62 protein-coding genes and 1 pseudogene are annotated in these 57,671 nt (G+C 33.9%); 9 read left to right on the top strand and 54 right to left on the bottom strand.

Annotated features, from left to right (window positions below; all coding sequences use genetic code 11):
• Positions 1–17: 17 nt before the first annotated feature.
• The 4 genes from BLS22_RS11795 to BLS22_RS11780 form a co-directional block, all read right to left on the bottom strand.
• Positions 18–1,067, bottom strand: a complete 1,050-nt coding sequence (locus tag BLS22_RS11795) for a sialic acid TRAP transporter substrate-binding protein SiaP (RefSeq protein ID WP_208974706.1) — start codon at positions 1,065–1,067, stop codon at positions 18–20.
• A 382-nt stretch (positions 1,068–1,449) separates the two neighbouring features.
• Positions 1,450–2,358 (bottom strand): ribokinase, encoded by a 909-nt coding sequence (locus tag BLS22_RS11790; protein ID WP_090553963.1) that lies wholly within the window; start codon positions 2,356–2,358, stop codon positions 1,450–1,452.
• A gap of 7 nt (positions 2,359–2,365) precedes the next feature.
• The gene (locus BLS22_RS11785) at positions 2,366–3,385 is read right to left on the bottom strand and encodes a LacI family DNA-binding transcriptional regulator (protein WP_090553962.1); all 1,020 of its coding nucleotides are present in this window, start codon (positions 3,383–3,385) and stop codon (positions 2,366–2,368) included.
• A gap of 115 nt (positions 3,386–3,500) precedes the next feature.
• Complete coding sequence (locus BLS22_RS11780) at positions 3,501–4,385, bottom strand: dihydrodipicolinate synthase family protein (protein ID WP_090554005.1); 885 nt, start codon at positions 4,383–4,385, stop codon at positions 3,501–3,503.
• Positions 4,386–5,054: 669 nt separating this feature from the next.
• On the opposite strand from BLS22_RS11780, the gene BLS22_RS14870 reads away from it, so the two are divergent.
• Positions 5,055–5,240: a hypothetical protein gene (locus BLS22_RS14870; protein ID WP_176762162.1), complete on the top strand. Its 186-nt coding sequence runs from the start codon at positions 5,055–5,057 to the stop codon at positions 5,238–5,240.
• A 496-nt stretch (positions 5,241–5,736) separates the two neighbouring features.
• Here the strand turns inward: BLS22_RS14870 and BLS22_RS11775 are convergent, their stop codons facing one another.
• A complete protein-coding gene (locus BLS22_RS11775) occupies positions 5,737–7,509 on the bottom strand; it encodes a flavocytochrome c (protein ID WP_176762161.1) in 1,773 nt (590 codons plus the stop codon).
• Between the two features lie 193 nt (positions 7,510–7,702).
• Here BLS22_RS11775 and BLS22_RS11770 point away from each other — a divergent pair, with 193 nt between their 5' ends.
• On the top strand, positions 7,703–8,290 hold the full coding sequence (locus BLS22_RS11770) for a TetR/AcrR family transcriptional regulator (RefSeq protein ID WP_176762160.1): 588 nt from the start codon (positions 7,703–7,705) through the stop codon (positions 8,288–8,290).
• A 151-nt stretch (positions 8,291–8,441) separates the two neighbouring features.
• On the opposite strand, the gene dcuC is transcribed toward BLS22_RS11770, so the two are convergent.
• The 5 genes from dcuC to BLS22_RS11745 all read right to left on the bottom strand — a co-directional run bounded on the left by dcuC (position 8,442) and on the right by BLS22_RS11745 (position 13,960).
• Positions 8,442–9,857 (bottom strand): C4-dicarboxylate transporter DcuC, encoded by a 1,416-nt coding sequence (dcuC, locus tag BLS22_RS11765; RefSeq protein WP_090553959.1) that lies wholly within the window; start codon positions 9,855–9,857, stop codon positions 8,442–8,444.
• Between the two features lie 62 nt (positions 9,858–9,919).
• A complete protein-coding gene (gene rihC, locus BLS22_RS11760; protein WP_090553958.1) occupies positions 9,920–10,834 on the bottom strand; it encodes a ribonucleoside hydrolase RihC in 915 nt (304 codons plus the stop codon).
• 101 nt (positions 10,835–10,935) lie between these two features.
• Positions 10,936–11,835 carry a ribokinase gene (locus tag BLS22_RS11755; RefSeq protein WP_090553957.1) on the bottom strand — a complete coding sequence of 300 codons (900 nt, stop codon included), beginning with the start codon at positions 11,833–11,835 and terminating at the stop codon, positions 10,936–10,938.
• A gap of 296 nt (positions 11,836–12,131) precedes the next feature.
• Positions 12,132–13,088 carry a LacI family DNA-binding transcriptional regulator gene (locus tag BLS22_RS11750; protein WP_090553956.1) on the bottom strand — a complete coding sequence of 319 codons (957 nt, stop codon included), beginning with the start codon at positions 13,086–13,088 and terminating at the stop codon, positions 12,132–12,134.
• A 131-nt stretch (positions 13,089–13,219) separates the two neighbouring features.
• Positions 13,220–13,960 (bottom strand): REP-associated tyrosine transposase, encoded by a 741-nt coding sequence (locus BLS22_RS11745; RefSeq protein WP_090553955.1) that lies wholly within the window; start codon positions 13,958–13,960, stop codon positions 13,220–13,222.
• Positions 13,961–14,166: 206 nt separating this feature from the next.
• Here BLS22_RS11745 and zupT point away from each other — a divergent pair, with 206 nt between their 5' ends.
• Complete coding sequence (gene zupT / locus BLS22_RS11740; RefSeq protein ID WP_090553954.1) at positions 14,167–14,973, top strand: zinc transporter ZupT; 807 nt, start codon at positions 14,167–14,169, stop codon at positions 14,971–14,973.
• A 91-nt stretch (positions 14,974–15,064) separates the two neighbouring features.
• Here the strand turns inward: zupT and BLS22_RS11735 are convergent, their stop codons facing one another.
• From BLS22_RS11735 to BLS22_RS11665, 15 genes are all read right to left on the bottom strand, one after another.
• Complete coding sequence (locus BLS22_RS11735; RefSeq protein WP_090553953.1) at positions 15,065–15,523, bottom strand: transposase; 459 nt, start codon at positions 15,521–15,523, stop codon at positions 15,065–15,067.
• The gene (locus BLS22_RS11730) at positions 15,516–16,136 is read right to left on the bottom strand and encodes a hypothetical protein (protein ID WP_090553952.1); all 621 of its coding nucleotides are present in this window, start codon (positions 16,134–16,136) and stop codon (positions 15,516–15,518) included. Before BLS22_RS11730 ends, BLS22_RS11735 begins: the two co-directional genes overlap by 8 nt.
• Positions 16,137–17,021 (bottom strand): hypothetical protein, encoded by an 885-nt coding sequence (locus tag BLS22_RS11725; RefSeq protein WP_090553951.1) that lies wholly within the window; start codon positions 17,019–17,021, stop codon positions 16,137–16,139.
• Positions 17,022–17,027: 6 nt separating this feature from the next.
• Entirely contained in the window at positions 17,028–17,189 is a 162-nt protein-coding gene (locus tag BLS22_RS15170; protein WP_176762159.1) for a hypothetical protein, read from the bottom strand.
• 186 nt (positions 17,190–17,375) lie between these two features.
• On the bottom strand, positions 17,376–17,618 hold the full coding sequence (locus tag BLS22_RS11720) for a hypothetical protein (RefSeq protein ID WP_090553950.1): 243 nt from the start codon (positions 17,616–17,618) through the stop codon (positions 17,376–17,378).
• A 263-nt stretch (positions 17,619–17,881) separates the two neighbouring features.
• Complete coding sequence (locus tag BLS22_RS11715) at positions 17,882–18,706, bottom strand: YfjL-like protein (protein WP_090553949.1); 825 nt, start codon at positions 18,704–18,706, stop codon at positions 17,882–17,884.
• Positions 18,703–19,245: an anti-sigma factor gene (locus BLS22_RS11710; RefSeq protein ID WP_090553948.1), complete on the bottom strand. Its 543-nt coding sequence runs from the start codon at positions 19,243–19,245 to the stop codon at positions 18,703–18,705. The genes BLS22_RS11715 and BLS22_RS11710 overlap by 4 nt, the downstream gene beginning before the upstream one ends.
• Positions 19,238–19,738 carry an RNA polymerase sigma factor gene (locus tag BLS22_RS11705; protein ID WP_090553947.1) on the bottom strand — a complete coding sequence of 167 codons (501 nt, stop codon included), beginning with the start codon at positions 19,736–19,738 and terminating at the stop codon, positions 19,238–19,240. Before BLS22_RS11705 ends, BLS22_RS11710 begins: the two co-directional genes overlap by 8 nt.
• 1,181 nt (positions 19,739–20,919) lie before the next feature.
• On the bottom strand, positions 20,920–21,123 hold the full coding sequence (locus tag BLS22_RS11695; RefSeq protein ID WP_090553946.1) for a hypothetical protein: 204 nt from the start codon (positions 21,121–21,123) through the stop codon (positions 20,920–20,922).
• Between the two features lie 220 nt (positions 21,124–21,343).
• Positions 21,344–21,643, bottom strand: a complete 300-nt coding sequence (locus BLS22_RS11690; RefSeq protein WP_090553945.1) for a hypothetical protein — start codon at positions 21,641–21,643, stop codon at positions 21,344–21,346.
• 125 nt (positions 21,644–21,768) lie between these two features.
• Complete coding sequence (locus BLS22_RS11685) at positions 21,769–22,452, bottom strand: hypothetical protein (protein ID WP_090553944.1); 684 nt, start codon at positions 22,450–22,452, stop codon at positions 21,769–21,771.
• A gap of 4 nt (positions 22,453–22,456) precedes the next feature.
• On the bottom strand, positions 22,457–22,780 hold the full coding sequence (locus BLS22_RS11680) for a PadR family transcriptional regulator (protein WP_090553943.1): 324 nt from the start codon (positions 22,778–22,780) through the stop codon (positions 22,457–22,459).
• Positions 22,781–23,038: 258 nt separating this feature from the next.
• Positions 23,039–24,181 carry a methyl-accepting chemotaxis protein gene (locus BLS22_RS11675; RefSeq protein ID WP_090553942.1) on the bottom strand — a complete coding sequence of 381 codons (1,143 nt, stop codon included), beginning with the start codon at positions 24,179–24,181 and terminating at the stop codon, positions 23,039–23,041.
• 676 nt (positions 24,182–24,857) lie between these two features.
• A complete protein-coding gene (locus BLS22_RS11670) occupies positions 24,858–25,448 on the bottom strand; it encodes a DUF4397 domain-containing protein (RefSeq protein WP_090553941.1) in 591 nt (196 codons plus the stop codon).
• A 395-nt stretch (positions 25,449–25,843) separates the two neighbouring features.
• On the bottom strand, positions 25,844–26,446 hold the full coding sequence (locus BLS22_RS11665) for a hypothetical protein (protein ID WP_090553940.1): 603 nt from the start codon (positions 26,444–26,446) through the stop codon (positions 25,844–25,846).
• Between the two features lie 482 nt (positions 26,447–26,928).
• Between BLS22_RS11665 and BLS22_RS11660 the strand changes: the two genes are divergently transcribed.
• Entirely contained in the window at positions 26,929–27,372 is a 444-nt protein-coding gene (locus BLS22_RS11660) for a cupin domain-containing protein (protein ID WP_176762158.1), read from the top strand.
• Positions 27,373–27,604: 232 nt separating this feature from the next.
• Here BLS22_RS11660 and BLS22_RS11655 read toward each other — a convergent pair whose 3' ends face one another.
• The 14 genes and pseudogenes from BLS22_RS11655 to BLS22_RS11585 form a co-directional block, all read right to left on the bottom strand.
• Positions 27,605–28,426: a hypothetical protein gene (locus tag BLS22_RS11655; protein ID WP_090553938.1), complete on the bottom strand. Its 822-nt coding sequence runs from the start codon at positions 28,424–28,426 to the stop codon at positions 27,605–27,607.
• 540 nt (positions 28,427–28,966) lie between these two features.
• Complete coding sequence (locus BLS22_RS11645; RefSeq protein WP_090553936.1) at positions 28,967–29,320, bottom strand: hypothetical protein; 354 nt, start codon at positions 29,318–29,320, stop codon at positions 28,967–28,969.
• Between the two features lie 51 nt (positions 29,321–29,371).
• Entirely contained in the window at positions 29,372–29,635 is a 264-nt protein-coding gene (locus BLS22_RS11640) for a hypothetical protein (protein ID WP_090553935.1), read from the bottom strand.
• Positions 29,625–29,909: a hypothetical protein gene (locus BLS22_RS11635; protein WP_090553934.1), complete on the bottom strand. Its 285-nt coding sequence runs from the start codon at positions 29,907–29,909 to the stop codon at positions 29,625–29,627. The genes BLS22_RS11640 and BLS22_RS11635 overlap by 11 nt, the downstream gene beginning before the upstream one ends.
• Entirely contained in the window at positions 29,906–30,457 is a 552-nt protein-coding gene (locus BLS22_RS11630; RefSeq protein WP_090553933.1) for a hypothetical protein, read from the bottom strand. Before BLS22_RS11630 ends, BLS22_RS11635 begins: the two co-directional genes overlap by 4 nt.
• 674 nt (positions 30,458–31,131) lie before the next feature.
• Positions 31,132–31,353 (bottom strand): annotated as a pseudogene (locus tag BLS22_RS15660) (transposase); the annotation flags it as partial.
• 174 nt (positions 31,354–31,527) lie between these two features.
• Entirely contained in the window at positions 31,528–32,367 is an 840-nt protein-coding gene (locus BLS22_RS11620) for a class II fructose-bisphosphate aldolase (protein WP_090553932.1), read from the bottom strand.
• An 8-nt stretch (positions 32,368–32,375) separates the two neighbouring features.
• Positions 32,376–33,809 carry a four-carbon acid sugar kinase family protein gene (locus BLS22_RS11615; RefSeq protein WP_090553931.1) on the bottom strand — a complete coding sequence of 478 codons (1,434 nt, stop codon included), beginning with the start codon at positions 33,807–33,809 and terminating at the stop codon, positions 32,376–32,378.
• 137 nt (positions 33,810–33,946) lie between these two features.
• Positions 33,947–35,452 carry a tripartite tricarboxylate transporter permease gene (locus BLS22_RS11610; RefSeq protein ID WP_090553930.1) on the bottom strand — a complete coding sequence of 502 codons (1,506 nt, stop codon included), beginning with the start codon at positions 35,450–35,452 and terminating at the stop codon, positions 33,947–33,949.
• 17 nt (positions 35,453–35,469) lie between these two features.
• Positions 35,470–35,949, bottom strand: coding sequence for a tripartite tricarboxylate transporter TctB family protein (locus BLS22_RS11605; protein WP_176762157.1), 480 nt, complete (start codon positions 35,947–35,949; stop codon positions 35,470–35,472).
• Between the two features lie 178 nt (positions 35,950–36,127).
• Positions 36,128–37,114 carry a tripartite tricarboxylate transporter substrate binding protein gene (locus tag BLS22_RS11600; RefSeq protein ID WP_090553928.1) on the bottom strand — a complete coding sequence of 329 codons (987 nt, stop codon included), beginning with the start codon at positions 37,112–37,114 and terminating at the stop codon, positions 36,128–36,130.
• A 40-nt stretch (positions 37,115–37,154) separates the two neighbouring features.
• Positions 37,155–38,219 (bottom strand): Ldh family oxidoreductase, encoded by a 1,065-nt coding sequence (locus BLS22_RS11595; RefSeq protein ID WP_090553927.1) that lies wholly within the window; start codon positions 38,217–38,219, stop codon positions 37,155–37,157.
• A gap of 21 nt (positions 38,220–38,240) precedes the next feature.
• Positions 38,241–39,200, bottom strand: coding sequence for a hydroxyacid dehydrogenase (locus tag BLS22_RS11590; RefSeq protein ID WP_176762156.1), 960 nt, complete (start codon positions 39,198–39,200; stop codon positions 38,241–38,243).
• Positions 39,201–39,577: 377 nt separating this feature from the next.
• Positions 39,578–40,372 (bottom strand): HpcH/HpaI aldolase family protein, encoded by a 795-nt coding sequence (locus BLS22_RS11585; protein ID WP_090553925.1) that lies wholly within the window; start codon positions 40,370–40,372, stop codon positions 39,578–39,580.
• Between the two features lie 291 nt (positions 40,373–40,663).
• Between BLS22_RS11585 and BLS22_RS11580 the strand changes: the two genes are divergently transcribed.
• Both BLS22_RS11580 and BLS22_RS15165 read left to right on the top strand, forming a co-directional pair.
• Positions 40,664–42,592 carry a sigma 54-interacting transcriptional regulator gene (locus tag BLS22_RS11580; RefSeq protein WP_090553924.1) on the top strand — a complete coding sequence of 643 codons (1,929 nt, stop codon included), beginning with the start codon at positions 40,664–40,666 and terminating at the stop codon, positions 42,590–42,592.
• 143 nt (positions 42,593–42,735) lie between these two features.
• Entirely contained in the window at positions 42,736–42,876 is a 141-nt protein-coding gene (locus BLS22_RS15165) for a hypothetical protein (protein ID WP_176762155.1), read from the top strand.
• A gap of 18 nt (positions 42,877–42,894) precedes the next feature.
• Here BLS22_RS15165 and BLS22_RS15575 read toward each other — a convergent pair whose 3' ends face one another.
• The 5 genes from BLS22_RS15575 to BLS22_RS11555 all read right to left on the bottom strand — a co-directional run bounded on the left by BLS22_RS15575 (position 42,895) and on the right by BLS22_RS11555 (position 46,813).
• Positions 42,895–43,050: a hypothetical protein gene (locus BLS22_RS15575; protein ID WP_330386518.1), complete on the bottom strand. Its 156-nt coding sequence runs from the start codon at positions 43,048–43,050 to the stop codon at positions 42,895–42,897.
• A 910-nt stretch (positions 43,051–43,960) separates the two neighbouring features.
• Positions 43,961–44,437: a hypothetical protein gene (locus tag BLS22_RS11570; RefSeq protein WP_090553923.1), complete on the bottom strand. Its 477-nt coding sequence runs from the start codon at positions 44,435–44,437 to the stop codon at positions 43,961–43,963.
• 77 nt (positions 44,438–44,514) lie between these two features.
• A complete protein-coding gene (locus BLS22_RS11565) occupies positions 44,515–45,930 on the bottom strand; it encodes a sensor histidine kinase (RefSeq protein ID WP_090553922.1) in 1,416 nt (471 codons plus the stop codon).
• Complete coding sequence (locus BLS22_RS11560) at positions 45,927–46,148, bottom strand: winged helix-turn-helix domain-containing protein (RefSeq protein WP_280139581.1); 222 nt, start codon at positions 46,146–46,148, stop codon at positions 45,927–45,929. The genes BLS22_RS11565 and BLS22_RS11560 overlap by 4 nt, the downstream gene beginning before the upstream one ends.
• Entirely contained in the window at positions 46,145–46,813 is a 669-nt protein-coding gene (locus BLS22_RS11555) for a Crp/Fnr family transcriptional regulator (RefSeq protein WP_090553921.1), read from the bottom strand. Before BLS22_RS11555 ends, BLS22_RS11560 begins: the two co-directional genes overlap by 4 nt.
• Before the next feature lie 88 nt (positions 46,814–46,901).
• On the opposite strand from BLS22_RS11555, the gene BLS22_RS11550 reads away from it, so the two are divergent.
• The 3 genes from BLS22_RS11550 (at position 46,902) to BLS22_RS11540 (ending at position 48,796) form a co-directional block, all read left to right on the top strand.
• On the top strand, positions 46,902–47,384 hold the full coding sequence (locus BLS22_RS11550; RefSeq protein ID WP_090553920.1) for a permease: 483 nt from the start codon (positions 46,902–46,904) through the stop codon (positions 47,382–47,384).
• Positions 47,384–48,118 (top strand): permease, encoded by a 735-nt coding sequence (locus BLS22_RS11545; protein ID WP_090553919.1) that lies wholly within the window; start codon positions 47,384–47,386, stop codon positions 48,116–48,118. The genes BLS22_RS11550 and BLS22_RS11545 overlap by 1 nt, the downstream gene beginning before the upstream one ends.
• A gap of 156 nt (positions 48,119–48,274) precedes the next feature.
• Positions 48,275–48,796, top strand: coding sequence for a cupin domain-containing protein (locus BLS22_RS11540; protein WP_330386517.1), 522 nt, complete (start codon positions 48,275–48,277; stop codon positions 48,794–48,796).
• Positions 48,797–48,887: 91 nt separating this feature from the next.
• Here BLS22_RS11540 and hypE read toward each other — a convergent pair whose 3' ends face one another.
• From hypE to BLS22_RS11490, 10 genes are all read right to left on the bottom strand, one after another.
• Positions 48,888–49,892: a hydrogenase expression/formation protein HypE gene (hypE, locus tag BLS22_RS11535; RefSeq protein WP_090553918.1), complete on the bottom strand. Its 1,005-nt coding sequence runs from the start codon at positions 49,890–49,892 to the stop codon at positions 48,888–48,890.
• A 1-nt stretch (position 49,893) separates the two neighbouring features.
• A complete protein-coding gene (gene hypD / locus BLS22_RS11530) occupies positions 49,894–50,976 on the bottom strand; it encodes a hydrogenase formation protein HypD (RefSeq protein ID WP_244269539.1) in 1,083 nt (360 codons plus the stop codon).
• Positions 50,969–51,190, bottom strand: a complete 222-nt coding sequence (locus tag BLS22_RS11525) for a HypC/HybG/HupF family hydrogenase formation chaperone (RefSeq protein ID WP_090553917.1) — start codon at positions 51,188–51,190, stop codon at positions 50,969–50,971. Before BLS22_RS11525 ends, hypD begins: the two co-directional genes overlap by 8 nt.
• A gap of 1 nt (position 51,191) precedes the next feature.
• Positions 51,192–53,477, bottom strand: coding sequence for a carbamoyltransferase HypF (gene hypF / locus BLS22_RS11520; RefSeq protein WP_090553916.1), 2,286 nt, complete (start codon positions 53,475–53,477; stop codon positions 51,192–51,194).
• Positions 53,467–53,727 carry a hypothetical protein gene (locus tag BLS22_RS11515; protein ID WP_090553915.1) on the bottom strand — a complete coding sequence of 87 codons (261 nt, stop codon included), beginning with the start codon at positions 53,725–53,727 and terminating at the stop codon, positions 53,467–53,469. Before BLS22_RS11515 ends, hypF begins: the two co-directional genes overlap by 11 nt.
• A 1-nt stretch (position 53,728) precedes the next feature.
• Positions 53,729–54,181 carry a hydrogenase maturation protease gene (locus BLS22_RS11510; RefSeq protein WP_090553914.1) on the bottom strand — a complete coding sequence of 151 codons (453 nt, stop codon included), beginning with the start codon at positions 54,179–54,181 and terminating at the stop codon, positions 53,729–53,731.
• A gap of 1 nt (position 54,182) precedes the next feature.
• Positions 54,183–55,592 (bottom strand): nickel-dependent hydrogenase large subunit, encoded by a 1,410-nt coding sequence (locus BLS22_RS11505; RefSeq protein WP_090553913.1) that lies wholly within the window; start codon positions 55,590–55,592, stop codon positions 54,183–54,185.
• 21 nt (positions 55,593–55,613) lie between these two features.
• Positions 55,614–56,492 (bottom strand): hydrogenase small subunit, encoded by an 879-nt coding sequence (locus BLS22_RS11500; protein WP_176762154.1) that lies wholly within the window; start codon positions 56,490–56,492, stop codon positions 55,614–55,616.
• 15 nt (positions 56,493–56,507) lie between these two features.
• The gene (locus BLS22_RS11495; protein WP_244269537.1) at positions 56,508–56,957 is read right to left on the bottom strand and encodes a cytochrome b5 domain-containing protein; all 450 of its coding nucleotides are present in this window, start codon (positions 56,955–56,957) and stop codon (positions 56,508–56,510) included.
• 277 nt (positions 56,958–57,234) lie between these two features.
• The coding region (locus tag BLS22_RS11490) for a group II intron maturase-specific domain-containing protein (RefSeq protein ID WP_280139580.1) at positions 57,235–57,671 on the bottom strand (437 nt) is incomplete at its 5' end.

Below are 57,671 nucleotides of genomic sequence, written 5' to 3'. Positions count from 1 at the left end.
ATGAGAACCTTATTTTACTAATTGTTAGCTAATTTTTGAATCTGTTCATAAATCTCCATATCCCAAGTGTCAGAAATAGGATTGTTTAAATATTGATCTAATACATGATTGGCAAATGCAGTTTTGTCTGCCTCATATATAACTACTCCTTGTTCTTTAAATAATGCTACTAATTCAGCTTCTCTTTGTAAATTTGTAGTATCACAATACTCTCTTCCTACTTCGATACCTTCTAAAACTATTTGTTTTTGCTCATCTGATAAAGAATTCCAAGTATTAGGGTTAATTGCTGGCCATACTGAATCTATTAAGTGATCCGTTAAAGTGATGGAATTTTGCACCTCATAGAATTTTGCACTCTCAACTGTTGGTAATGGGTTATCTTGACCATCAACTACACCTGTCTGTAAAGATAGGTAGAGTTCTGAAAATGAAATAGGTGTTGGATTAGCTCCTAAAGCACGTCCTAAGAACATCCATGCATCAGAATTAGGCATTCTTAGATTAATCCCTGCTAAATCCGCTGGAGTCTTAATTGCTTTATCTTGTGATAAGGAAATTTGACGAGCTCCTAAATACCAAGCTCCTAGTGGTATTAACCCCTGCTCCTCCGCAACCTTTGCAAATACTTCTTGGCCAATCTCTCCATTTAACACACTGGTCATATGCTCATAACTATTAAAAATATATCCGGCAGTAAACATAGATATCCAAGGTGAATTAGTTGTTAACCAAGATGCACTTGTTAATGTCATATCTATATCACCTGCTACAACACCAACTAACTCTTCTTCTTGTGTAAATAGTGTAGCATCTGTGTAAAGATCAACTGTTATATTTCCATTTGATTTCTCTTCAACATATTTTTTAAATTCTGCCATTGCTTTTGCATGGGTATCTGTTGACACAGCAGTAAGAGATATGGTTAGTTCTACTGGGTTGTCTAGACCTCCCGAGTCCTCTCCTGGAGTCTCTCCTGAAGTCTCAACATTATTACCTGTACATCCAACAAACATGCTTGAAATCATTGTTACAAATAATAATAAACACATAAGCTTTCTTTTCATAATTAATCTTTCCCCCTTTTATTTTATTAGTATATAATTGCGTCATATAACGCTATACTACTTATTAAACTTTTCTTTTAATACTTCGCACAAATTATTATGTTGTTTTTACTATCCATTCGTAAATATCCGATGTTTAGAATACACTAGACTTTCTACATACACAGAAGAGTTACTATAGCAACCTCAGGAAAAGAGTATTATAACGCCATCATTAAAATTTGCGAAATTATTTTTAAACATTCTTAATTTTTAGACTTATCCAGATGCAATCGTTACCATGAATAGCTTTAATTTTTCCAGAGTATACTTGCCATTCAAAATGTGCATGTCCTCTATAAAAAATGTGTTATAAAAACTTGCTAAATATATTCATTGTTTTTTACAAAGTATAGTCTTTAAATTTCATCATGAAATCTTTGACTTCTTTCATTGTAGGAATACTTTTAGCTGCTCCTTCTTTTGTCACTGCTAAAGCAGAAGCTGCTGTAGCTATTTTAAGCGCTTTTCTAGTATCATATCCCGACATAATTGTACTTATGTAGTACCCTATAAAGGTATCCCCTGCAGCTGTTGTATCAATAGTTACAACTTTATATGCAGATTGTGGAATTCTCTGATCTTTATCAGCATAAATACACCCATTTTCCCCTAAGGTTAATACTATTTTCATTGAAGGGTACTTCTTAAGTAACACATCTAAAATTTTATCTTTATTAAATTCTTTTGTAATATCTCTGCCTTCAAGTTCATTTAAAATTAAAATATCAATGAGCTCCATTGGATAAGAATACAAAGCTTCACTTATTGGTGATGGATTAAAACAAATCTGCATTCCTTTTTCTTTTGCCTTTATCATAATATAATCTGTGTTTGATATTTCATTTTGAAGCAAAACAGTATGTTTTTTCTCAAACTTTGCCATTACCCTATCGATATACTCTTTGTCTATTTCATGATTTGCACCACCATATAGCACTATACAATTTTCTCCATTTTTATCACACTGTATTAATGCTCTTCCGCTATGCTCATGATTTGTGCTTATATAAGTTGTATTTACATTGTTATCTTCCAATATACCTCTAATAATGTCTGCATCTTTTTTCCCAATTGCACCTGCATGATATACTTTTGCCCCCGCCTTAGCTGCTGCGATAGATTGATTAAATCCCTTGCCACCACTACTAATACTCATCCTCTTAGAAGGTATTGTTTGCCCAGGAAGTGCAATAGCTTCAACATGATAAGTTTCATCAACATTTAGTGAGCCAAAGCTTAAAATTCCCATTCTCTGGTCACCCCCTATATTCCAACGTTGACTCTCTTTCAACCAATTCACTTCCTACAAAAGTTTTTATTACTCCTGTGTTGTCACTATTTATTAAATCTACTAATCGTTCTACTGCTTTTTTCCCCATAGTTTTTGTATGAATTCTTATTGTTGTGAGCTTTGGTTCACTATATGAACTAATCAATAAATCATCCACACCTATAATTGAAACATCGTCAGGAACTCTAACACCTATATCCTTCAATGCTCTGATAGCTGCCAAAGCCATTGTATCATTATCTGCAAAGAATGCAGTTGGCAATTCTTTTTCTGGGCTTTTAAGCTGATTGTGTATTGGTTCTTGTGCATATTGTATTTCAGGCATAGCGCAATATGTATACTTCTCTTCAATATCAAGACTCAACTTATTCATTACAAGTTTAAAAGCAAGATGCCTTTCTTTAAGACTTTCTGTTTTTTTTAAGCTTTTAATATGACCAATTTTTCTATGTCCTAAATCATACAGTTTTTTCACTGCTGTATAAACAATTGTACTATTATCCATAACAACACTATCTATATTAACAAACTTCATTTCATTATCAATAACCACTAGTGGTGCTTTAAAAAGTTTAAGTGTTTCTGCATTGTCAGCTTGAAATTCTGTCCCCAGAAAAACAATTCCATCATCCGCATTTTCTGCATTAATTTTAGAAATCATTTCCATAATATTTGAAGAAGTTATGTTAGTTATTTTCAAATCCATGCTTCTTTTTCTTGCTTCATTTTCTACACCATCTATTACTCTTGTAATGAAGTCTCCATTTCTCTCTGCCAACATTCCTTCTTCTTTATATTTTACAAATCTAATACTCTTTTTTTTCCCTATCTTACTACCTTTATTCTTAGCCTGATACCCAATTTCCTGAGCAATCCTCATCACTCTATTTTTTGTCTCTTGGCTAACACTATCTTTATTGTTTAAAACTAGCGAAACAGTGGCAGGAGACACATTAGCTCTCTCTGCAATTTTTCTTACAGTCATAATTAAAACTCCTATCTTATAGTGATTTGCTTATTTTGAAAGTATTAAATAATATGATGTTGTTCCTGTAAAAAGCGTTAAGCTCAATCACAATATATACATCCGTAACTTTATTTTATAAAAATTTTGACACATTTTCCCATAGTGCTTCTTTATCCTTTTCTTCTATATTAAGCAAAGGTTTTCTCATATAACTATCTACTATACCTCTTTTTCTAAGAACTTCTTTAAATACGCCCATATCTGCTCCTGCTTTTAACACGTCTACACAGGCTGATGCTTTATCTTGAGCTTTTCTTGCTTTTTCATGATCACCTTCTAAATATGCTTTATAAATATCTACAAACACTTCTGGCATAGGTCCTGAACAGCCTGACACCGTTCCATCACACCCCATACATAATCCAGGATAAAATAGCTTATCTGGTCCCATAAGAACTGAAAATCTTCCTTCATTTATTCTGAGATATTCTGCTATTCTAACAACATCTGGATAACTATACTTAATTCCTATAACGTTTTTACACTTATTGGCTATCTCTTGTGCAACTTCAGGCTTAATATCATTAGTAGAGCATTGGGGAATTCCATATAAATACATGGGAAAATCCTCCGGAATACTTGATGCAATATCTACATAATATTGAATAATAGCTCTATCATTTGCAGTGAAAAAGCTTGGAGTGACTACCCCTATTCCATCTGCTCTAATTTCATAAGCATGTTTTGCTAGTTGAATAGTGTCCTCTGTAGTCATTGCTCCACAATGAATATAAACAGTTACTCTTCCAGCTGCTTTTTTTACCACTGTCTCTGCAACTAGCTTTCTTTCTTCTACTGACATAAGGTACATTTCTCCTGTAGTTCCTAATGGATATAGACAATTTACACCCTTATTAATCAAAAAATCTACCTGCGTCTGAATTCCTCCTATATCTACCTTATTATTTTTATCAAAAGGTGTTGTCATTGCTGTTATTACTCCATATAATTTTTTCATCTCTTCACCTTGTATAATGAAAACATAGGGAAATTCATTATACATTTTCCTTTCTTGATTATTTTTTATATAATCTGTATTATGCGTTATGGATTAGTTGCACCACCTACAGCAGCTGTCCCTATCCAACCAACTGTGTCCTTTGGACTATCTAACCACAGATATAATGTAATCTTGCATTTTTTATGAGAGCAATTTAGTTGCTCTATTTGTCATGCACTTTTTTAGCTGAATTTTTTCTGGAATATTTTTAGATAAAACCTTAAATCTTACTTGACTTTATATAGTTAGTCTCTTGCTTTGTGTTTAGTAAACATTTTTGAATTTTCTTAATGTTTTAATTGTATTTTAGTACTGTTTTTACTAAATGTCAATACAAAATAAAATAAATTTATATTGTTTTGATTTTTACCTCGTATAATATTTGATGTTAATAGATAAACACACATTACTTGTTTTGCAAAAAAATATATGATAAAACCCTAATAAAATATAATGTTAAAGCATATTTTAAAGGAATTATTTCAAATTGACTCACAATGATTGTTTGTATAGTAAGTTTACTAAAATTAAAAGATAAAAATATATGATTCAATAAAATTCTATATCTTTTTAGAGCTAAACCTCTAAACTTCTATGAAAAAACATCATAAAATACAAGAACAAATAGTGAATCTTGTTATCGCATCAGGAAAAAAATCTACTGATATATCAAAAGATATTAGTGTTACCACTACAACTATTGAAAGACGGATAAAGCAATATAGCCTTCATGGAGAAAATGCTGTATCTAGCAAGTCAAAATACTACAAGAAAATGGACTTAGCATTACCGCAGTTGGTATATTATCCTTAATCAGCTAATGATTTTCTTTGAAGATAGGATAAAACCTTGCTTTTAAAACAGATTTTAAATTAGGGTTTGAATAGATTAGAAGCACCTAATGATAATTAAATCGTGTTTAGGACACAACATCCTAATTATAAAGACAATTTCTAAAATAATACATTTTATCAATATTAACCTATCACTTTGGCAATTATAGAAGTAAATTTATACATGTTTCAATTTTTCCTAGCATTATTTCTTATCAAAATGTAATTATTCTTTTCCTTAAAACATGAAGTTATTTACACCCTCTTTTAAAAAGCTGTTCATTTATAAATATAAATCCACCTTAAAATCTTAACTGTAGATTTCAAGGTGGATTTAGATAATAATCATAAATTGTAGGCTTTTCTACCACATATACTTTACAAATCTGATAAAATATATGTTTTCCCTCTGCTATTAATACCTATAGCCTGAAGGACTTTACGTAAAGATATTTATATAAACAATTAAAGTCTATTTATTTTACAATATTTTGTCCAGCAATACGACCAAATAAAAGTGCATCTGTAACAGCGTTTCCTCCAAGTCTATTTGAACCATGAATACCACCTGTTACCTCGCCAGCAGCATATAATCCTTCTATTATCTTACCTTCTATATTTATAACTTGTGCATTAGTATTGATTTCAATTCCACCCATTGTATGATGTACTGATGGTGTTAAGCTTGCCATATAGAAAGGTCCTTTTTCTGTAACAGTTAAATTACTAGTTCTTCCAAAATCTTCGTCTACTCCCTTTCTAACCATTTCATTATAGCGCTTGCGAGTAGCTTCTAGATTTTCATAGTTAACACCAAAGAAATCTGCACATTCCTTTAATGTATCGGCCTTAATTAATGATCCTGTAGATGCCTCATAATCAAATAAATCTTTATTTACTTCAAAATTATTACGTTTACTATCTACTTCACTTCCCCATACATAATAAATAATACCATCTTCTTGTTCAAGGAAAGCTTTACATTGAACATCCCTTCTTGCTGCATCATTTACAAATCTTTTGCCATCTTTATTTACAACAAAGCCACCATCTAACTTGCCATATCCTGCAAATAACATGAGTTCCCCTGTTGCGGGGTTACCTGATGGATTTGTTTGTATATGTTCCATACCCACTAAATTAGCACCTATTGATTTAGCCATATTTATTCCATCACCTTGAATTGTTCTAGCATTAGTAGTGATTTTATAATTAGATTTTTCAGGACAATATTCACCAACCATATCAAAGTTAGCAGCAAATCCACCAGTAGCTATTATAACTCCTTTGTTAGAATTAAAGGTAATTTCTTGATTATCATTTGTAATACCCTTTGCTCCTATAACCTTATTGTTTTCATCTGTTATAAGTTCTGTAGCTTTAGTATTAAATACAATTTTAACACCTAATTCATTGCATTTTTTCTCAAGCGCTTGAACCAACGCAACGTTTGTACCAAGAGTTGATGTGTGCGCTCTTGGATAACTTGCAACATCAAATTGTGCTATAAAATCAGTATCAATTTCTAACCCTAATTCATCAACTGTCCATTCAACAGTTTTTCCTGCATTATCTGCAAATAGTTTTGCAAGATCAGAATTAGATAGATTGTCTCCACCCTTCATAACATCTTGAAATAATACTTCTGGAGTATCTTCGATTTGAAGATCTTTTTGGAATCTTGTTCCAGCTCCATTAAATGACCCCGAAAGTACTGTATTTCCACCAACTACTCCTGCCTTTTCTACTATAGCAACAGATGCACCTGCCTTAGCTGCTTCTATAGCCGCAGACATACCTGCTCCACCAGCACCAAGCACAACAACATCATATGTTTGCTCAGTTTCAACTTTTTCAACTTCCATCTCTTTGGAAGCTGCTAGTTTAACATCACCCTCTGATAATGCATTGTCTATAGCTTCTAATAGTCCTTTAGAGGAGTAAGTAGACCCTGTTACTACATCAACATCTGTACTATTGGTTCCAAGAACGTTTTTTATTATTGCTTCAAATGCAGCTTTACCAAGAACTTCATTTTCCTTTTCTTCGATAATATTTATACCATTTATAATACCATCCTTCACTTCTACGGACACTTTTATTTCTCCATGAAGTCCATTACCAACACCTTCAAAGGTTCCTGTGGTAAACTCTAAAGCTTCAGTTTTTGAAGTTTGATTACTACCACATCCTGTAATAATTGTGAGTAGCATCATAACAACCATAAATAAGCTAATTCTTTTTTTCATTTCTGTCTTATCTCCTTTATGTAGTATTATTTGACACGTGTCAAATTTAATTTTGATTATAATATACTTCTTAGACATTTGTCAACAAAATAACAATATAATTTCCTAATAATTAATATTTGTTTTATGTAGGTGTATTTTCAATGAAAATATGTTACTATAATTTTAGTACTAATATAAAAGAGGTAATATGATGGTAAATAATAGCATTGCTAAAAAAAATAATAAAACTAAAGAAGCTATTGATAATAGTGTTAAATATTTGATTAATCAACACGGTATAGACAACTTAACAATAAAACAAATATGTGAACATGCAGAAGTTTCAAGAACAAACTTCTACTATTATTACAAAAACAAAGATGAGGCTGTTTTAGAACGTTTTAACTATATTGATGAATACTTTGCAACTATCGTAAAACCTAACTTAACATCTTCTAACCTCTCAGAAAATCTGGTATTATATGCTAATTATTATATGAAATTTATTTTAAAATTTAATGTTGATTATTGTAAGCAAATATATATATGCCAAATTAAATATTCAAATTCTAAAATAACTTCTTATGAAAGACCAGTATATAAAATACTCATTGACTTGTTTGATCGTTTTAAATCCTCTAACGAAAATCTTAAAAATGAAAATTCTTGTTATCTAGCTGATTCATTTTTAACTATAATAAGAGGAATTACATTTAATTGGTTAATTTGTAATGGGAATTTTAATTTGGAATTGACTGGAGAAAAATTAATTAAGATATTTTTGAATGGATTGTTATAGAGTTAATTCTAAAAAAACTCCTTTCTGGTTTGAAATTTTCATTCCTGCCAGAAAGGAGTTTTTTTACTTAACTTCAACAGCTTATTTTTGATTGTAAAAAACTTACCATTAAAACCCTATTTTTTAGCATCATTACAATATTATGGTCTTGTTATAAATGTATAATCATACTAAGAATGAACATAAAGATTACTGCAATCACTGAAGGCACTATAGTTCTTTTAACAATGCTAACCGGACTTTCCTTTGTAGTTCCAGCAACTATCATTATAACTGCAGCAACGGGAGAACAAGCCCTCATTAAGTTACCAGTTAATCCCATAGGGATGGCTATAGCAATAGGATTAATCCCTGCAGCTTCAGATAATGGTACCATTAATGGCACCATTGCATAGAATAATGCTGTTCCACTACCACTTAGCGTAACAATTAGTATTGTAAATAATACTAGTATTAAAGGCAAAGCAAATCCTACTGTATTAGTTGACTGCATAATTGATTGTAATTGTGCGATCAACCCAATTGAATTCAACCCTATAACAAAGATAGAAGCTGATACTAAAAGTGCAACTACTGTCATTGCACGTCCCATACCAATAAAAAATTCCTCTGTATCTTTTAATACTAACTTACTTTCTTTTCTTCTAATAAGTTCACATATTATAGCAATAATAAAACTTAGAAAAGATGCTAATCCTACATCTACAGAAATAGACATAATATCCATTAAATCTAGTGTATAGGTTATCAAAAGTATAAATATTGGTAATGTTGGTAATATCGAATATACAGTTTTGTATAATACACTTCCCTTAACTTCCTTTACTTCATCTACTTCTATTACTGTATCATTAACTCCCTTAGCAATATCTTTTTTATCCATTCTTTTTTGCCAAAAATAATGTGCTACAGCCATTAATAAAAGTGTTGGAATAGAAACAATGGCATGATATTTAACCACATAGTCAACTACAGTTAAATTAGCAAATTGAGGTGACTTGATCAACTCTCCTACAACCGCTATATTATCCCCACCTAACGGTGTTGGAACAATGGTTGCCGTTGTTGCTATTACTCCTGCAGTAGTAAGGGTTGACATACCTGCTTTTTTCAAAACTGGATATAATGTTGCTAATAAAATAATTGCTAAATTAGATGCACTAGGAACAACAATAGATAGTAAGTTGCCCAATAAGAAGACGATAGGTACCAATAAATAGGGTGATTTAATTTTACCAAGTGGTTTAGTCAAAACGTTGACTGTTACATCATTGGCACCAATTTTATTCATATAAGCAGTGTATCCACCTAAAATTAAAATAATTAATCCTGCTCTAGATAAAGTGGCTACAAATTCTATAGGAATAACACTTATAGGATCTAGCAAAATTGAACCTGTAGTAGTAAAATCTCTAACAGCTATGTCTTGTCCCATGAATAAAGCTACATACATTAATGCCAACCCAACTCCTAATAATGTGATTTTTATGTCCATATTTTTAAGCAACATATAAACCACCACACCAATAGCCAATATTGTAATAATACCTACTGCAAAAATATTCATCTTATGTCCTCCCTTTTTAAATGTCTAGATTTACCCTTGCTATTCGCTAGTGGAATTTCATATTAAAATCTACTTATTTCATTCATGAACCATTCTTTAAACATGTCTTGATTAATATCTAAACATACTTTAGAATTAGGCTTTCTTTTTAAATAACCTTTTAAATCTACTACTGTGCACCCTCTAGTTAAACCACTTGCTAATTCTATTTGGGTATAGGTTTCTACTACTTCAAACATTTCAGGTTTTAATAAATATGCTATCGCACAACTGTCATACATTTTAAGACCAGTATTAAAACTTCCACCTCTATATGTCTTAAACAAATGATAAATCATATCACCAATTTTATTCATATTCTTTATATTCTTAGAATCTTCTGGATAGATAAGTGTCTTCCATCCCACATCTAATCCAACCATAACTACATCTACATCACTATTAAAAACAATGAAAGCAGCTTCTGGGTCTGTGGCTATATTAAACTCACTCATAACTCCCTTATTTCCTCTTGAAGCTGAACCTCCCATTAAAACGATTTCCTGTATGTTAGACTTTACTTCAGGATACATCTTTAAAAGTAATGCAATATTTGTTAGTGGACCAATTGGAACCAGTGTTATTTTTTCTTTTGAAGACATTATTTCTTTATACATTGCATTAACTGCCCCATCCTCTAGCAATAGTTCCTTTGTAGGTTCTTCAAATTCATAACCACCTAATCCAGACGATCCATGAACGTCAGAAGCATCCACAAGTTTTTCTACCAAAGGCTCAGCTGCCCCCATTGCAACAGGTACTTTCTTTCCAAAAAAATTCAATAATTGAAGAGCATTCTTGGTAACAGAATCAATACCAACATTTCCTGCAATTGTTGTGATTAATCTTACATCTAACTCCTTATTAAATAAAGCAATTGCTAAGGCAACTGCATCATCGATGCCTGGATCAGTATCGATAATTATTGGTCTAGACATTGTTATTTCCTCCTTTGTGATGATTTCTATTTTTAAAAATACAATAACTTCATTTCTAACTTATTGTGTTTTTGCTAAACTAAAGATTTAATAAAATAGGTTTACAACTCAAACTTAGTAGGAATAGAGGATTGTGCTCCTTTTCTCATGACGGTCAATGCTGCAACTTTAGTTGCATAATCCATTGACATTTTCAAGTCACATCCAGCACTTAGTTTTGATACTAAAGCCCCAATATAAGCATCTCCTGCTGCTGTGGTATCAACAGCTTCTACCTTTTTAGCATCTACAAATACTACTTCTTCATTTTTTGATTTAGAACAACTACCTTTGCTCCCCATAGTAATAATGGTAGTTCCTACTCCAATTTCTTCAAAAAATCTAAATGCTTCTAAGCATTCTTCTCGACTTTGTGGATAAACCTTTGATAAAATTTCACTTTCAGTTTGATTTATTATTAAATAATCAATATATGAGTAAATCATATCGTCATATTTTATGGCAGGTGCTGCATTCACAACAGTAACCATATTGTTTTTCTTAGCATGTTTTAGCACCTTAAATACCACATCTAAATCACATTCGTATTGACAAATTAAATAGTCCCCTTTAACTGATATTTCATCAATTGTTTTGATGGCCACTTCTCCTTTATCGGCTAAATTGGCACCTCCATTCAAAATTATTCTATTATCATTATCAACATTAATAATCATTGCTACACCACTGTTAACATCATCAATCTCACAAACATGATCTACATTCACACCATATTCCTTTAATGACTTTTTCAGAATAGAACCATAGTAATCCTTACCAACACTTCCTATCATATATGTTTTAGTTCCTTGCTTAGCACACGCTACTGCTTGGTTAGCTCCCTTGCCACCACCATTAGTAAAAAATTGACTTCCATACAAGGTCTCCCCTGCGTTAGGTACTCGTGAAGCACTTATTACCAAATCCATATTAATACTTCCGAATACAAATACTTTGTTCATGTTATTCTCTCCTTAATATATAATACGCTCCCCTTTTCACCCAAATTTACCAATTTATTTTCCCACTTACATATATCAAATTATTATAACAGTATATTAAACTTATGGAACATGTTCCATATTGTGTAAAAAATACTCATATAATAAAATATTTTATTACATGTATATTTTTATAATCCTTTTGGTATCACCCATATATTTTATATTTCCACATTTTGTATTTATGTCTTAATCAATGAATGTAGGATAACGTATTCATTGATTGGTTCAAAAGGTTTCTTACTGATATCTCTATATTAACCCTTGGTTGTTTCTCTCTCAATTAACTTAACATCAAGAATATGTTTTTTTTCAGGAATATGTTTCTTTTTAATTTGCTTAATAATTAAATCCACAGCAGCTTCACCTAATTTACAAATTGGCTGGTTGACAGTTGTTAAAGATGGACTAATTTTTCTGCTATAGTATATATTATCAAATCCAATAATTTGAATATCATCTGGTATAATCAATTTTTTCTTATAACACTCACTTATTAATCTAATAGCAATATCATCATTCCACGCAAAAATCACATCATATTGGTTTAAATCCTGTTTAATGGCCAACTCATCTTCACAATTCACCAATTCAACAACATCAAATTCAAATCCTTTTTCAGATAATTTGGATTTAAAGCCTCTATAACGTTCCATTGCTGATCTTGAACTATCTGAACCTTTTACATGCAAAATTCTTCTAAGGTTTTGCTTTATTATAAATTCAGCTACAAGGGTGCCACCTTTAAAATTATCTGATGTAAGGTATAGAATTTCATCAGATATTTGATTTTCCAGTGAAACAATAGGAATATTAACTTTAGTATATTCTTGAGGACATCTAGTATCTATGACAACAATGCCATCTACTCTATTGCAAAGAAGCATTTCAAGAATATCCTTCTCATTTTTTTCATCATATTTAGTACTACATAATACAATTTTATACCCCTCCTCCCGAGCACGCTTTTCAATTCCTTCTGCAAGTTCAGGAAAGAAGGGGTTGAGAATATTAGGAATGATTAATCCAATCATTTTGGATTTTTTGGTAAAAATCGCTCTAGCTAATGTATTTGGTTTATAACCCAATTCATCAATAACTTCTTGAATCCTATCTCCTACTTCTTTGCTTACATAACCATCATTATTAATGTATCTAGAAACCGTTGCAATACCTACACCTGCTTTTTTTGCAACATCTCTCATATTTGCCATGTGACCACCTCTTATGAAACATGTTCCACCTGTCTTATATTATAACGTATCCACTAGTAATTTGTCTAGATTTTTTTATTAAAGCCAAAGAGCCACGGGGAGCCACGGGGACGTTTTGTTTGTCACTAAATTTACTTAATTCTATCTAGTATTCCTCTCCCTATTTTCAGTATCCTTGATAATTGTCTATTGCTTGCCCCAGTTGTCTCTTTTATACTTTTAAGTAGGTTATCTCTAGCCTCTCTATCTAAAGTATTTAATATGGATATATCTACTAATGAATATATTGTTTCTTTTAATTCCTCATCAGTGTACCTCTTTTTAGGATTGAATTCTAGGCACTTGTCTTCACTTTCTTCTGTCATGTACTCTATTAACCCTTGTCTATCCTTGAAGTAATTTAGTGCAAATGTAGAATTAATTAATGTGTTCTTTTTCATATATTCATTATAACTGCTCCACTTATAGTCTTCTATTCTTTCTACCATGCCTGCTTTTATTGGGTTTTGATGGATATATCGTAATACTATGAGAAAATAATCATCTGTATCTACTGGTTCGCTCTTAAATCGATTTTCAAAAAGGTGGCCTGTTCTTCCATTTTTGATATTATGATATTGTGCATAACCTACAGTTATTCTTCTAATGACATCTCCTATTTCCTCTGATTCTGTTTTAAGCAACAGATGTACATGATTCGTCATTAAACAATATGCATATATTGTGAATTCTATCTTTTCCTTTGCTTTCTTAATATACTCAATAAATTTTTCATAGTCTGAGTCATTTATAAATATATTTCTTTTATCTATCCCTCTCAACATAATATGATATATTCCTGTTTGACTTTTTTCTCTTGCTCTTCTAGCCATTTTTATCACCCATTTTTATCCTATCATATGTCTAAATCCATGGCAATCAAAACGTCCCCTTGGTACTTGGAGTATGCATAAAATATTCATAAATATAGTTGCAATTTTTTGCCTATTTCATATTCTATAGTACGGTGTAAATTAGCCTAAGGAAACTATCTTTCAAGAATTAAAAATATGCATCTGTAAATTAAGGAGGTTGTGGTATGGATACTTCAGGTTTATTATTTGCTTTTATGATCACTACACTGGCAGGTCTTTGTACTGGTGTCGGGAGCCTTATCGCACTGTTTACCACGAAAACCAACAAAAAATTTCTTTCAGTAGCATTGGGATTTTCTGCTGGCGTGATGATCTATGTATCTATGATAGAAATATTTTTTAAGGCCAATGAGTCCCTCACTCAGGAGCTAGGTGTAAGACTTGGTTCTGCAGTAAATGTTATGGCATTCTTTGGTGGTATGCTTTTTATTGGCTTGATTGATAAGCTAATACCATCCTTTGAAGAAAATGTTCATAAAGAAAAAGATGTTACTGATGATGAAAAAACCAATGATGAGAAGCGTTTGCTTAGAATGGGTATGTTTACAGCTTTAGCTGTTGCTATTCATAATTTTCCCGAGGGGTTTGCAACCCTAATATCAACTCTTAAAGACCCTGCTCTAGGAATTAGTATTGCTATTGCCATTGCTATTCATAATATTCCAGAAGGAATTGCAGTGTCTATTCCTATATATTATGCAACGGGAAGTAGATTAAAAGCCTTCATGTATTCTTTTTTCTCTGGATTAGCAGAACCAATAGGAGCATTAGTAGGTTACTTAATTTTAGCTCCTTTTATGACGGAAGTAATTTTTGGTATTGTGTTTGCCGCAGTGGGAGGAATTATGGTGTATATTTCATTGGATCAGCTATTGCCTGCTGCAAGAGACTATGGTGATCATCATCTTTCTGTATATGGTACCATCGCAGGAATGATCGTCATGGCCATTAGCCTTGTTCTTCTAGCCTAATCAACATTACCGATTTGCAACTAGTAATCAGGACCACCCGTAAAACGGGTGGTTTGCTCTAGCCCTATAAAGGCATGTTACTTGCTGTGTCTTAAGACACACTGAATGGTCTGCCAACCGTTGCATTATAACTGCTCCACTTATAGTCTTCTATTCTTTCTACCATGCCTGCTTTTATTGGGTTTTGATGGATATATGGTAATACTATGAGAAAATAATCATCTGTATCTACTGGTTCGCTCTTAAATCGATTTTCAAAAAGGTGGCCTGTTCTTCCATTTTTGATATTATGATATTGTGCATAACCTACAGTTATTCTTCTAATGACATCTCCTATTTCCTCTGATTCTGTTTTGAGCAACAGATGTACATGATTCGTCATTAAACAATATGCATATACTGTGAATTCTATCTTTTCCTTTGCTTTCTTAATATACTCAATAAATTTTTCATAGTCTGAATCATTTATAAATATATTTCTTTTATCTATCCCTCTCAACATAATATGATATATTCCTGTTTGACTTTTTTCTCTTGCTATTCTAGTCATTTTTTTCCTGGAATATCTCTAAATCCATGGCAATCAAAACGTCCCCTTGGCATGCGTTTTTATCGTCTGTCGTGTAATCTTCCTTACTGAGGGAGTTCATAACAACCATCAGGTATATCCTTGAAATCATAGCCATAACAGCTCCTATAAAGCCTGTTGTCCCGTGATTAACTGTAAAGGCTATTATCATCAGGACCATCGTTATTCCCATTAGGATTATATAGGTTCTGTCCTTGCTGGTATACTTATCGGCAGTCTCCTGATGGTCCATTCCATTGAAGTTATGGACTGATACCTCTAAAATCTTGTGAAATACTACAAACTCAATGGCTATTACAAACAGAGGGTAGAACAGCAAAGGAAGGAAACTTTCAACATTACTACCTCCTAAAAGAGACACGAGTCCTCCCCCAAGACTTGCGGCAACAAGTACCATGGCGCTTATCTTGGATCCAGAAAAATCTCCTCCGGTTGAGTTTTCTTCAAGCTCTGAAAGACCTGTCAGTACAACGATCCAGCCTACGAAGGCAGGAAGTATGGTTATTCTTCCGATTATTATGTTGAAAGTTGCAATAAAGATGCCCCAGAATATTTTCTTGTAACCCATTGTCATCTAAATCGTCCCCCTTGCTTTAATATATCTATACAGATTGGTAAAACTGTAATTGTGGTAAATACTGTTTATATTGTAGAACCTCTGGGAATAATGTATTCCATGATCGTCAGTAAATGTCAGCTTTGGATGTATATCAAATAGGGTGTATTCACTGACTATATCATCCGCAACCCCTACCTTTGATGTCACATCCAAAAAGTTCCCTTCCTGAAGTGTCATTCCCACTGTAACATGGGGATTGGTGCCGTTTACTTTCCACTGAACTCTATCCTTAAATTTTTCCATGAGAGGGCTTTCAATAAGAGTAATGGTAAGATCCCCAAGAATCCTGTAGGTTGTTTTTCCAGTTCCGTCAGAGGATCCGGATGAAGAAATATGCTCAAGGAGGGATTCTCCGGTCATGTGCTCGTAAAGATGGATTTCTCCAATATCAACTGCCATTTCGCTGGAGTCATCAAACATAATCCTGGCTTGTGTAAGAACTACACCGTCCAGATCTTTTCCTTCTGGTAAATCAATAATCTTGCAGTACACACTTCTTACGCTGTATCGACCGTAGATGTCACCGGGTGTATCGTTGTGTTCGAAGCCCCAATTGAATGGATGAATATATCCATACTCCGATGCCTGGATCGTTAGCTCTGGGTATTCAGGAAACTCAATATCGATTACGACTCTGTCGTCATAAGCATCAGTAATATAGCCCAAGTTAAAGGAAATATCCTGATAATGCTCCCTGTCGACATAGATCCTCTGGTCATAGTAATGGTGAAAGAATACAGGTCCATCCAGCTTAAGGTAAAATATAAGGCCGTAGCCTGCTGCCACAAGAGTGGCAACTAAAACCAGCACCACATTGAAAATTTTGTTATTGATTTCCATCCACCATCACCCCCTGAAGCATACCTTGCAGTACTCTTTTAAATTCTTCTCTCTTACATTTGTCTTGCTTCTTGCCTTTGACATACATTCTCTGCTCCTTAACTCCCTGTTTATATATCCCTTGAATACTAAAGATGAGCATTCCTCATGTATTCTAGTTTTTGTCATACTTCACCCCACCAATTCTAAAATTTACATTTTGTATTTTTTACAACTATTCACTAACTAAAACTCTTACCACTTATATTTCTAATTAGCTTGCAAAATTCATCCCATTCATCTCGGAATTTATTATCACCATACTTCTTTATATTTCGACGATTTTTTATGATTCTAACACTCTACTGGATTCCATCACAAACTCCAGGTTCTATATATTTGTATTTCCAGTTTAAGAGATCCACCATTTTGGGATGGATAATTTATATAATATGTAAAATCTAAATAATCAGGCAACCTAAGCATTTTTGATTTATTCCATTCTGACCTGCCTTCTTCAAATATAATCTGCCACTTCGTCTTTAATGGAGGATGATAGCCATTATAGCTGGAGGATTTTATTTCCTTGATATACTGCTTTTCTTTTAAGATACTCATTTACCTATAAAATTGTAAATAGCCTCCATTAGATAAATAAAGATTTTCTCCCTTATAGCTGTTTATTACATAATTCTCCAATGATTGTAAGTCAAACCTTTTTCTGTTCTTCTTTATATATTCAAATAAAAAATTTTTGATTAGTTTCTCCATAAAATCATCTTTAAATAGTTTTTCGTCCTACTCTTATTTCTATGTTGTATTTTGCCGTCTAATTATCAGTTTTTTTATCCCTTTTGGTACACTTTTCACAGTGATTCTTCTTATTTCATTTTTGCATCTTCTTTTGCATAATAATCTTGAAGCTTTTTGACGGCTATGGATAATCGTTCTTCCATATCCTCTTCATAAATATCGCTATAAAGAAAATTATTTACACCAATTCTCGTAGTATCCTGATTCGGTAAACCATCATCACTTCGAGGTTTTTCCAAATAAAAATCTATTGCATAAAAGGGTACCTCTGCTTGTTGAAAAAATTTTTTTAGGTCTATCAGAATTTCACTTGCCATTTCGACACTGACTTCTTCACTTTGTGCATAAAAAACAACATGTCCCCCAGATTTTGCAAGCTCCTTTATGTCATAGATTTTATCAAGCTCTAACTCTCCTAACAAAATTCCGTAGTTTGGTTCTGGGTATCCAATTTCAACATCACCCTTTACAATTGGAATATCACCAAAGCCAATTTCGCTGGAATAGGGAAAATCTGGATCATCAAATATTTTGTTTACCATTGTGCGGTATTCTGAACTAATTCGATTCCCTGTGTTCCATCCGCTTAGCACCCCATCTTCATATGAATTACTGATCACCTTACCTATTAGAGAAACCTCCAAATAGAAGTGGGTATCAATACTGGTAGGTGATTTTATATAGGCAGAGTATCCACCTGTTTTAAAATTATAGTTTATCCCATCAACAACTAAATCCATATCTGGATAGGTTTCTGCAATATATTTAGGTACGCTACGTTCTGCAAGTAGTTTTGAAACGGGGTTTCCCAGTAGTCCGTTTGCAAAGTACAATAGCATTATGATTAGCATAACTGCTGTGATGCCAGCAAGTATTTTAGTTGCTTTATTCATTTTTCTACCTCTTTTCTAAATGCAAATTTTAATAAAACCCCTATGACAACTCCAAGCAGACATAGGCCGCCGTAAATTAATCCCCAGAATGCAGGGGCAACCAATGCATTAATAATATTAACGTCCAAAAATATACCGGCGATACTATATCGAATAAAACTCCACCCATAAGAGAGAATAAACACACCAATAGGAACATAGTATGCTGTTTTCTTCAAAGCAAAATAGGAGATTCCACCGATCAAGGGCATGATGATTATATTATAAAACATTCCTTCACTTTCTGTAAGGCCAATTCCAAAAAGTGCCCCCACAATAATAATAGCAAGGACGCCCCGAAAAAGTTTGCTTTTCAGTTTCTTCAACACCCGCTCCTCGTCCATTGGGGGTGGAAGGAGGTGACTTTTTTCGTATTCGATCTTGCAAAATCCACAATCCTGTAGATGTTCTAAAACTAGTTTTCTGCTATCTTCACTTGCCACCCCATCTTTTACAAGGGGCATAAGATCAATACAGGTTTCACAGGAAATTTTATTCATGGTGCAGATCCTCCTTTTCTAAAATTTCTCTAATTTTTTTCTTGGTACGAAAATCAATTACCCGTGCTGAACTTTCGGATATTCCAAACTTCAAGGATATTTCATAAAAAGAATAACCCTCTATCCTCATCATCACAACTCCTTTTACCTTGTCATCATGGATTTCTAAAAGTGATATCACTCTGTTGTACATATCTTTTGCAATCATTGAATCGAGGGGACTTAATTGTTCTGAAAAATATATCTCAGTCATATCATCAAGACCAATATCATCTTTCTTTTTTCGCAAGTACTCGTACCATTTATAGCGTGCAATAGAGAATAGCCATGTCTTTATGTCTGAATCACCTTTAAAGTTTGGAAGTGACTTGATTGCACTCAGAAAAGTTTCCGATACCAAATCTTCTGACAAGGCAGGGTTATGTGTAAGACTTATTAAGTAATAGAATACATCTTGTTTATAGTTTTCATATACTTCTTGAACAGATAACATAAAACCCTCCCTTCAATAGATTAGTGTTATTTTTTGCTCTTTCGTTACAGAGAATTTTTAAAAAAGTAGTCCTATAATTATATTTTGGTGGAAAAGTAATATAATAAGTCAGAATTAAGTACTGCCCAACTCTACAAATGCTTATTCATAGGATCAAACACTACTTTTTTTCTTTTCTTTTTGAAATCTAAACTGTTTTATTTATCCTTTTTACATAAAATCTACAGTTTATTTTCACATCTTTAAGTATACCCTATTCTATTCTACAATGCTAAATGCTATCCTTAACAAAGAAACCCCACCAAAATAATGGTGGGGTTCTTCTATTGATTTTATTTTTATTCAAATATAGTAGCTAAATTTTTATCGTAGGGAGGATAGATAATTCCTTTTTGAGTAATGATAGCAGTAATTAACTATACATAGGCAATTTAAAAAGCGAAATTGCCAAACATGGATAGATATGATTTATTATCCATATATATTCATGTTTTTAGGGTAGATTACCCCCAAACACATAGCTGATTTTTAAAATTAACTATGCAATATTTAAATGGTGGTAAATATCCTCAATTGAATAGTTATTCTTGGTTTTTGAGTAGATTAAGAGTACTAATTCTTTGAGAGATAGATTGTTTTAAAATTTTATTATATCTCCTATCGTTTTTAAGGCCAGAGCCTTTTGTGACAATTACAGCGGGGGAAACATTTGGAAAATCATTACTCCCCTATGTGTTTTTGAATTCAAAAACAATAGACTGCAGTTGGACTCCATCCATCCAACCTCATCTTTAGAAGAAGTTATTGAAAATACAGGATTTGAGGTTATCTACGATGAATTGAAATATACAGAACCGCCATCAAACAAGGAGTTAAGTGTTCTGAAACAAATTGACCCCTTTGATTATCGGTCAAAGGAGTTTGGAAACACTCCTTAATACAAAACAACAACACCAACATAATTTTAAATGGGTGGCATTACCACCCATTTATTTTGTATAGACAACTAATCATTATGACTTTCCATTTTATACCCCATATTTTTATAGCAAGAGATAGATTACCCATAATAGCCAGCAAAAAGTGCTAGAGATTAAACTCTCTAGCACTTTTTAGAGGTGTGAATTATTGAGTGAATTTATTATCTTTTCAGATGCTTCTTCCCCTGTACTTTATCTTATTTACCAACCTCCACATATCCTTGGGCCCATAAATAATACTACTAATAATAGGAAGAAGAATAGTAATTCATCTCCTGATATACCGTGTAAAGTACGACAGTTACAGAGGATAATAACTAGTAGCAAGAAGAAAAATAGTAACGTGCTATCTTTTCCAAATATACCTCCTACAATCCCTCTATTTTCTTTAACGATATCTGTCATGTATATCACCTCTCTTTTTATATTAGACTATCCCTAGCCCTAGTATAAAATATGCACTGGCTGTAAAATGGTGTTATTCCTAAAAAAATTTATTTTATTAAATACCCTCATTTAAATTTGTTGTCTAATTGGATAATAATAATACTATATATTCCATTACTTATGCTATAATAGTTAATCTTACTCCTTGACGTTTAACTTCATTTGCATAATATTTTTATTAGTCTTCAAATAGCGCATCCGTAAAAAATCTATTAATGATCACTTCCCTTGTTTGTCTATCATCAAAATCAATATCCCCTAGCATATGCACCACTATATTTCCTTTTTGAACTATAATTTCATTCCTGGCCTCTGTTAATGCAAGGTTATCCACATCCCATAAAGCCTTCATCCCATCATCTGTGATAATAGTTTTTGTAAATAGATACATATCCCTCCACTTTATTCCCCTTCTTAATTCCTCCCTTACTCCATTATAAAAGAATCCCCAAAATACCCTTTTAGTTTTATTTTTCATTAGGTCATCTACTCCCCTCTAAGATATCCTTGGCATCTAAAACTAATTGTTTTAATCGCTGATATTCATCCCTCAAAACATCTAAGGAAGATGGAGCCCCTGGGTCTATCTTGTTCTATAGTGAACTACTTTAAGTCATTGATAAAGTGCTTTTTATCTTTGGCTAGTCTACGAATATTGATTGAATTCAAATACTTTGTGATTAAGTATACTAACCCTGATACCACAATAATGACCCCACCTTTTACTTCTGTGGTATATGTCTTATCATTTATTGAGAATATAATAAAAGTTAGTAAGATAAATAATAGGATTGAGATTAATGATTGTAACTTTTTTTTAGGTCCCTTGTCAGTACTAAAGAGTGGTGCTATAACCCCCTCTGTTATAAATGTTATTAACACAGCTCCAAAGTAGTAAAAATATATAATTGGGTTTGCATCCCATGACAGGCTCCCATAGGCTCCAATAGCTAATAGTGTAAACCAAGCAAAAAAGTATCCTGATAGCTTAAGAAAAAAATTAAGTGTAATCTCCCTCTTGCATGGACCACCACTATTCTTAATAATTTCATGAGTAAACCCTTTCACATCATCCCCTATGGCCTCTTGCAAACTGGAATCCCTCAATTTCAGTTCATGTGCCATTCCTATCAAATCCCTTTGAATCACTTGTGCATCATATGAATTAACCTTAAACATACTCATACTTTTCATAATATCCTTAATAACTCGCTGGTCATATTCTCTTAAGTTTTTTGATTGTATTTCATTTTCTGTTTTTAGTAGGTTTACTTCATTTGCAAACATACTCTCATTCTCCCTTCATTATTCTATCTACAGAAATTTTCACATTGTTCCATACAATTTCAAACTCTCTTAAAAATTCTTTTCCTATATCAGTTAAAAAATAATATTTCCTCTTTGGTCCAAGGGGAGACTCTTTGTAAATAGAAGATATTATTTTCTTTTTCTCAAGTCGTACTAGAATAGGATAAGTTGAACCTTCTCCTACGTCTTCGAATCCATAATCTCTTAGTCGAGATACTATTTCATAACCATATGTTTCTTCTTCACTTATGATCTTAACTATACACCCTTCTAACGTCCCTCGCATTAATTGGGAACGATCTACCATAACCTTCACCTACCTTGCACTGCATAATAGTTTAGCTATATTGTACCACATAGTAGTTTGTTTGTAAATATAAGGAAATTTTTTTTCCTTAATAACATATTAAATTGGTAAAAATTCTGCTCCAGAGTATTCCTTGAGTTTTGGGTAAAAGTTAACCTCCGAAAACAAAATTCCCCCAAACTTATTAGTCTGAGGGAACATAAAATGCACTCCAATATTCACTTTATATACAACCTATATCTTAGTATTTTATTTGTTTTATGATGAGATTTTTGTTTTTAGTTCTTCAAGATACCCAAATACAATTTTTGAATATTCATCCATTTGTAAAAGACCTCTTTCCGCCTCTGAAATATCTCCCCTATTGTAGGCATTTACCGCTTCTTTAGCAGTTTGGTGAAGCTCTATATGTGGCTTCTCCATTTGTTTAAAGGCTTGTATACTGTTAAGTTTATGACAATCAATACTATAATACCACTTACCTAAGCCACACTGCTTATAATCTCCAACTACATTAATGTCCACCTTTTCATAGCCTAAAAGCATATTATATATCCGCCAACGCCATAGCAAATGATCTGTTTTATAGATATCTATCATATCTTCATCTTTTAGAAGTCCTCTATTACGTACTAAATTCATCCTAATTTTATCAAGCTCTTTGCTAGCCTCATATATTGCCTGTCCAGTACTATCACTGTTCCTGAGGATAAAATCCGCTTCAGTTGAAATATGAACAGTACCTTGTGAAAAAGTTTCAGTGGCTGCTGTTTGTTCTTCAGCGGTTGCAGCTACTTGCATTATAGCATCACTAATTCTCTTAATATCTTCACCTATTCCACCTATAGTACTTAATGTTTCATTAACAAAACTTTTTCCTGAATCAAGTTGTGATGTGGTTTCATTCATTTGATTTACCGATGAATCTATAGCTTCTTGTAACTCAATAATATTTCTTTGTACTTCTTCCACTGAAACTTTTGTATGTTCTGCTAATTTTTTCACCTCATCAGCAACAACTGCAAATCCTCTTCCATGCTCCCCAGCTCTAGCTGCCTCTATGGCGGCATTTAAAGCTAATAAATTTGTCTGTCCAGCAATAGTCTTTACTATATCTATAACTTGATTAATAGCATTAGTTTTGTCTTTTACTTCATTCATTTCGACATTTATCTTCTTCATTTCTTCAAAGGATTTAATAACAAAGTCCATTGATTTTTCCATGTTTTCCATACCAATTTCTACACCGTGATTTACCCTATTGGTATCGTTAGCCACTTCTTGCACAATATTTGATACATCCGCAATAGATGCAGTTAATTCTTCACTACTACCTACCATAATATGTAAAGAATCTGTTTGAGTATGAATACTCTTAATCATGTCTCTCATAGCATCCATTCTAGTAATTTCTTCTAATAATCGGTTTACGCTTTGTGTAGTTTGTCGTTTCTCTTCAACAATTTTATTTAGTAATTGATTCCATTTTTCTGCTGTTTTTTCACTTCTTCTTTTTTCCTATTTAAATATCAACCATGAAAAAAGTAACATTTGAACAGTAATTTCTGGTATCCCAGTAACTAAGGATTGTATAAATTCATTTAAGGATATTCCCCTCGTCATTTCTAAATCCGTTGACAAAGGTTGCTACAATCGTGCCTATGCTGCTTAAGATGCCTGCAAAAACGGTATCATCCATACCTGTCATTTTCAGATCCCTTAGAATGCCCTCTACTCCTACTTTAATGGATGTTAGGATTAGTTTTTTATACGATATTTTTCCTTATGGTGGTTTGTTGCACATTTAAAGTTACTATGGTTCACTAAAATCACCAGAGACGGCATATCAAGGAAAAAAATTCCCTAAACTTGTTGTCTAGGGAACATTGCATTGCCTTTTAATTTTTATACTAAACCTTCTAAGCCACTGTTTTAAACTTATTTCTTATCTATCAAGACGCAACACTCAACAGGGATTTTGATAGAAAAAAGATAATAATATACAAATTTCATAATATTAGGGCCCCTTTGCTCCCTTTGGATTTATTGAGAAGCTCTTCTTTAATGATTTGATTTATCAGCATACTCTATCCAAAGATAACAGTGCCTCTAAAGGTGGCATTTCTCCAACTAGCCCTACTGCATATATAGTGTAGAAGTTTTTAGGGTTTAAGGCTACAGAGGGTAAGTTTAGTACTACTTGATTGGTCCCTGCAATTCTTACTTGTAATTCATATATCCCTGGTGCCACCCTTATATAGTCAGTGACATCTTTAAATGACACATTACTAAAAATTACTGTGCCGTCCTTAAGAGTGATGTCTACCGTTGGTGCATTGGGGGATAAGTGGCCGAACCTTATATTGGTTTTGTAATATGGAGCACAAAATTTAGGCTCTTCAATAACAAGTAGCTCAATGGTAGAAAGAGTTCCTACAGCAGCAACGGTAAGAATTTCCATAGGAGGTACAACTATATTGACATCTAGTACAGGATTAACCCTACTACCTGCAGGATATATTTTAATATTCGTAGGTCCTGCAGGCAAGCTTAAATAGTGAGAGACATGTTTATAGGAAATATTTTTAACTATCAAACAATCGTTGGCATATACATCTACTGCTGGTGCGTCTGGAACAGCATGAAAAACTCTTATATATGATCTCATTTTCTCCCTCCTTTCATTTGTACTACAATATATGAAGAAAACTTATTACTTGCTACACTTCCTCTAATGCTTTCATTATACAAACTACAGGATGTTTTTCTCTAAAGTAAAGTCTTCTAAACCTATGGTCTGGAGGTCTATACCTTGTTTTTTAGACTTTTATCTTAAGTCTTATAATTCCTGATTGCAACTAATTTCTCTCCATAAGCACAACACACTATCTATGTATTTTTATAGTAAATGATAAGTTTACCCGTGATAGTCAATAAAAAGCTCTAGAACTTGTTGGAAGTGTCAATTTTTAAGTGAAATTATTGATTTTTTATGGAAGGGTAATAATTATCAAAAATCAGCAAACTCCCGTTTGCTGGGAGTTTACTGGAGTCTACTTACAGTTATCTACGGAAGAATCTCATCTCCATCCAATCTAGTCCAATCCAATCATCGGGTAAACCGGTGGAGGTATTTGTAATGACTATTCGATTGACTCGCCTAATATCTGGTACATCAAAAATCAATGTTCTCCAATTCACAAAAGGTTGCCCAAAGGGTCTACCATGCTCTAATGGAACTGGACCACGGTGAACAACTCTCCCATTAATAGTAATGGTAGCAGAATATTGTGCTACTGGAGTCGCAGCCCGGTCATCTAAAACAGCACGAATATAGAGCTGTGCCCTTAGAAGCCCAGGAATAAAGAAAAAGGCAGGTACTTCAAAGGTCCATTCACCTCGATTGCCTCTATAAAGAATATCAGCATTTCCACTAGGGTTTCCGTAATTAGGGAACCCTGATAATTCTTTGAATAAAACCAAGGTTGAAATAGATGGATTATCTGTTAAAATTGGTTGGAGTTGGCTTGCATCAACATTGTTTAATATAAAATTTTGCCCATACATCTGATACATTTCTTGCATCTCATGGGTTGCTGGCATTTGAAATTGTCCAGGATCATAAGCATGATAGTATTCATAAGGTGCACTAACATAAGGTATCATATCCACTTCCTCCTTCTTTTTAATTAAAACCTACATCCATATATCCCTTAGTCCTCTGTTGGCTTTGATTCACTTCTGCCCTTTAAGACTTAAGGATATGTTTCTTTCTTCACTGTATTATATTCTATAATTATGACTTTGCTATCTTTTAGCTTTTAACTCAGTATAAATTTAAATTGCTGGAATTGCACTCATGGCTGGGTGATGGTGCTATCCATTATATTTTGGCAAAATACCTCTATTCTCCAAAATTTCTTCCCTCCGGGGTTGGTTTTGTTAAGAAAAAGAGTTAATAAATCTTCTACAAGTCTAATCACCTATGGTGAAAATATGGCATATGATATTAACAAAGACATGAAGGAGTGATTAATGTGAATAATGGATACCAACCATATACACACCCTTACCCACCAGTATGTAACCCATACCATCCCTATAATAATTATAACCCTTATCAATCCCCCTATTGGGGGCACCCACCAATGTATTATCCTGACTATGGAAGACAGCCTATTCAGTTAAAGGATTATGGGCCATGTCCCTATGTGGTTAATATTGAAGAGGCTACAAAACAAAATGATTATTACCGCATTGCTTTATGGACAGGAGAATATTTGCAGCTTACCTTGATGAGCATCCAGTCTGGGGACGATATCGGTTTAGAAATCCATGAAGACCATGATCAATTCATACGTATTGAAGAAGGTCAGGGAATTGTTATGATGGGGGATACAAAAGATCAGTTAGATTTTAAAGCTGAAGTCTATGATGATTATGCAATATTTATTCCTGCTGGCAAATGGCATAATTTGATTAATACAGGATGTACACCCCTCAAATTGTACTCTATTTATGCCCCACCTGAGCATCCTCGAGGGACCCTACACAAAACGAAAGCAGATGCTGAAAAACACCCTGATTGCTAAATATTGAAAAAAGTGTAGAGTCTTATGGTAGCTTATAGCCTATTCTCTACACTTTTAATATTTTTTTATTAGCATATCCTCGGTAGTGGGTTTTACTAAACTCTAGATATCAGAGCGACAGTTTCAACATGGGATTTCTTTTTATCTTTTTCTTAAGCTTATAAACCAATCTCTTTCCTATTTTTCTATGGATCTGCCAATCATCAGGATGCTTTTTTACTCTTCTTTCAAACTAATCCTCAAATAACCTTCGTGCCTTCTCTAAATGTTCTGGATAGTAGCCCCTTCCCAATTTATCTAAATTAGACCTATCGATCACTTTATGGATGCCTAATTCCTTTACTCGATGGTCAATCATAAGAAGATCATCATAAAAATCATAAGTATGGGAATTGATGCTGGTATGGGGATTTAAGTTGATGATGGTTTTATCTTTAAATTGAATAGTATAGTAATAATCATGGTTATTTCTTTTTCCCTTAGTACCCACCCGAACTTCTTCTATATCCTCCCAGCTATAGGTTTGTCCCCTTGGATTGAAAAAGCTATGTTTTACAATGGTGTCTTGGTACAGGATACTGTAGTCGGTTAAGCTATAATATCCCAGTAGTAAGGATGTAGTAAGGGTAAGGGAAAGCACCTTGCCTTTATGCTTACCAAGAAAATGCCACAAAGCTCCATAAACACGGGTTTCAAATCGAAACTGCATATACACGGCTTTTAAAAAGATGTTAAGATCTTTGGGGTTAAAATCAGCCTCTTCAAACTGTATATCTACTTTTTCTGAAGGGGTTATAAATTTCATGCCAAGAAGCCCTACCACCAGTAAAACAAAGGCTATAATACCCAAAATAACATTCCTCCCGGGAATAATATAGGCAATAAAATCACTTCTCTCAAAGAAATTATCGACTCCTGCTATTATTCCGTGCAATAAACTAAATCCTACTATAAACCCTACTAAAAGCACTAAACCTCCCACTATAAAAACAATCATCGTCATTAAGGACCCTAAGGTCCCTTTTATTACACCTAATCCTATTATTTTTTTCATTGATCAATTCTCCATTCTATTGCCCTTTGATTAAAGTATTTCGTCTCATACCTCCTGCCATAGCCCTAATGACTACGTTCTTCTTTCTCTCTATTAACTTTCGCTTCATAAAAGTTGTTCATTGTATATTTCTCCTTACCTTTATCGAATGTACCTATGGAAGTCTTCCAAACCTTTAACTCTTTAAGAAAACCCCTATAAATACCATGAGAATCGCTAATATTTGCTGAAGGGAGTATAATCCTAATAGGATTGTTAAAACAGTAGCTATTTTAATACCCTTAAAAGTTAAAAATAGCATGATCAGAGAAATCCCTGTCCGAACAACAAAAATACTATAGGTTTTATAAAAAGGTAGGGGTTCAGGGAACAGAAAAGAAAAAATGATGATTTCACATATAAGGGGAATGAGGAAAAAGATCGTAAGTCCCCTATAATATTCATTCTTCCAAAACACTTTCATGTCTTTTATCATGTTTTGCATAAGTTATTCTCCTTAATTTTTTCTGAACTTTTACCCAAAATCCTTTAAATTCAGATTTAATCTACTAACAGTTGGTTTATAAAAATTTTATACTTAGGAGCAAGGTCAATCTTTATGACTCCATAGGGACTGGTGATCATAATTCTTTTCTCTTCCTTCCTATCCCCTAGGATTTCTATGGCTTCAACATTCTTTAAGTCCAATAGCCCCAATAGTTCTTTGGTATCACTATTAAAAACCTCTAGCTTCAATTCACTGTAGGAGGGTGTCATGGTCATAATAAACTTTTCATGATTGCCATTGGTAAATTCATATTTCACCTGATTATAATAATAGGGTGCATCTTCATCCAACAACTGTGGTTCCGCCTGAAAGAAGGATAACCATGGGATTTCACTAGGAATTTTCAATTGATTCACTCCAATTTTTAAATTTTACTCCATAAAGGTGACTGCTATCCTTTAGCTTAAACTAGCTTTTTCCCAATCCATCTTCTGCTGTATTGAGAACCTCATATTAAACTTTATCAATTTTTTTACTGAAAGATTTTTCAATGCCTCCATATAGGTCTCCTTCAGGCTTTCTTCTGTCTCTCCAAGACCAATAACACTGTCGGTTTCTTTATGGAGAAGCATGACACCAATAGCATCCTCCTTCGTTTTGATTTGGGGACCTGTTATTACTACCTGATTGCCAGTTACTTTCACGTTTATATCAACAAACATTTTTAACATCTTTTCTTAATATCAACTGTATTGTGGGGCAACTAAGCTGTTTTTTATTTTTTAACCAACCCTTATTTTTAAGTTTATTGATGACAAATCTTGAAGTGTATTTATTTATGAACATAGCACTTTCAATATAGACAACTATCCTCAATGTGAAGTTTTGGTTAAATAAGGAAAATCGCTGAATATGAATTAACGGTATAAGTGCAATATAAATTATAAACAGTGTAATGGTTTCAACAGCAAATTCTTTCCAGTAGGTGTTTTTCATTTTGCACCTCTCTCTAGCAATCCTCTTCCTTTAAACTTTTTAACAATGTAGTTTGCAATTATCGTATACATTGCCACCCCAGCTCCACTATCAATACCCCCACGAACAACTTCGTTTGGCTCCCAATTCAATATCCTCAAAAACCCTTCAATCATAGGATTAAGTACTATAACAATAGGATATACAGAGACAATAAATGAAATAGCCCTCACTGCCATTTCTTTTTTAGTCATTTTTACCTGTACCTCTTCCTCTTTGGGTGGTGCTTTTACATATTCTACTGATTCTCCTGTTATTAGATCCACCCCTCTTAGGGCTACGCTATAATGGAGATTATCTTCTCCTTCTCTACTATAGATACGGCATTCATGATTGTTGATGAAAAAGAAATAATCAGTTCCCTCTTCCCCTTTGTTAATCTTCATGGGCTTCGCTAAATGTCCATTGACATGGATTTTCATGTTTCTAATTAAACCTATATTATACTCTAGGTCTATCCTATAGTTTCTTCTCTCTATAGTGACGTTCCAGTTCCAGTGCTTTTTCACAAATTCCCCTCACTTTAAAATATTTTCCTCATATTTCCGCTATTTTCTAATTATTCTTATATACACATTATAAGTGGTTGACATAACTATGGATAGTGACAATATTTGCAATAAAATCCTCTTGAAAATATGGACTATATATATACTAATTCATCCCTTATTTAATGAATTTATATTAATTTACACGTAAGGTAGACTAAGTTACTTCAATTATATTGTTATACATTTCATATTCTAGTTTGGCAAAATACCTTTATTCTCTAAAATTTCTTTCCCCCTCTAAAGCAAAATCCCCTAAACACTGGTCTAGGGGAACATAGTTTATATTCTGTTTTTTATTTAAAATCTTGTAACTCACTGATTACAACTTACTTCTTCTCTATCAACACAACTGTCTCCACGTGTGCCGTTTATTTCATCAGTTTATTTTATCATCTATGTATATAACATTTTATATTTTACAATAGTCTTGAAATATAGGGAACTAAAGATTGTATAGTAGCTTTCTATACTTTTCTATAGTTCCCTATAACTTTTTGATGGGCGGCAAATGGATGACCATGCCACCCATTTGCTTTTCTATCAATATAACTCTTCACTAATCTCGTGCAATATATCTTAATATTGATAATAATAAATATTAAGATATCTAAGTTGAAAGCTTAAGCTATACCTTATAAATCATGGAAATCTTTTGACTCATAATAATTTCTAGCATATACTAGAGACTTCATATTAAAGCTTGAAAAATTAAAATGGTCATAAACATAGCATAAATCATAGAATAGCTCATCAATGGTAGCTCTTGAGCTAGGTCTATAGAAATATTTTTTTAGTATATTCCAGACATTCTCTTGAGGGTTAAGCTTAGGAGAATAAGGTGGAAGATATATTAGCTTTAAGTGATTTTTATGTACCTATTCAAGGTTTTTTGTTGAAATAGCTATATCAGCTCTTGCATTATCTAAAATAATGTAGACTTTTTTATTTGTAAAAATGGTAACTTTAGTATATGGAGAAATTCGTGTAAAATACTGAATAATGTTAGCTATCAGGTTGGATATCTATAGTTAATTATTACTATTAATCATTCTTATATATTTTCTTGCTACTGACTGCATTTCTCTAGTTGCTATTTCTAAAAGTTTTTCTAATCTTTCAGGTCTATTACTTTTATTTATTCTTTCTTTCATTGCACCGACTGCACACACTGCTAGATCTGTATTCACATTGATTTTTCTTATACCATTTTTAATAGCCATATTAATTTGATATTCATCTATCCCCGAGCTTCCATGCAGCACCAATGGAATATTTACTAATTCATATATCTCTTTTATTCTTTGTAAATCTAAACTAGGAGTACCTTTATATATTCCGTGAACATTTCCTACTGAAATAGCTAGTGCATCAACTGAAGTTTTTTCTGAGAATTCTTTTGCTATATTCCTATCTGTAAAGTCTTTTGAACTTATTATATAGTCTTCATTACCATCCTCTGAATTTAAGTATCCTATTTCAGCCTCCAAAGAAGCACCAAAATCTTTGGAAAGATTTCTAGCAACAATAGTATTTCTAATATTTTCGTCAAGAATTAAAGCCGAACCATCATACATTACCGAAGTAAAGTTATTATTTAGCGCTAGCCTTATACTCTCAATTTTTTTTGCATGATCTAAATGAAGTACTGCATCTAATTCTAATTCTTTTACTATTCTTTTTACAGCAAAAGCAATATCTTCTATGTTAGCATACCTAAAATAACTTTCTCCAAATGCAAAAATAACAGGTTTATCTTCTAGCTTAGCAGCATTTGCTACCGCTTGTATAGTTTCCAAATTGTATACATTAAAAGAAGCTATAGCAGAATCCTTATATTTATTAAATATTTCTTTTAGGGTATATAGCATAGTTTGACCTACTTTCTTTTGAACAATTTTACAATTTCAGTTAAATCATTTTCATTTCCAACATTCCCTGGAAAAATAATATAAGGTATATTTGGAAACTTACTTTCACTTCCAGTTAGCCACACAGGAACGCCAGGTCTAATCTGTCCTATTACTAAAGCTTTTTTAACCGCTAAACCTTTTGTAGCTATATCACTTGATGTTATACCCCCTTTTCCCACTATGAACGAAGGCTTTAGCTTAAGTCTTTCTACAATACTAGTTATTGCATTAGATATTTTTACTGCTATAATTAATTCCTCTTCCTTATTTGTAGTGCCTAAATCAAATCTTTCTCTCTTAGTAAATACAACTACATTTCTACCCTGTACTATACTTTCTTCTGCTAAGTTTATTACTCTATTTAGTTCCTTAGAAAAAGCTTCATCATCTAACACTAAATGTTGATTAAACTCTATAGGCTCAATATCTACACGTTCTATCAAATTTTCTAACTGTTTAGTTGTTTTGTTAACATGAGAACCTACTATTACCACGCCTCCGTTAGGATTATCTTTATCTATTAGTTCTTCACTACTTAATAAAGATTTTTCTTTTATTCCTCCTATAATTTTTGTTACAGAGGATGCGGACCTTAATATAAAATTTTTATTTTCATTTATTGCCCTCATTAATGCTGTTATAAAAATTTTTATGTCTATATAATCTAAAGCATTTACAACTACTTTATTAAAGTTATCTACTTTTAAAAGCTTATTTGTAATGTTGTTATATTCTAATGCTCTAAGTTCCTTGATAGATACATAAGTAATGTCTTGGCTTTTATACTCACCTTCCGTCTTTTCTTCTATCCATTTACCTAGATGAGAGTTACTATAGCCAAAAGTTTTATCTTTTGCAAATTCTGTTTCTGCAACCGGTACTAATTCATCTCCATCATAAGCATAATGTATATTATCTACAGTATATCTCTCTCCTTCTTGAAAAAATGGTATTATTATCTCTCCATCTATTTTAATATCAGAAATTTTTTCAATAGTATTTTTTAAAACTAAAGTTTCCAAAGGATAATGTCCTCTAAGGGTAGAATCTCCCCTGCTAACAATAATAAACTTTTTACCCGTCTCCTCAGAAGCCCTAATAATACTCTTGGCTATCTCTTCATGCACCTCTTTTGTTTTAACAGTTGTAAAAGCCCTACTATTAGTTAAGATAAAAAACATTCTGTTTTTTTCTTTAAATCCCTTTAATATACTTTCATAATCCCAATTTGTATATATATGTACTCCATGTACAGTTTGGGTTCCTGTAGGATCATCATCAAGAACAACTATCTTGAATTTATCATTTTGAAGTAGCTTGTTAAGTTTTTCTTCTACCACTGAACTTGATGGTAGTATGTGTTTTCCTTGTAATTCAAATAAATTCTTATTTTCAAGCATAATAGCACCTCTCTTTCAATAAGTTTCCAAATTTATGGCTTTAGATAATAAACGTGCATAGCTCAAAACAACACTTACACGTTTATTATCAAAGGGATTAATTTTTAAAAAACTCCTAATCAAAATAAATGCTTAAACTATAAACTTTCAGTCTGGGTCTTGTTAGTATTTTTAATATTTTTTCTCATAGATAATATAAAAGAAACTGCTGCAATTAGTAAAAAAACTGCTGAAATGGGTCTGGTAATAAACGGTACAAAACTTCCTTGACTTACCATCAATCCCCTTATAAGATTAACTTCAATAATAGGACCTAAAATAAATCCTAATATAATAGGAGGTAATGGGAATCCATTTTTTTCTAATAAATATCCTATTACTCCAAAAAGTAATATGGTGAAGATGTCAAATACTCTATTATTCAGACCATAAGCTCCTACTGTACATAAAACCATTATGATTGGCAAAAGTATGTTTTTGGGTATTGAAAGAAGTTTAACAAAAGCCCTAAGTCCCAAGAATTCTAAGATCAACATTGCAATATTTGCTATGAAAAGAGCTGCAAATATTCCATATACCAACTCTGCATTATTTTTAAATAATAACGGACCTGGATTAAGTCCATGAACCATAAGCCCACCAAGCAAAAGTGCTGTAACTGTGTCACCTGGAATGCCTAGTGTTAACAATGGGATTAAAGCTCCTCCTACAGATGCATTGTTTGCTGTTTCAGATGCAACTATACCATCCATAATACCTGTTCCAAACTTTTCAGGATATTTTGACTGATCTTTAGCAACAGTATAAGCAAGAATATTTGATGTGCCTCCACCAATACCAGGCAATATTCCTACTCCAAGTCCTATAAATGCTGATCTAAACATGTTCCAAGTTTGGCCTACAAACTCCTTTACTGAAAATCCAAAACCCCTTAACTTGTAGTTGCTAATTTCAAAGTTATCTTCATTTACTCCACATTCAGCAACCTTAATTATCTCTGAAACTGCATAAAGCCCAATTAGTACAGGTAATATATTAAACCCTGCATCTAAAGCATTAATACCAAAGGTAAATCGTTTGGCAGAATCTATTGGAGCTGCCCCAACCATAGCAAATATTAGTCCTAAAATACCACTAGCTAACCCTTTAAATACATTTCCACTAACTAAGCTAGCAATCATTGTAAGAGAAAATATCCCAACTGCAAAATATTCGTATGGACCAAATTTTAAAGCAATATTTGCTATCGGTGGAGAAATAAAGGTTAAAATAATAATGCTAATCATTCCTCCAATAAATGAATATACAATACCTATGCCAAGGGCTTTTCCAGCTTCACCCCTTAATGCCATAGGACTACCATCAAAGGTAGTAGCAATTGATGAAGGAGTGCCGGGTATGCGAAGTAAAATAGCCGATATGAGCCCTCCTGAAATTCCACCTATATATAATCCTATTAATAAAGCAAATCCAGAAATAGGTGCCATTCCATAGGTTACAGGTAACATCAAAGCTATTGCCATTGTAGCACTTAAACCTGGTATCGCACCAAACAATATTCCAACTATAACTCCAAAAATTATTAATAACAGATTAGCTAAAGTAAGCATTTCAACGAATCCAATTATAATCAAATCCAACATATGTTATGCCTCCCTTCTTAACCTAATATACCTGCTGGTAGAATTAGTTTGAAAAAGTTTACGAATATAAAATATATTATAATAGATGTAGTAATAGAGATGACTCCTGTTTTTATAAAGCTAAATTTACCTTTTGGCGTTAATATATATATTTGAAACATTAAATAAAGCATTGAGGTTATTAAAAATCCTAATTTTTCCACTAATCCTACAAATGCTAGAAGTGATATCAATGTATAAATCACAGGTAAATTAACAGGTTTTAATGAAACCTCATCATCTGCAACTGCTTTGCTTTTAAATTTTATACTTGCTTGAATTAATATTGCTAATCCTATTATAATTAGTAACGACGATCCTACTTTTGGCATAAAATCTGAACCTAAACTATAAGACATTCCTTTTATGATTTTTATTGAATTTGTTGAGATAGCAAGAATAATACCTAGAAAAATCAAAATTATTGAAGGAACAAAGTCAATATATTTTTTAATCAATGTAATTCCTCCTTAGGAAAGTTAATAAATACAGAGGAAAATTCAATCCTCTCCAGAATTAAATTTTCCTCTTTTGATTCTAACTTAGAAACATACATAACTTATTGAACGATACATTGAATTACACTTTTTATTGGAGCTAATAGATAATTGTATAGTAGTATGTTTTCAAAGTACTTTACATGAAATGTTCTTTAAATATTTGAATATCTTCTTTAATCCTCAAAATATCTTCTAAACCTTCTTTAGCAGGCTTATAAAGTGGTGTTTGTCTATAAGACTTAAAGATCATGTCAGCATATTCTGGATTTTCGCTTACATTTTTAACAGCTTCTGAGAATCTATTTATTATTTCCTGTGGTGTTCCCTTAGGCATTGCAAAGAAATAGTATTTTTCAAAGTATACATCATAGCCCTGTTCTTTAGCTGGTGCAATATCAGGAAACCCTTTGCTTCTTTCTAAATTAGTTTGTCCTAGTGCAACAAAGTCTCCTGTTTCTAAATAGTCAGCAATTGTTCCATAGCTGTTTATAATTACATCTATATGTCCCCCCAATAATGCAGCTACTCTATCGGAAGCACCTCCTGCAGATACAATATTAATATTAGCACCTGCCTCTTGCAATTGCAGGGCCATAATATGTGTCATAGTTGCCATGTCTGCAGATACATTAATTTTTCCTGGGTGTTCTTGAGAATATTTTATTAGATCCTCTAAGTTTTTAAAACCAGAGTTTTTGTGAACTGTTATAGTTTCCCCTGGAACTACACCTGATGTAGCAACATATTCAAAGTCCTCTATTCCATAATCAGCTGTACCAGCCAATTCATTTATTAATAAAGCTGGATGCATAAATAATACTGTATAACCATCTGGGTTGGCTTCCTTAACTGTTCTACTACCTACAACACCACCACTACCATTCACATTAGATACAACAACCGGTTGCCCTAATTCTTCCGTTAAAAATTGGGCATATGCTCTAGCATTGAAGTCAGTATCTCCTCCTGGATTATATGGTGCGATAATTTGTATGGTCTTTTGTGGCCATTTAGAGTAATCACTAGTCTCTTGTCCCTCTGATGTCCCTGTTTCCTGTGCACATCCTGTGAAAGCAACAGTCATAAGAATACACACTAACATTAAAACCAGTGCTTTTTTCATTTTTATTTCCCCCTCAATATAATTTTATTAAGAATGCTTTTTAAATATATTCTAGACTTTTATTAAATCCTAACTGCCTACCTAGCTCCTCTAGCTCTTCATGTATCTTTATTGGTATAGGAATACCCTCTTCTTTTCTTTGCTTATATAGTATAGATTCAAGCTCGCCTGGAAAATACATCTTCTTGTTTTCATCCCACATTGGTGTATTCATTAAATCGTCATGATATCTTTTCATTCTTTCTTTTATCTGATCTTTTCCTATAATTTTATCTACATTTATAGCAATCATCATATGACCTGTATGGCTTGGTTCTTCAGGTTTTTCATACATGCTTTGTACTCCATATCCAAATTCAGCTCCTGTAAGCAATCCTGACAACATGTCAATCGCATATGCTAAGCCTAAACCTTTATACTCTCCCATAGGTAATAGATACCCAGCAAAGGCTTCCTTAGGATCATCTGTAGGACGACCATTCTTATCAGTAGCCCAATTCTTAGGAATTTTTTCTCCTTTTTTTATAGCAAGACTCAACTTTCCTCCTGCTACAACAGATAAAGCCATATCTAACATAAAAGGGAAGTCATTATATGTAGGTATAGCAATCGAAAATGGGTTATTACCTACCACTGGTTTCTCAGCTCCAGGGGCAATAATTAGTGGTTTTACATTAGTCATTGATATACCAACCATTCCCTCTTCCACAGCCATCCTAGTATAAATTGCACAAGCACCATAATGATTGCTTCTCTTAACACCCACTACACCCACGCCAAAGCTTTTAGCTAACTCAATTGCCTTCTCCATGGCTTTCTTACCAACAATTATGCCACTTCCATTGTCCCCATCCATAATCTCTATAGCTTTTCCTGTATTATTAAATTTGAAGTTAGGATTTAAAGTTACAGCCTTATTTAAGAATCTTTTAATATAAATTGGTACTCTCATAACACCATGGGAATCTATTCCATATAAATTTGAATCCACTAAAGCTTTGGCTATAAATTCAGAGTCTTCTGTATTAACTCTCGAACTTTTAAATAGCTCTTGCACATAATTTTGCAACACCGATGCATCTATAATTACCACTTCTTTTTCCATCTATTTTGCCTCCTTTTTTTATTATAGTTCAACCAAATTTTCTACTTGCTTTCCTAAAAAAAATTCATCTATCCTATATGCAGCATTAAGAGACATTTTTCTCATAGCATCTATACTTAATGCTGCATTATGTGGAGACAATATAACCGAATTAAGAGATAGTAATTCATTGTCTGGTGACGGTGGCTCTGGATTATATACATCTAAAGCTGCCCCCCTCAAATGATTGCTTTTTAGTGCATCAATAAGGTCACTTTCAACCATCAACTCGCCCCGTGCTACATTTATAAAGTAACTTCCTTTTTTCATTAACGAAAATTCCTTTTTAGAAAACAAATTTTTAGTTTCTTGAGTAAGTGGTGCATTAACACTAACAAAATCACTGTTTTTTAAAAGGTCTTCCAAACTCCCAACCTTTTGAATATAGTCTTCACAATCTTCTGTCCTCAGATATTTATCATAACACCTTATACTCATTCCAAATCCATGATAAGCCTTATTAGCTATTAGCTTTCCTATTTTACCTAAGCCCACAATTCCTAGAACCTTATCCTTAAGTTCAATATTACAAATCTGATTTCTTACATGAAAACCGTTTTCTTTAAATTCATTATGAAAATTAACTATATTTTTAGATAATGCAAGAATCATAGAGAGTGTATGTTCCGCAACTGCATTTATATTTGAATAAGGATCATTTGAAACCATGATTCCCAGTTCTTTACATGCTTCTAGGTCAATATTATCCAGCCCTACACCATGTCTAGCTATAAATTTTAGATTCTTCCCAGCCCATAGAACCTTTCTATTAAAATTCCCCATTCTAACCACCATTGCATCACATTCTTCAATTCCTTTAATAAGATCTTCTTCAGATATACCTTTTCCAATTAAAAGTTCATATCCTTGGCTAATTAAATATTCCTTCCCTGCACTATCTATATCTTGAGGCAAAAATACTAGCTTTCCGATCCTAATCACCTCCTCTCGTATAATAAACTTAATGAGTCTTATATTTCTTAAATACTACCTATCCAAGCTGAAATAGGGTTTCTCTCTAATCCAGAAGCTTAGTATAAAATATGATATAATTATTGTAGGTATTAATATAGCTAAAAACAGCTATGAAGCAACCATTATAGATTCTTTAGGAAATGTAATGTCTAAATCTTTTAAGTTTGCTAATAGCCATAAAAGTTCTTCAACTTGCTTAAATGAATAACATTAATACTTATCATAAAGGGTTATCGAAAGATACTAAGCCTTGACTTACTGTCCCCTTTTTAGGGCAGTAAGCTCAAAATACATTTTAAAATCTTTTTCTAATAAATCGTTAACTTTTTATAGCTGATCTAAATTTATCTAGAAGAATATTGCTCTCTAAATTGCTTTACTGTGTTTATAGCAAGCTTTCCTAATGTTGTACTATCAGACATAGTCACTACAAAGCTATACCCTTTTTCATAAAGTACAGTTGCCTGCTCAATGTTACCAGCCACAGTTCCTAAAAATTTATCTGTTTTCAAAACAGCCTTTTCAACTTTACTTATTGCTTCTTTGACTTCTTGAGAATTTGGATTACAAAAACTTCCCATGGAAGTAGCTAAATCCATTGGTCCAATAAATATTCCATCTAAATTTTCAACTTGGACTATCTCCTCAATATTTTCCACAGCTTCTGGTGTCTCAATAGCTACCATTACCATTATCTCGTTATTGGCATTTTCTAAATAATTAGCACTATTCATTCCAAAGCCTCCTGCTCTTGGGCTTGGAGCAACACCACGAACTCCCATCGTAGGATATCTGCAAGCTGCCACAGCTGCTTCTGCTTCTTTTTTATTATTTACATACGGAACTAATATACCATATACTCCTGCATCTAAAATCTTTTTGATGGCAACAAAGTCATTCCAAGGTGCTCTAACCAAAGGTACTGTTCCATATTTACTCATAGCTTGTAATTGCGATATCAAAGTCATAATATCTCCAGGCCCATGTTCCATGTCAATCATTAACCAATCAAAACCTGCTTTTGCAAATATTTCTGAAGTAAATGGGCTTCCTATTTGCAACCAAGCACCTATTGTCTTTTTCTTGTCTTTAAGCATCCATTTGACTTTATTGTCAAACACCTCATTTAATTGTAGCATAGTGACCTCCTAATGAAAATTTTATTATTTTTAATGCTTTTGAAAATTAATAATTTAAGTTCTCTAGAGTTACTTAATTTCATAATACTAGCAATTAACGTGCCAAAATATTTTGTGTAGTTTTAAAAAACTAGAACCCAGTGTTTTTCTAGGTTTTATACATCTTTACAATTTCTCCCTCTTGCTATAAAATAATAATACAACATTCAGTTGTGCAACATCAAAATTTTGCATCATAACGTTGCACAATACAATAATTTAAATTATAAATATAATATACTGGAGGTATTCATGATTAAAATAGCTTTAGTTGTACCTCAAAAAAACTTTATTGAAATAGCATTTGATACGTTCGAGAAACACAATCTCACTTACTGTTCCTCTTATAAAGAGGACTATATGTTAAATGAAATAGTCGTTACGGAAAATAATGTGAAAAACATTTCAATTGATGCGGATGTTATAATAACTCGAGGATTGTTAGCAGAAATCCTTAAAAAAATACAAACAGATATACCTATCATAGAAATAAATGTCCCTAGTTCTGATTTGTTAACAACACTTCTAGACTGTAAAGCAAAATATGGTAATAAAAGAGTAGCTATAATACTAGCTAAAAATATGATTGTAGGTGCAAATGAAATTTCAAAAATTATAGATCTTCATGTGAATACTTATGTTCTCCAAGACACTTGGAATGGCAAAGAACTTGTAGATAAGGCTGTTGAAGATGGATGTGAAATTATAATAGGAGGTCTAAACACCTGTAAATATGCTAAAAAAATAAATATACCTAATATGAATATAAAAACAAATACAGAAGCATTTTGGCAGTGTCTAACAGAAGCTAAACGTGCAGCTTATATTAGTCGTTATGAACAGGAAAAAAATCAAATATTTAAAACTGTTTTGGACTATTCTCATGAAGGAATAATTTCTATCGATGCAAATCAAAGGATTACTTCTATTAATAACTGTGCAAGAAATATTTTGAAAATATCATCTATGCCTATTATAGGTAAGCATATAACCGATACTTCTATTGCCTTAAACCTGAAGAATGTTTTAATAACCAATGAAGAATATTTTAATGAGATTATTAACTATAATAATACTCTTCTTAATATAAACAAAGCCTTAATCTATGTAAGAGACACTCTAACAGGAGCCGTTTTAACATTTAAGGAAATTAATGATATTCAGGATTTAGAACAAAATATAAGAAAAAAAATATACAATCGAGGACATTTTGCCAAGGCTACCTTTGAAGATATTATATGCGAGAGTAAAATTATGAAGGATTTAATTGCTACTGCAAAAAAATATTCCAAAGCAAATTCTAATATTCTTTTAATAGGTGATAGTGGCACTGGCAAAGAAATTTTTGCTCAAAGTATACATAATTATAGCAATAGAAAAAAAGGCCCCTTTGTAGCTATAAATTGTGCTTCTTTATCAGAAAGTCTTTTGGAAAGTGAACTATTTGGTTATGTAGAAGGTGCATTTACAGGTTCTTTAAAAGGTGGTAAGTTAGGTTTTTTTGAACTTGCACATAAAGGGACTATATTTCTTGATGAGATAGCTGAAATTCCACTTAGGCTTCAAGCTAAGCTTTTAAGAGCATTGCAAGAAAGAGAAATTACTAAAATTGGAGACGATAGAACTATACCTATTGATATACGGGTAATTGCCGCTACTAATAAGGATCTTAGAACTTTAGTTAAGAATGGTGAATTTAGAGATGACCTTTATTATAGATTAGATGTTCTCCAAATACCATTACCATCACTCAACTCTAGGCGTGAGGATATTCCTAAACTAATCAATTACTATCTAAGTAAAAATTATCCAAGTATTAAAATATCAGATGATTCCCTTAAGCATCTAGTTTCTTTTGACTGGAAAGGTAATATAAGACAACTCTTTAATATATGTGAAAGACTGTGCGTCTATGTAGATAACAACATTATTCGTGAGATGGATACACGCTATATTTTAGAGTTAGAGGAGGTAAGGTTTCAGAATTCAAACCCTCAAAAACTTAGTTTTGTTTCTAAAACAGAAGCTCAAAGCAATGGACTTAATATAACTGATTTAGATGAAACAAAGAAAATAAGAGCAGCTTTACTTGAAGCAAAGTATAATCGAAAAATTGCAGCGAAACTTTTAAACATAGATAGAACTACCTTATGGAGAAAGATAAAAAAATATGGACTTTGAAATTCCAAATCCATCCTAAAGGTATTGAATTTTTCTGTATTTATAGGTAGTGTAAAATAATCTGTGCTTAAGTGAAAATAAATACTCCTTTATGGTAATAATTAACAAATAAAATAAAACCAAACCAGGAAGGAGTATTTTTTATGAGCACAGGATCAAAGAAAGTATTAAGAGAAATGATTACCGGAGCTGATTTAAGAACAGCAGAAGATCTACAATCATACTTGAAAGAGCTATTCAAAGATACCCTCCCTATGTCAAAGCATCAGGAGAATAATCCATAGCAGTAGCATAAATATCTGTTATTTTTTTGTCAGGAAATCAACTGTGTAGCTCTTTTGTAAAATGGCATCTCCCTTGTATTTTTCATTCTGAAGCATACTCTGAATTATTTTTGCATACCATTTGGTCTTGCCATTCTCATCAGTATCATATCCAAGGAATCGCTTTGTGCTCATCTTGAACTCTCCGTTTTTAAATCGCCTTCTAATCCCCTAGGTAGAGTTCTCCCTAATGGACCTGCTTGCATCCTGAACGAGGGATGAGAGCATGATGAGCAGCACCTCTCCTTTAGCATCAAGTGTATTAATACTTTCCTTTTCAAACACAAATATCTAAAGCTATACTTTTCTTTTGCTAAACGGTTGAACCCTTAAAGCAAAACTACATTTGCATGGATGAGCATAACAAGTCACTAATTTCATATCTCTTAAAAATACACCCAAAACCCATCACCTTTCCCACGCTCAAAAAATAAACAAACCCGTTAAAACACTGTGAATACACCGTTATCAAGGGATTATACATTTATTTTTTTGTCAGCAGAGCAACCGTCTCAACATGGGTTTTGATAGAAAGATGATAATATTTGGCAGAATAAATATGAAGTCCCCCCCTTAGGGGCATTTTCTATAAGGAGAGGAGGCTGACCTCTTTAAAATTGGGACTTACTTTATCATTACTTCTTCAATTATTTTGATAAACGCTTCATAACACCATTCTCCATAAGATTATCCATTAAAGCAATCAAGTCCTCTGCGGTCAACATTTTACTCTGTCTAAACCAGTAATTCATAATGCCAATCATAGCTGAAAGAACATACTCCAAAATAGAATGAAATTCTATAGGATTTAAACCATGTTTTTCAGAGAATGCTTGTTTAAGTTAATAAACATATCAGTTGGAAAAAGATATGAAAAATGCAAGGGAACAAAATCACTACCCCTGCATTTAATACTGGCTCTTATACCATTTGTGGACTTGTAATCCATAGAAAAGATAATGTGCGATTATTTAAATACCCATTTTGAAAAATAGGTATTACGAATGCTGTTTATAATCCCAATAATACCCTTAGTAGAAGGGGATTATCTATTCACCCTTGGCCCTCTACCTTCAGTGTTTCTTTGTAGTTTTAGTTGTCTAGCTATCTTTATTCCTTGTCTATTTCCTTGATGAGGTCCCTGACCATCTAGAAGAAAACCATGATCAGCAAGTTTTTCTTTAATGGATGCTGCTTCCTCTGCTGTAATTTTTCCAGCTTCCACTGCAGCCTCAACTACGGCAAATCTCTCCTGTAGCTTCATTGCTCCAATATCCTCTAAGCTAATACCGTAGCTAGAAAATACCTCCAAACAACTAGATCCCAGTTTCTCCTCTAATAAGTCTTCTAGGGGAACATTGACTTTTTCTGCCACCATTTCTATTGTAGAAGTTCTCTCCTGTCCCCATCGAAAATTATTTTTTGCTTCAACAGCTTCATTAGCAAAAACAGGTGATGCCATTAATCCCGCCAAGCCCACCAAGCCTATGGTTGTAGCTGTGATCATAAGTTTCTTTTTCATCATAACCCTCTCCTTTTTTTTATATATTTTGTACTACAATTATATTGTAAACAGAAGAGGTGACAGTTTTGTGACAACTAGTTGAAACTTTTTTGTAAAGTGAAATAAAAGGACACACCATTCTTTTTATTAATAACACCATAGTCACTTTTATGCAGTTCTAAAACGCTTTTTACAATGGCTAGACCTAAGCCTGTTCCCCTACTATTTTCTTTTACCTTATAAAAGCTTTCCCATATAAAGGGAATTTCTTTTTCAAGTATGGGAGGGCCTTCGTTGTATATCTCGATTCGAATTTTTTCTCCTACTTCAAAAACCCTATAGATGATACTGCCTTCTGGATCACAGTTGTTGATGGCGTTTTGGGTTAGATTGATTAACACCTGCTGAATACGATATTCATCGCCAAATACACAGGTTTCCGATACAGAGGGCTGTAAAAGCAGCTTTATTCTTTTTTCTTGACGCATCAGCTGAAACTTATCGATGGTACTGTCTATTAAGGAAAGGATATCGACGGTTTCAATTTTTACTTTAAAGCTGCCAGACTGTAGCTGGCTTAGATCTAATAAATCCTTCACAAGATTGCTTATTCTATAGGTTTCGCCTTCAATGATTTGAAGATAGGCCTTTACCTCCTCTTTGTCAGATACAATACCATCCTGCAAAGCTTCTGTATAACCACTAATTAAAGCAATGGGTGTTTGAAGCTCATGGGAGACATTGGCTACAAATTGCTTCCGCATTTGGTCTAGGTTTTTTTCTTTTTGTAGCTCCTGTTGTAGATCATGGATGGTGCTGCTGAGCTTCTCCGTCAAATAATTCAAGGTTTTACCTAAATCACCTATTTCATCCTGTCGTTTCTCCTGCCACTTTTCATTAAAGTCTAGGGAAGCCATTTTAGTAGCAACATGATTCAACTTGATTAAGGGCTTGGTGATGGTTTTAGAAAAAATCCAAGATAGGAGCATAGCAATGAAAAAAGCTATAATCAAAAGATAAAAGGTAAAGCTTCTTGTAATAGTAATTGCTTCCTCAATAGGCTGTAGGGGAGTTTGGAATAAATAAATATAATTCTCCATAGGAATTAAAACTGCCAATATTTCTACTGGACTGTTGGCACCAGCAATTTTATAGGTTTGTATGCTTCCCCTCTTAGCTTTCTGTAAAGCTTCTTGAGGAACTCTACTGGCTCGAGCCATTCGTATACTACCTTCATAGTGAAGAATATTTTCATCATAGTCTAAAATCACAACTCTACCGTGAATCTGATCCGCCACCTTTTCCAGAGTATCCTTACCCTCCTGAGTTAGCATATCATCCTTTATTAAATACTGTAATTCTTCACTATATTCAATCATGGTGTTGATTTTCTGTTGCATATAATAACCATAAAAAAATTGACTATGCAGGAGCCAGAAGATGCCTATAATGCTTGTGGTAAATAATAAAAATAGAGCTAGGAGCTTTAAAAAGATAGATTTTCTTATCATTTTTTCACCTCAAAACGATACCCTAAACCACGAACAGTTTTGATTTGTTCACCCATTTTTGAAAGCTTTTGTCGAAGACGTTTAACATGGGTATCAACGGTTCTTAAATCTCCATAATAATCATAGCCCCATACACCATCTAAAATAATTTTTCGGGATAAAGCCTGTTCTTTGTTGTGTACAAAAAATAATAATAGATCATATTCCTTAAAAGTCATCCATCATTAATGATCCTCTTATCTATAATGGTAATACTAGTAGCATCATAGGTTATGAGACCTTCCTTTTTCATTTTTTGCAACTCCCTAGATAACGAAGTCCTTTGAGTTCCTATCCTTTCTGCTAAAGCTTTTTTCGTTGTATTAAGTTTTATTTCAAATGTGTTCTGCAGGTGATATTCTTGTCTTAAATAAGCACAAATACTATCTCGTATTGAACGATTAGCATAATGCTTAATCTTATCTCCTAAAATCAATGTGTTTCCAGAGATAAGTTGGAGAAAAGCATAGAGAAATTCTCTATTGTTACAACAAAGCTCAAAAAGCGTTTCTTTTTCTATCTCCAGTATTTCAACATCTGTTCGTGCAGAAATAGTCATTGGGTAAAAGGGGTTTGTAGAAAACACAAGATTTCCACCCAAAATATTATCGGTATAGAGCTCTACAATTGTAAACAAATCACCATTTTCATCAATTCTTTCAATAACTACCTTCCCTTCAAGGATTACCTCTAGACACTTACATTGATCACCATCAAGATGTATAATCTCTCCTTTTTTATAAGCACTGACTTTTAATAATTTTTGAACCAGATAATCTTGGAGTAATTCATAGGGAAGCTTATTGAGGAGGGTATACTTTTCAATATTATTCAAAAATTTCATTCTAAATCTCCTTTGTGTTACATTGGTAACACCTTTTTATTTAACTCTATTATATAATTTTTTATATCTTATTTGAAAGGGTGATTTTATGGATATTGTTACACTATCAATGTGGGGTATCTCGCTACCACTAATAATCTATTCTTATTTTAAAAAAAGAAGGCAGACAAAAGAAGCAACGCACAAAGCCAAGGGTATGATGCAAGGTATGCTTCCTGATATTATTGCTACTATTTTTCTTATTGGCCTTGGATTAAGTTTTTTAACCCCAACTACAATTGCTGAAATGCTTAGTAAAGTTAATCCCCTTACCGGTACTTTGTTTGCTGCTTTAATAGGGTGTATAACTTTAATCCCAGCCTTTGTAGCTTTTCCTCTGGTTGGCTCACTAATCGATGGAGGTGCCCACCTAGTACCCTCGGTTGCTTTTCTAACAACTCTCACGATGGTGGGGATCAAGACATTTCCTCTAGAAGCAAAGGAATTTGGTTTCAAATTTACGCTAATACGTAGTGCATTAAGTTTTGTTTTAGCCCTACTGGTAGCTTTTATCATGGGAGGTCTAATGTAATGTTATTTCAATTCATAAAAAAATACAAACTTATTTCTGTCACCATAACACTATATTTTTTTACTTTTGTATTTTCTAAAGGACACTTTATTCACGCCCTGCAAAATACAAGACACTACTTATTTGAAATGCTGATGGTAATGCCGGTTATCTTCATGCTAACAGTACTCATAGAAATATGGATTTCTAAAGAAGCTATTATGAAACATCTTGGGGAAAGATCTGGCCTGAAAGGGATAGGATTTTCAGTGGCTTTAGGTAGTTTATCTGCAGGTCCAATCTATGCTGCTTTTCCTATTTGTAAAATGCTTTTATCCAAGGGAGCTAGTATTGTCAATATTGTTGTTATATTAAGTGCATGGGCGGTTATTAAAGTACCTATGCTAGCCAATGAGGCAAGATTTTTAGGTCCTAAATTTATGACTATACGTTGGATATTAACAGTTATTTCAATCTACCTAATGGCTTATATTATGGGTGTTTTAATAAAAAAAGAAGATCTTCCTCAGATGAAAGCTTCAAATCCAGAGGGATTATCTATCAATGAAAATTATTGTGTTGGTTGTAGTATTTGTGTAAAAATGCTTCCCGAGGTTTTTGAAATCAACCAGAAAAAAGCAGTAGTTAATCCTATACATCTAGATCCTTCTAATATGTCCGCTATTATAAAAACTATAGAAAAATGCCCTACTAAGGCTATTACACTTAATAATAAAGGTTTTTCTTCTAACTAAGTGAACCTAAAATAAGGTGATATTCTTTCACGAAATTAATTCAATAGCTGCAGGGGTTATTTTTGAGAGAAGAGTGGCACAACTTCTATCAATGTGAACACCTCTCCTAGAGATATAGCATATGATATTAACAAAGACATGAAAGGAGTGAACAATGTGAGTAATATATATAACCCATACCATCCCTATAATAATTATAATCCCTATCAACACCCTTATTGGGGGCACCCGCCAATGCATCCTCCATGTCCCCCTAAACATCCTATTCACTTAAAGGATTATGGACCTTGCCCCTATGTAGTTAATATTGAAGAAGCAACCAGGCAAAATGATTATTTCCGTATCGCTTTATGGACAGGAGAATATCTCCAACTTACCTTAATGAGCATTCAGCCTGGAGATGACATAGGTTTAGAAATTCATGAAGATCATGATCAATTCTTACGTATTGAAGAAGGCCAGGGAATGGTTATGATGGGAGATCGAAGAGATCAGTTGGATTTTAGAGCAGAAGTTTATGACGATTATGCAATCTTTATCCCTGCTGGCAAGTGGCATAATTTGATTAATACAGGTTGCACCCCTCTTAAACTGTACTCTATTTATGCCCCACCTGAGCATCCACGGGGTACCCTTCACAGAACAAAAGCAGATGCTGAAAAACATTATGGGTACTAAACGTTAGAAGAATTTTGTCCTATATAAATCAAAGAAGTGTAGAGTATTATGCTACTTTATAGCCTATACTCTACACTTTCTCTATTTTTTATTAGCATATCCTTGGTAGCATATCCCCCTCTAGGGGACCAACAATTCTCCTCCCACCAATAACTGTTTCCATCACTACTTTTGACGGTATATCAGTCGAAAGAAAGCTACCAATGATTGCTGCATCTTCACAGCCTTCACATCCTCGAATTTCCCCCAATACCTCGTCAGCCTTCTCCTTGTCAACTACCATGATCATCCTACCCTCACAGGCATGATATAGAGGATCTAATCCCAAAAGTTCATTGATGGATTTTACTTCCCCAGCTATAGGAATAGCTTTTTCTAATAACTGAATTCCCCTCCCTGATACCTCTAGGATTTCATTTAAGGCCGTTGCCAAGCCGCCTCTAGTAGGGTCCTTCATTAGCTTAATACTTCCCATATATGTCTGAAGTTTTTCAAGAATATGATTTAATGGTCTGCAATCACTTTTTATATTTCCTTCTACTTTTATTCCATATCTTTCCACTGCTATAGTAGTTCCATGCTCCGCTATTCCCCCAGTAATGATAATTTGATCTCCCTCTTGAATCGGTTTTGGTTGATAATTAGCCTGAAGCCCTCCTATTCCAGAGGTGTTGATGAATACTCCATCTACTGCTCCTTTCTCCACCACCTTTGTATCTCCTGTGATTATTTTCACTCCCGTTTTTCTACAGGTCTCCCCCATAGAGGCTGCAATTTTCTCCAGTAGCTCCATATTAAAGCCCTCTTCGATGATAAACCCACAGCTTAAATATAAAGGTTTTGCTCCTGCTGTAACTAAATCATTGATAGTACCACAGATAGCTAATTTGCCAATATCTCCTCCTGGAAACACTAGAGGCTTTACCACAAAGGAGTCTGTTGTAAAGGCCAGTCTCCAATGATTTCCATCAAATACAGAGGCATCTAGAGAATTTACTAACATATCGTTATAAAAATGCTTATAAAAAATATCCTTGATCAATAAGCTTGTATGTTTTCCACCGTCTCCATGACGGAGCATCACTTTGTCATTCATTCTATATTTCCTCCCCATACCGATAGGCAATAGCGCAGGCTCCCTCAGTGGACACCATGCAAGGGCCCAGTGGATCCATTGGGTTACATCTATCCTTAAAAAGCTTACATTCCCTTGGTGTCTTCTTTCCTAATAAAATATCCTTGCAATCACAGCCCATACTGACTTTTACCTGTTGGTTTTCTACTACAAATGCCTTCCTAGCATCAAATCTAGCATATTTTTCATTCATCTGTAGGGAGGAGTTTTCTATGTTACCAATTCCCCTCCACTCTCCATCTGCAATGTTGAACACCTCATCTATTAACAGATTGGCTGTCCTATTCCCTTGAGGACTTACACATCTTTCATACAGATTTTTAAAGGATTCTTCCTCCTCTTGAGTGATCTGCTTCACCAAATAATAGATGCCAGCTACAATATCAATAGCCTCAAATCCACATACGGCAGCTGGGATATGGTACTCTTTATTTATAAATTTAAAATAACCGGAACCCTTGATGGTAGCCACATGACCTGGGCAAATGAATCCATGTATCTGATGGTTTTTCTCCTTCAAAATATAATGCAGGATTGGTGCCATTAGCTTAATGGAGGTAAGAAAATATAGGTTGTCAATTCCTTTCTCGGAGGCGGTTTTAATTGCTAGGGCTATAATAGGGGCTGTCGTTTCAAAACCTACCCCAAGAAAAACAATCTGTTTTCCCCTGTTCTTTTCAGCCATCTCAATTAGGTCCAAAGGTGAATAGATTATCCTGACATCCTTCCCCTTGCCCTTCTCCTCCAGCAAGCTTTCCTTTCCTCCCCTTACTCTCATGAGATCTCCAAAGGTAGCCACCGTTACATTATATTTATTTAGAATTTCTATAACACAATCAATATACTTTTCCTCCGTTACACAGACAGGACATCCTGGCCCTGATAGAAGTTTGATTTTAGGGGATAACAGGGTCCTTAGCCCCAGCTTAGCAATCATCTGGGTGTGGGTACCACATACCTCCATAATCTTTATTTCTTCTGTCGCCATGGAATTAACCTCATTGATTAGATGGGTTAACAAATCCTTATCCATCTTCCTATTCATTTTCATCCACCATACTTTCAAATATACCTAGCAAATTATCATAATAGCTTTTGTCAATCTTCTCAATGGCACATCCCGCATGGATTAGCACATGCTCTCCAACATTTAAATTATCAATTAACTGTATATTAACAATCGTTTCTACTCCCATGATTTTCACCCTAGCCTCGGGAGGAAATAATTCAATAACTTCTCCAGGAACTGCAATACACATATCAACCCATCCCTTCTATTGCAGCTGCCACCCCTAACTGTCCCACAGAGATCCCACTATCATTGGTGGGAATTTGCCGATGATAATAGACGTCGTAGCCTCTTTTCTCCAACCCCTTCACTACATAAGACAACAGATAGGTATTTTCAAAAACCCCTCCACTTAATACTACATTGTTTATATGGGAGCTTTCCTTTATTCTAGAAATCAACTCTAGGGTCACATTACCTATCGTATTATGAAACTTAGCCGAAATAGCAGAAGCAGGTACTTCCTTTTCTATATCTTTTAAAACCCCCATTAAAATCCCTTTATAATCAATTTGATAAACGCCATTTTCTTCTCCTATATGATAAGCATAGTATGCTTTAACGGAAGGGTCTAAAATATTTTCTAATTCAATAGCTGCCTGGGCATCGTAGGTAATTCGTTGTGGTAGATTTAGTATAGATGCCACACAGTCAAAAAGTCTTCCCATGCTGGAGCTTTGAAAACAGTTTAAGTTTTGATCTAAGGCCTGGGTCACTGCATGGATACTTTTTTCGTCTACCTCTCTTAAAACCTTTTTTTCCTGATAATCGATTGCATACATATAGCTGATGGCAACCCTCCAAGGTTCTTTAATTGCTTGATTGCCTCCTTGAATAGTCACATACCTTAAATGTCCTACTCGACTAAAGCTCTCCCTTGTGCCTACAAAGAATTCTCCACCCCATATTTTGCCGTCTGTTCCTAGCCCCGTTCCATCGAAAACTACCCCTATCATGGGAGAAAATAGATTGTATTCTACCATACAACTGACCATATGGGCATGATGATGCTGCACTGCCACTTTTTCACCTACCATCTTTTCTGCATATTGAGAAGATATATAGCTTGTGTTTAAGTCATGAGCAATTATTTTAGGCTTCAATCCCAATAGGTTTACTAAATTTTTTATTGCTTTTTCATAGATCCCATAGGTATCAAAATCCTTTAAATCCCCTAAATACTGACTCATATACCCATATTGATTTTGAGCAGCACAAAATGTACTTTTTTCCTCCGCCCCTAAGGCTAATACTTCCTGAGTAATATTAATTGGAAAGCTAAAGGGGGTATAACCTCTAGCTCTTCTCACCACAATCTCTTGATCATTTACCACCTTTACAACCGAATCCTCCACTGGAATGTGTATGTCTCGATTATGTATTAAGAAATAATCAGCAATCCCTCCTAGGTTCTCAATTGCCTCATGATTTTTATATTGTATTGGGGCACTACTTTGATTACCACTGGTCATGACAAGGGCAGTGATTCCCCGTTGAAATAATAAATAATGTAAGGGGGTGTAGGGAAGCATCGCGCCTAATCTTTCCATGTTAGGAGCAATTTCATCAGGTAATCCCTTAGAACCCTTCTTTTTCAATAGAACAATAGGTCTTTTATTGCTTAATAGGACTTTTTCTTCTACTTCATTGATCCTGCATAATTCTCTTGCTACCTCCATATTCTTTACCATTAGAGCAAAGGGCTTATGGGGCCTATTTTTCCTTTTCCTCAAAGCCTTGATAGCCTCTTGATTTTCAGCATCACAGGTTAAATGATATCCTCCTAATCCTTTAATGGCCACTATTTTTCCTGCTTGTAAAAGCTCTATGGTTTTATCAATAGAATCGATGCACAGCACTTCCATTCCTTCATTGGTCAATAAATGTAACGAGGGTCCACAGTTCAGACAGCAGTTGGGTTGAGCGTGAAATCTCCGATTCGTTGGATCATTATATTCCTCCTTGCAACTAGAGCACATTTGAAACGCATCCATGGTTGTATGATTTCGATCATAGGGCAATTTCCTAAGAATAGAATACCGTGGGCCACAGACTGTGCAGTTTGTAAAGGGATAATGATACCTCGGGTTATGGGTATTAAAGATTTCTTCTAGACACTGGGGACAAGTAGCCACATCCGCACCAATAAATTTAAGCCCTTTTTCATCTATAGTGCTAGACTTAATTTGAAAATCTAGATAGCCCTTATATTCCTTGGGAAGTAAATGTATCTTTTCCACTGTAGCTAGACTAGGAGGGTTGTTAATCGTTTCAATCAAGAACCCTCTTATATATGCCCTTTCTCCCTCTATATCTAACACAACGGCACTTCCTTGATTAGTCACCCAGCCTTTAATATTAAAAAACTTAGCTTGGTTATAGATCTGGGGTCTATATCCTACCCCTTGGACAATTCCATAAATTTTTATGATGTACCTTCTCTTACCGATATCCTTAACAGGATTGTTATGGTTCAAAGGTCTCACCTTGGAGACTATGAATAATAGCTGTCTGCTCCTCTATATCTTCTCTTTGTAAATTAATCTGTAGATCATCTCCTATTAATTCCTTGCTATTAATCTCTAAATGTTCTCGCAAGCTCTCTTCATTCACATGACTATGATGGTTTACCACCAAAGTAAAGGCTTCTATTTTCTTAAGTTTATGTTCCTGGCATATTTCCTTTAGAGATTGTGTTATTTTGTTTAATAAATAAGTGTCATGCATTTTAAACCCCCCTTATATTTTTATAGATCAATTGATACACTTCCTCACATATATGAGGGAGTTTCCTTTGCAATGTGTTACTCAGTTCTAAACTAAAATCGATCTCCTCCACCTCAATCCCAATGATAAATCCTTCAATGGTCTTGCCATAGGTCTTAATCATGTAAGCTAAGCTTGCTTGATGTTGTGAATAGGCCTGATGATGCTGTTCAATAGATTTATCAATAGGCGTCAAAGTGATGGTACCTGGTTTGACATTAAAATACGTTCCATCGATAATAAATAAAAAGTCTCCATCCTCAATTTTACTTAAGGCATAATCGGTATCTGTCTCTCCCAATATGACTTCTATGCCCATATGCTTCAACTGTGGTGAAAGGTTCTCTATTACCCTGATCCCTATACCATCATCCCTCATAATCCGATTGCCGATTCCAATACATTTTACAGCCATCTTATACAATCCTAATCTGTATCGGGGAATAACGATCACTTGTTACATGGGTGGCACAGGAAACACAGGGATCAAAGGACCTCACAATTCTTCCTATTTCTATAGGATTTTTTAAATCTTCTATGGTTGTTCCAATCAATGCCTTTTCTACTACTCCTTTCACCCCTTCTGAATCCTCTGGAGATAGGTTCCATGAACTAGGTGTAATAATCTCATAGTTTTGAATGCCTTGATCTTCGGTGATAATCCAGTGACCTAAGGCTCCTCTTGTGGTGTCGATCAGTCCCTTACCCCTTGCTTCACTTGGAAACGTATATCGCCCTTGTTGTGCAGGCTTAAGCTCCATTCTTTCCAAAAGACCTTCCATGATTCCGATTATTTTTTTTACCTCTAGCGCTCTAGCAATGGTTCGATCCATGGTTGAAATGCCATTGGTATAATCACCACTTAGCCACATCCGTGCAAGGGGGCCAACCTCCATGGGGTATCCCTCATATCGGGGGGCTTTAATCCAACTATAGGCTTTTTCCTTATAGACATTTTCTTCTACCGTTGGCTCTGTAGGGCTTTGTTCTATTTGCCTTGCATCATACCAAGCTCTGTGTATGTTTTCAGTGATTTTTTCAGGGTCAAAGTTCTGAAGTTCTCCATCAATAAAGACTTGGGGCCCTACATAAAATAGCTCTTCTTCCACGTAGGTATCGAATACACCATAGGTCATTAGATTTTTATACCCTACTCCATTTTCAAAATAATCAGGGTAGTATTCTGCAATGGTATAGACATCAGGAATCATTTGTCCTGCCACAAATTCCTTGATAGAGGCCAATATGGATTTGACCTTAATCCATTTCGACGCCTCTAGGTTCACGGTTACACCCCCTACAAATATACCATGGGTGTGGGGAGCTTTACCTCCTAGGACCGCCAACATTTCATGGGCTAAGCGGCTGTACTTCAGGGATGCTAAATAACTCCTGGATAACTCCTTATTCAATCCCTCCGGCAGTCTATAATCATTGTGGGTAGCATTGTATATGGGTTGAATCTCTGGGCCCCGCACAAAGTCTGGAAAGGTATATTGGTAAAAATGCCTTAAATGGTTTTGAACAAATTCGCACCCATGCATAAAATCTCTTATCATCTTGTCATTTTCATTAGGACGTATGTCTAATATATCTTCTAAGGCTAAAGTAGATCCCATGGAATGGGCCGTAGAACAAATGCCACAAATTCTTTCTGTAAAATAAATGGCATCCAAAGGGGGTCTTCCTCTTAGCATTTTCTCAAAGCCTCTAAAGAGCATCCCACTACTTTTGGCATCAATAATTTGATTTTTTTCAACCTCTACTTCAATTTCTAAAAATCCACTTATTCGGGTGATGGGGTTAATCGTAATTTTACTTCCCATAGCTTCCTCCAAAATATTATTTTAATATCTAACAAATGGCTCCATCCCGTCAGGAAACCTTTCCTGGGCACAGCCTATACAAGGGGTGTTGTCTTCAATAGGCCAATTTACATACCCATTCCACTGCCTCACAGGACAATCGGTTCTCGTGACAGGTCCTCGACATCCTAGTTTAAACATACATTCTGGGTCTCCTAGCTTTGTTGCAAAAATTCCCTTATTAAAATAAGACCTTCTAGTGCATCGATCATGGATGGTAATGCCATAAAACATAATAGGTCTACTTTGTGGATCTAGTTCTGGCATACCAAAGGCGATAAGGTTAGCAATTGTTCCAATAGCCCAATCTGGATGGCTAGGACAACCTGGTACTCTTATGACTTCCTGATTTAAAAGCTGTGGTACACTGACACTTTGAGAAGGATTGGGTCTGGCAGCAGAGGGCCCTCCATAGGAGGCACAAGTTCCTACTGTCACCACGTACTTAGCCTTTTCCCCCGCCATTTTCACTGCCTCCATCGCCGTTACCAATTCCCCTTGGTATCGGGCAATCACAGTGTATAGCCCATCATGCTTCGTAGCCACTGCGCCTTCTACCACTAGGATAAATTCCGTATCTAAGGTATCTAAAAACTGTTGAAAGGCTGCCTCCCCCTCAGCAGCCATTAGACTATTGTTATACTTTAATGTCACCATCTGATCTAATAGATAAATTACATCTGGATTTTCTGCATTGAGTAAAGAAATAATATTCCCTGCACACCCCGTTGCTTCTAACCAGATTAAATTGATTTTATTAATACTGGCATTTTTGATTTTCTCTATAGCTAAATCAATTATTTTTTTAGCTGTAATTGTTTTTGAATCTATCATTGGGCAGTTGCTTGGTATGTCATTCAAATAACTCCCTCCCATCTATGGCTTTAACACCCCTACTTGTGGTAAGTTTTTTAAAATCTCAGGTCTACCGCCGTGACATCCCATAAAAGCTCCAGTTAAATCTCTTCCTGCATATAAACTAAAATGCGTACCCCCTCCCCAGGTTGCCTCTAAGCTTACATCGTAAACAATTCCATTTACTGCAACATAGGCAGGTCTACCACCGGAGCCATCATATTGCGCTAACTCTTCAAGGGTGAACTCTCTTTGATTGGATGGGGCGTTTTCACCTTCCTGATTACTTGGATAATTAGGATATTGGTTATACCATTGCCAATAATTCAGACGTCTTACTTCGTTATTTAATAGATCTTGGTAAAACATCCTTTGATAGGGATCTGTGCTTAATATAATCATCTGCTGATAATATTGTATGTTGTGATAAATAAGGGACATTTCTTTATCGTACCAACTATTCGCCTTCACTCCATCTCCTCCCAAATTCTTGATTCTATAAATTGTATGTTGAGTAGTTATCAATTATTAACCTAAACCCCCTTTAAACAAAAGCTTCCCCAAACTTATCATTTTCGAGAAACAAAACTTGCACTCCCTAAGAGCCCCCTTTTGATTTTAATACTGCGAAATTTCTTCCCACTCTAAATCGAGTAGCTAGAAAACAGGATAATTAGTCCTGTTTTCTTTGCTCTCACAGAACCGGACTTACGTTTGCCGTATCCGGCTCCTGAAATTTCTTACCAAATTAATAATAATTCGACAACAAACCAACTTCGTATTTATGAATATCAATGAGATCTAAGTCGTCAAAGTATTTGTTAGGTAGTATCTGGTGGATTATATGAACATTCGAGTTCTTCCACTTTGTTACAGCCATTCTTAGACCATTTCCTTTAATTCCTAGCTTTCTCATTTCTTTATGCATTGCCTTATAGGTCTTCCATTGCTTCATCTTTACCATTCTAAGTCTTCTTCGTAGCCACTGCATGAAATCTTTTGTAAAACTTTTAATGTTTGCTACGCGATAATAATTCATCCATCCCCTAAGTATTGGATTTAGTTCTTTAATAATACTTTCAAGTTCTCTTCCTGAGTTTCGCCTTGTAATTCTTCTCACTTTATCCTTAAAGCGTTTTATCCTTTTAGGGTTGACCCCAATGGACTTAGTACGAATTACAAAAC

It is taken from the genome of Natronincola ferrireducens, from assembly GCF_900100845.1.
GTDB lineage: Bacteria > Bacillota > Clostridia > Peptostreptococcales > Natronincolaceae > Natronincola_B > Natronincola_B ferrireducens.
The sequence above is the reverse complement of the archived record's forward strand: the minus strand, read 5'-3'. Positions and strand labels throughout refer to the sequence as shown.

Bases quoted from the DNA above. Each gene is read 5' to 3' on its own strand.
- BLS22_RS11610 (WP_090553930.1), bottom strand. From the start codon at position 35,452: ATGTTGGATTTGATTATAATTGGATTCGTTGAAATGCTTACTTTAGCT.
- BLS22_RS11730 (WP_090553952.1), bottom strand. From the start codon at position 16,136: ATGACAATGGGTTACAAGAAAATATTCTGGGGCATCTTTATTGCAACT.
- BLS22_RS11745 (WP_090553955.1), bottom strand. From the start codon at position 13,960: ATGGCTAGAAGAGCAAGAGAAAAAAGTCAAACAGGAATATATCATATT.
- BLS22_RS11725 (WP_090553951.1), bottom strand. From the start codon at position 17,021: ATGGAAATCAATAACAAAATTTTCAATGTGGTGCTGGTTTTAGTTGCC.
- BLS22_RS11550 (WP_090553920.1), top strand. From the start codon at position 46,902: ATGGATATTGTTACACTATCAATGTGGGGTATCTCGCTACCACTAATA.
- BLS22_RS11680 (WP_090553943.1), bottom strand. From the start codon at position 22,780: ATGGTAGATCGTTCCCAATTAATGCGAGGGACGTTAGAAGGGTGTATA.
- BLS22_RS11710 (WP_090553948.1), bottom strand. From the start codon at position 19,245: ATGAATAAAATTTCCTGTGAAACCTGTATTGATCTTATGCCCCTTGTA.
- BLS22_RS11620 (WP_090553932.1), bottom strand. From the start codon at position 32,367: ATGCTATATACCCTAAAAGAAATATTTAATAAATATAAGGATTCTGCT.
- BLS22_RS11655 (WP_090553938.1), bottom strand. From the start codon at position 28,426: ATGAAAAAAATAATAGGATTAGGTGTAATAAAAGGGACCTTAGGGTCC.
- BLS22_RS11775 (WP_176762161.1), bottom strand. From the start codon at position 7,509: ATGAAAAAAAGAATTAGCTTATTTATGGTTGTTATGATGCTACTCACA.
- BLS22_RS11690 (WP_090553945.1), bottom strand. From the start codon at position 21,643: ATGAAAAATAAAACTAAAAGGGTATTTTGGGGATTCTTTTATAATGGA.
- BLS22_RS11780 (WP_090554005.1), bottom strand. From the start codon at position 4,385: ATGAAAAAATTATATGGAGTAATAACAGCAATGACAACACCTTTTGAT.
- BLS22_RS11505 (WP_090553913.1), bottom strand. From the start codon at position 55,592: ATGGGAAGTAAAATTACGATTAACCCCATCACCCGAATAAGTGGATTT.
- BLS22_RS11735 (WP_090553953.1), bottom strand. From the start codon at position 15,523: ATGACTAGAATAGCAAGAGAAAAAAGTCAAACAGGAATATATCATATT.
- BLS22_RS11510 (WP_090553914.1), bottom strand. From the start codon at position 54,181: ATGGCTGTAAAATGTATTGGAATCGGCAATCGGATTATGAGGGATGAT.
- BLS22_RS15165 (WP_176762155.1), top strand. From the start codon at position 42,736: ATGAGCACAGGATCAAAGAAAGTATTAAGAGAAATGATTACCGGAGCT.
- BLS22_RS11635 (WP_090553934.1), bottom strand. From the start codon at position 29,909: ATGAAAAACACCTACTGGAAAGAATTTGCTGTTGAAACCATTACACTG.
- BLS22_RS11715 (WP_090553949.1), bottom strand. From the start codon at position 18,706: ATGAATAAAGCAACTAAAATACTTGCTGGCATCACAGCAGTTATGCTA.
- BLS22_RS11565 (WP_090553922.1), bottom strand. From the start codon at position 45,930: ATGATAAGAAAATCTATCTTTTTAAAGCTCCTAGCTCTATTTTTATTA.
- BLS22_RS11770 (WP_176762160.1), top strand. From the start codon at position 7,703: ATGGTAAATAATAGCATTGCTAAAAAAAATAATAAAACTAAAGAAGCT.
- BLS22_RS11640 (WP_090553935.1), bottom strand. From the start codon at position 29,635: ATGTTTGTTGATATAAACGTGAAAGTAACTGGCAATCAGGTAGTAATA.
- BLS22_RS11580 (WP_090553924.1), top strand. From the start codon at position 40,664: ATGATTAAAATAGCTTTAGTTGTACCTCAAAAAAACTTTATTGAAATA.
- BLS22_RS11705 (WP_090553947.1), bottom strand. From the start codon at position 19,738: ATGTTATCTGTTCAAGAAGTATATGAAAACTATAAACAAGATGTATTC.
- BLS22_RS11795 (WP_208974706.1), bottom strand. From the start codon at position 1,067: ATGAAAAGAAAGCTTATGTGTTTATTATTATTTGTAACAATGATTTCA.
- rihC (WP_090553958.1), bottom strand. From the start codon at position 10,834: ATGTCTAGACCAATAATTATCGATACTGATCCAGGCATCGATGATGCA.
- BLS22_RS11595 (WP_090553927.1), bottom strand. From the start codon at position 38,219: ATGGAAAAAGAAGTGGTAATTATAGATGCATCGGTGTTGCAAAATTAT.
- BLS22_RS11570 (WP_090553923.1), bottom strand. From the start codon at position 44,437: ATGAAAAAGAAACTTATGATCACAGCTACAACCATAGGCTTGGTGGGC.
- BLS22_RS11750 (WP_090553956.1), bottom strand. From the start codon at position 13,088: ATGGCAAATATGAGAGATGTTGCAAAAAAAGCAGGTGTAGGTATTGCA.
- BLS22_RS11670 (WP_090553941.1), bottom strand. From the start codon at position 25,448: ATGAGATCATATATAAGAGTTTTTCATGCTGTTCCAGACGCACCAGCA.
- BLS22_RS11675 (WP_090553942.1), bottom strand. From the start codon at position 24,181: ATGGATGCTATGAGAGACATGATTAAGAGTATTCATACTCAAACAGAT.
- BLS22_RS11790 (WP_090553963.1), bottom strand. From the start codon at position 2,358: ATGGGAATTTTAAGCTTTGGCTCACTAAATGTTGATGAAACTTATCAT.
- BLS22_RS15575 (WP_330386518.1), bottom strand. From the start codon at position 43,050: ATGAGCACAAAGCGATTCCTTGGATATGATACTGATGAGAATGGCAAG.
- dcuC (WP_090553959.1), bottom strand. From the start codon at position 9,857: ATGAATATTTTTGCAGTAGGTATTATTACAATATTGGCTATTGGTGTG.
- BLS22_RS11660 (WP_176762158.1), top strand. From the start codon at position 26,929: ATGTATTATCCTGACTATGGAAGACAGCCTATTCAGTTAAAGGATTAT.
- BLS22_RS11785 (WP_090553962.1), bottom strand. From the start codon at position 3,385: ATGACTGTAAGAAAAATTGCAGAGAGAGCTAATGTGTCTCCTGCCACT.
- zupT (WP_090553954.1), top strand. From the start codon at position 14,167: ATGGATACTTCAGGTTTATTATTTGCTTTTATGATCACTACACTGGCA.
- BLS22_RS11545 (WP_090553919.1), top strand. From the start codon at position 47,384: ATGTTATTTCAATTCATAAAAAAATACAAACTTATTTCTGTCACCATA.
- BLS22_RS15170 (WP_176762159.1), bottom strand. From the start codon at position 17,189: ATGACAAAAACTAGAATACATGAGGAATGCTCATCTTTAGTATTCAAG.
- BLS22_RS11525 (WP_090553917.1), bottom strand. From the start codon at position 51,190: ATGTGTATTGCAGTTCCTGGAGAAGTTATTGAATTATTTCCTCCCGAG.
- BLS22_RS11685 (WP_090553944.1), bottom strand. From the start codon at position 22,452: ATGTTTGCAAATGAAGTAAACCTACTAAAAACAGAAAATGAAATACAA.
- BLS22_RS11515 (WP_090553915.1), bottom strand. From the start codon at position 53,727: ATGCATGACACTTATTTATTAAACAAAATAACACAATCTCTAAAGGAA.
- BLS22_RS11615 (WP_090553931.1), bottom strand. From the start codon at position 33,809: ATGCTTGAAAATAAGAATTTATTTGAATTACAAGGAAAACACATACTA.
- BLS22_RS11560 (WP_280139581.1), bottom strand. From the start codon at position 46,148: ATGACTTTTAAGGAATATGATCTATTATTATTTTTTGTACACAACAAA.
- BLS22_RS11755 (WP_090553957.1), bottom strand. From the start codon at position 11,835: ATGAACAAAGTATTTGTATTCGGAAGTATTAATATGGATTTGGTAATA.
- hypD (WP_244269539.1), bottom strand. From the start codon at position 50,976: ATGAATAGGAAGATGGATAAGGATTTGTTAACCCATCTAATCAATGAG.
- BLS22_RS11720 (WP_090553950.1), bottom strand. From the start codon at position 17,618: ATGAGTATCTTAAAAGAAAAGCAGTATATCAAGGAAATAAAATCCTCC.
- BLS22_RS11585 (WP_090553925.1), bottom strand. From the start codon at position 40,372: ATGCTACAATTAAATGAGGTGTTTGACAATAAAGTCAAATGGATGCTT.
- hypE (WP_090553918.1), bottom strand. From the start codon at position 49,892: ATGAATGACAAAGTGATGCTCCGTCATGGAGACGGTGGAAAACATACA.
- BLS22_RS11600 (WP_090553928.1), bottom strand. From the start codon at position 37,114: ATGAAAAAAGCACTGGTTTTAATGTTAGTGTGTATTCTTATGACTGTT.
- BLS22_RS11695 (WP_090553946.1), bottom strand. From the start codon at position 21,123: ATGACAGATATCGTTAAAGAAAATAGAGGGATTGTAGGAGGTATATTT.
- BLS22_RS11665 (WP_090553940.1), bottom strand. From the start codon at position 26,446: ATGATACCTTATGTTAGTGCACCTTATGAATACTATCATGCTTATGAT.
- BLS22_RS11555 (WP_090553921.1), bottom strand. From the start codon at position 46,813: ATGAAATTTTTGAATAATATTGAAAAGTATACCCTCCTCAATAAGCTT.